This window comes from Microbispora sp. H10830 (assembly GCF_014161375.1).
GTDB classification, from domain to species: domain Bacteria; phylum Actinomycetota; class Actinomycetes; order Streptosporangiales; family Streptosporangiaceae; genus Microbispora; species Microbispora catharanthi.
Genome location: NZ_JABBWX010000034.1, coordinates 1 through 40,623, shown reverse-complemented (window position 1 = coordinate 40,623; position 40,623 = coordinate 1). Strand labels below are relative to the sequence as shown.

The window sequence follows — 40,623 nt, the reverse complement described above, 5'->3', positions numbered from 1 at the left end:
ACCGGCCTTCACCATGGGCAACGCCTGGCAGTTCTTCATGGGCTACCGCTTCGCCATCTTCAACTACGCCACCCAGTCCCTGGGCGGCGCGGTCACCGTCAACCGCTTCGACCTCACCACCCCCTGACGCCGCCGACCTGACACCACCGACCTGACACCACCGACGCCGACGGCCCTCGGGGACGGATACGCCGATCCCGAGGGCCGTCGGTTGCGGGCCTTGGCCTGTTCCCGATCCACCACTCGTCGCCGCGGTCGCAGTCGAGGTCGCCGCGGAAGCGGGCGTGGCCGGCCTCGGCGTCCAGGCACTTGGTGCCGTACACCTGCGGTTGCTTGCGGCCCGGGGTAGCTGCGGCTACGGGAAGTCGACAAGGAGGCGGCTGCCGCCGCCTCCTTGCCGACTTCATGGGGGTCCCGGCCTCGGGGCTCGGCGCCGGGTGGGCGGCATCGCGCCCACCCGGGTCCCGAGAGTCGCTCGCCGGCAGGGGTGACCGACTCTTGGATCAGATTCCGATGCTGCGGCTGCCGAGGTGCTTGGCCGTGGTGGCGGGGCTGCCGCCGACGGGCCAGTAGGGGAGGGACGTGGTGGGGTTGGAGGCCCGCTGGATGAGGTAGGAGGTGCCGGCCTGTGCGGGGATGGCGATGGTGGCGCCGGTCTGGTTCGCCAGCACGGTGGTGCCGCCGCCGTTCACGACGGTGACGTTCTGACCGGGCCAGGGGTTGCGGACGGTGACGGTGCCGTCGGCGCCGGCCTCGACGGCGACGGTGACCAGGGCGCCGTTGCGGATCTGGACGTGGGCCTTGCCCTTGTGCTGGATGTAGACGGTGCCGTCGGCGTTCCAGGTGCTCGGCCAGCCGGGGGCGATGCGCAGGGTGCCGTCGTAGTCCTGCACCAGGCCCTCGGTGAGGGCGGCGGCGGTGACGCCCAACTGCTCCAGGTAGGGGTTGGTCAGCTTACTGGGATCCCAGCTGGCGAACCCGTTGGGGAAGACCTGGTACTTGTTGACGTTGGCGATCAGCGCGGTGCGCATGTCGTTGCCCAGGCCGAGCCGGGCGGCGTGCAGCGCGTCGAAGCTCCAGTCGGTCTCGGTGATGTAGCTGCGGTGGCTGAAGGTGCGCTTGGCCAGGTCGGACTGGTTGCCGCTGTCGCCGATGAGGTTGTACGGCCACACCGGCTCCAGGCCGAGGTTCTCGACGTTGTGCTTGGCGGCGGTGGGCTGCGCCGACAGGGCGAGCATGTCGTTCCCGGCGGAGTCGGAGGACGGGCTCAGCACCTGGGTCTGACCGAAGTCGGTGCGGGGCAGCGGCCGGATCTTCGGGATCGCCGTCTGCAGGCGGCCGACCAGGTCGGAGTCGACGCCGAGGGTCTGGGCCGCCTGCACCGTCACCGGGAACAGCGCCTGCATCGCGGCCACGTCGGTGATCGGGTCGTTGATCGACCACTGCGTCTCGTGGGCGTTGGAGTGCGTGTGCAGCAGGCCGTCGGATCCCGCCTTGGCGTGCGACAGCAGGAACTTGGCCGAGTCCCGCATGACCGGGTAGTTCGCCGACAGGAACGCACGGTCGTCGGTGGCCAGGTAGGTCTGCCAGATCCACAGGCCGATCTCCGCGCCGGAGGTGACGGTCTGGGAGTTGTAGGAGGGGGCGATGGTCGAGTCACAGGACTCGTTGCCCGAATACCAACTGCCGTTGCCGTTGAAGCGCATGGTCTCCGGCACACAGATGCCCTCGTGGCCCGGGTAGCGCGCGGCCGTCCAGGCGGCGATGTTGGACAGGTTGGTGCGGTAGAGGGTGAACATCGGCGTGTTCAGCGAGAACGCCCCGGCCGACAGGTTGGCCTGGATCATCATCCGCAGGTTCCAGAACCAGTATCCGGCCGGGTACCAGGGCTGGGTGTCCTGGCCGACGTTGAACAGATTGGCCTCACCGGCCTGGGTGCCCGGCAGGGTGTCGCGGTTGCTCGCGGCGATCGCGTACAGGTACAGCGTCCGCATGTTCTCGAAGTACTCGCCCGACCCGTCACCAGAAGTGATCTTGATGAGGCCGACCGAGTTCCAGTAGTCGTGCCACCACGACAGGGTGCTCGCGGCCAGGTCCGCCGAGCCGCGGGTGAGATCGGTGCCCAGCAGGCCGGTCGCCGTGGTCAGCGCGTTGCCGCCCTTCCAGCCGGGGGACACCACGATCACCCGGAACGACCCGTCGCTGTTGGGCTGGAAACTCACCTGCGCGGTCCGCGAGTCGGGATTGGACGCCCGCACGTTGCGCCCGCCCGCGCTGACGCCCGCCATGGTGCCGAACGTCTGGCCGGAGGCCCACGTCCCGCCGTCGGTCCAGGACTCCGACAGCGTCGCCACCGATCCCGACGCCTCGGCCCTGGGGTTGCGTGGGCTCCACAGCTTCACCTGCGCGGTCTGCGAGCTGTTGGGGTCGGCGCCGGTGACGTCCACCACCAGCTGAGAGGTGTCGGCCCGTACGTAGGCCTTCAGCGTCATGCCGCCGCCGGACTCGTACAGCGTCCCGTCGTACAGGTCGAAGTAGCCCTTGAAGTCCGACGCCCCGGTGAGCCTGCTCAGCCCGGGGATCACGACCTGGCCCGGCGACTTGCGGTCGGGGAAGGTGTCGTTGCGGTTGAGCTGCGCGGTGAACCCGCCTCCGCCCCAAGCGGGGGCGCCGAGGGTGCCGTTGCCCAGCGGGACGAACTGGGTGGAGCTGGTGTTGGCCTTGCTGAGCACGATGTTCGACCGGCGCACCACGTTCGGGACGTCCACCACGAACTTCCCGTTCTGCCACGCCGTCGAGTTTCCGCTCGGCGACACCGACGGGCTGGGCGAGGGGCTGACCGACGGGCTGGGCGAGGGGCTGACCGACGGGCTGGGCGAGGGGCTGGGCGAGGGGCTGGCGGAGGCGCTGGGGGAGGGGCTGGTGGTGACGGTGCCCGTGCAGGGGGTGCCGTTGAGAACGAAGTCCGTCGGCACCGGGTTGGCCGAGCCGCTCAACGTGCCGTTGAAGCCGAAGCTCGTGCTGCCGCCGGTCGGTATGGACGCGTTGTAGCCCGCGTCGCTCACCGTGACCTGCGCGCCCGACTGGGTGTAGCTGCCGTTCCACAACTGGCTGATCGTCTGCCCGCCGCCGAACGACCAGGTCAGCTTCCAGCCGTTGACGGGGTCGCCCAGGTTGTTAACGCTCACATTGGTGCCGAAACCACCTGGCCACTGGTTGGTCACGGTGTAGGTGACCTGACAACCGGCGGCGGCATGGGCGGACGGGACACCGATGAGGGCGGCGCCGACGCCGACGCCGGCCACGGCCGCGAGTGCCATGCGTAACCGATGGAGTTTGAGTCGCATGCTGTTGGTCCTCCAGGGGGCGGATTCACGGGAGGGGCCGTCGCCGACCCGGCGGCGACGTCGAGCGCCTTTCCAAATCCGGAGAATCGTCCGTCCTAGACATAGGACGTCTTCGTAGGCGGACAGTACGAAGAGCCCTGTTCGCCGTCAAGTCGCCAACCGGCTCACAGCCAAGCGGTGGCACGGGACGCGCGGTCGGCGTGCCCAGTGGCGAGAGGTGGCCGCGGACCTTGGCGGGCGGCATCATTCCTGGTAGATCCAGTTCTTCGAGCGTGCCGCGCGCTCGGGAGGCCACTCTGGGACGCCTGGTCGCGGTCGCCGGTAGACCCGGGGCCGCGGATGCGGGACTCGTGAAACGTACATGTCCGGCCGTACCCCTCGGACATGCCGCGCATCCTCACATGCGCTGCGCCCTTGTTTCATAGGATGACTAACACAAGGAAGTGCCGACACATGCCGACGCATACGGTCGCCTGCCGACCGCGCTCACCCGGCCGCCGTGGCCCGGAGGTCGTGTCGCCTTGGTGCCGGTCTCCGGCTCCCCGGGGGGCTCACCCCTCCAGGCGGTAGACCCGTGTCGCCGTGTCGCGGAAGACGGCCTCGCGCTCGGCGGCCGTCAGCCCGGCATCCGTGAGCAGCGCCGAGACCGTCTCGGTCCAGAGGGGCAGGGAGCCGGCGAGGAGACAGACCGGCCAGTCGGAGCCGAACATGAGACGAGACGGACCGAACGCGTCGAGCGCCACGTCGACGTACGGGCGCAGCGCGGCGGCGTTCCAGTCGTCCCACGCCGCCTCGGTGATCAGGCCGGAGAGTTTGGCCGTCACGTTGGGCTCCGCCGCGAGCTCACGGATGAGACCCGCCCAGGGGTCGAGCTCTCCGGACGCGATCGGCGGTTTCGCGAGGTGGTCGAGGACGAAGGTCAGCTCGGGCACGGCGCGTACGGTCTCGATCGCGGCGGGCAGCTGGTGCGGCAGGACGAGCAGGTCGTAGGCGAGTCCGGCCGCCGCGACCTGCCGCAGCCCGCGGCGCACGTCGTCGCGGGCCAGCCAGCGCGGGTCGGATTCGCCCTGCACCAGGTGGCGGATCCCGTGCAACAGGGCGCCACCGGGCGAGGCGGCCAGGGCGGTGAGCTCGTCGGCGAGATCGGGCCGGGTCAGGTCGGCCCATCCGACCACCGCGGCGACGGTCCGTGACCGCGCCGCCAGCGCCAGGAACTCGCGCGTCTCCTCCGCGTCGCCCAGCACCTGCACGAGCACGGAGCGGCCGATGTCCGTTCCGGCCGCGGCGGAGGCGTAGTCGGCAAGGGTGAAGTCGCGGCGGATGGGAGCCATCTCCGGGGGATCCAGCCACGTCTGCGGGCGCCGGGAGAGGTCCCACAGGTGGTGGTGGGCGTCGATGCGGGTCACGCTCGGAGCCGCGGGGGAAGTCGCAGCGGAGGTCACAGTGGAGGTCACAGTGGAAGTCACAGCGCGTCGAAAGCCTCTCGTGCCAGTTCCTGTAAGGGTCTGCCGGTGGCCTCGGCCAGGGCGGCCAGGTCGTCGTACTCGGGTTTGACCCCCCACGGCCCGTGCTTGATCCGGACGTCCCGGCCGTGCAGGCGCACGGTCTCGAAGTGCCGGGGCAGGGCGACCTTCTCCACCGCGCCGCGTCGCAGCCCCAGGCTCCCCGTCTCGGCGAAGACCAGGTTCTGCAGGTCGTCGGCAAGCTCAAGGGGCGTGAGGACGTGCAGGACGTGCGCGGGGCGTCCCTTCTTCATGACGGCGGGCGTGATCCAGGCGTCCGCCGCGCCCGCCGCGAGGGCTCGCTCGATGACGTGCCCGAGGACCTCCCCGGTCACGTCGTCGAGGTTCGTCGACAGGACGATCTGGGTGCCGGTCTCGGCCACCGGCTCTCCGAGCATGGCCACGGTCACGTTGGGCCGGTCGGGCAGCACGCGGCCGCCCGCGCCGTACCCCGTGGCGCGCAGGGCCATCTCCGGTGCCGGGCCGTACGCCGTGCCCGCGGCGCGCAGCAGGGCCGCCCCCGTCGGCGTGACCGCCTCTCCCGCCTCCCCGCCCCGCACCCGTGCGCCCTTCAGCAGAGCGAGCGTGGCGGGAGCCGGGACGGGCAGCACGCCGTGGCGGGTGTGCACCGTGCCGCCGCCCAGGGGCAGCGGCGCGGAGTGCACACGTGTCACCCGGAGATCGCGCAGCGCCGCCGCGCATCCGACGATGTCGATGAGGGTGTCGTGCCCGCCGAGTTCGTGCAGGTGGACGTCGGCGGCCGGCACGCCGTGCAGCGCGCCCTCCACCTCGGCGATCGCGGTCAGCGCCGCCTCCGCCATGGTCAGGCCGGTCCGGGCCGCCATCGCGATCAGTTGCGCGGCCGGGCGCTCGGTGGCGTCGTCGTCGACCTCGATCCGCACGCGGGTGGCGGTCAGCGCTCCGGTGCGCACCCTCTCGGCGTCGAGCCGCCAGCCGGTGAGCCCGGTCGCGGCGACCGCCTGCCGTACGGCGTCGAGCGAGGCCCCGGCGTCGAGCAGCGCGCCGAGCAGCATGTCGCCCGCGAGTCCGGTGAAGGGGTTGAGGTAGAGGATCACCGGGACGTCCTCCTCGTGAGGCGGTAGGCCGCGAGGGCGGCGCCGAAGCCGGAGTCGATGTTCACCACGGTCAGCCCGGCGGCGCAGGAGGTCAGCATGGCCAGCAGGGCCGTCACGCCCTCCAGCGCGGCGCCGTATCCGGTGGAGGTGGGCACCGCGATCACGGGCGTCTCGACGAGACCGCCGACGACGCTGGCCAGTGCGCCCTCCATGCCGGCGACGACGATCACGCTGTCGGCCGCGCGCAGGTCGTCGGCGGCGGCGAGCACGCGGTGCAGCCCGGCCACCCCGACGTCCCTGACCACGACGGTCCGCAGGCCGAGCGCGGAGGCGACGGCCGCCGCCTCGGCCGCGACGGGGCCGTCCGCCGTCCCCGCCGTGACCACGGCCACCGTGTGCTCGACCGGCCGCGCCGGCCGCCAGACCAGCAGCCGGGCGTCCGGGTCGTACGCACCGCCGGAGACGAGCTCGCGCACCGCGGCGGCCGTGCCGGGTTCGACCCGCGTCACGAGAACCGGCCCGGTGTTCCGGCCGAGCAGAGCGGTGACGATCCCGGCGATCTCGTTCACCCGCTTGCCCGGGCCGTACACCACTTCGGGCAGCCCCTGGCGCGTCTCCCGGTCCAGGTCGACGCGCGCATACCCCAGATCCAGCGACTTGCTCATGTCGGGACGATATATCCGACGGTCAGCAGGAGATTCGCGTAAAGCCGGTCGTCGCCGGTCGCGACGGCGAACGCGACGTCCGGCTGTTTCGCGGCCTCATAGAAGTCGAGCCGGTCCATGGCCTCGACGGGCAGGCCCGGGCCGAGCAACTGCCGGTAGCGGGCCAGCACCTCGGGCTCGCCGCCCTCGTCTGGACGCATCGAATGGACCGACTCCAGCGGTACGGCGTCCACGAGAACCTCCAGGACGTCGTCCACCCGGACAAGCCCGGGCCGCAGGTTGAGATGGATCACCGGGGCGCCGATCCGCACATTGGTGGCGTGGGCGTAGTTGGCGTCGGCGAGCAGAACGCGCGATCCGTGACCGGTGGCCGCGAGCGCGGACAGCAGCGGCGGGTGGATCAGGGGGTAGCGGAGCACGGTCACTCTTCCGCGAGGTAGGGGATCGTCATAGGGCCTTCCGGCAGGACGCAGACCCGTCCGGGCAGGGCGCGGACCGTGGCGGCGATGTCACCGGTCTGCTCCAGGTGGGCGGCGGCAAGGTCGGCGTCGCCCAGATACGACGTGTGCATGATCACGTTGGCGTGCCGCTGGATGCGGGCCTGGATCTGGACCTGCCACTGGTCGGGCACGGTCTCGGTGCGGCGGGAGATCTCCTCGAACAGCGCCTCCGGAGAGGCGGCGGAGGTGAGCACGTCCCGGTAGGAGCCGTGGTCGGGAAAGCCGTCCCGGCACTCGGCGGCGCAGATGATGGTCCCGCCGGGTTTGACGACCTGGGCGGCGGCGCTCATCCCCTTCACCGACTGGTACAGGTTCTGGTCGAGCGGGAAGCCCGCGTTCGTCGTCACCACCACGTCGAAGGGTTCGCGAACCGGGCGCATCGCGGCGGCGCGGGCGGCGGCCGTGGCGGCGGCGTGCATCGGCAGCAGATCGCCGCCGAACGCGTGCACGATCTTCTGCTCGCGGTTGAGCACGACGTCGAGGGCGAAGGTGACGCCGGTCGCGGCGGCGATGGCGCGGACGTCGTCGTGGACGGGATTGCCCTGGATGACACCCCAGGTGGCCCGGGGGTCGCCGATGCGGGCCGCGTCGTGCAGGGTGAGCACGGTCTCCAGTGCGGCGAGGCCGGGCGCGACCAGCTTGGGGCCGCCGGAGAACCCGGCGAAGAAGTGCGGCTCGACGAAGCCGGTCGTGATGCGTACGTCGGCGTCGGTCCACTCCCGGTTGAGCCAGACCGGTACGTCCTTGCCGTGGCGGCCCATCCACCTCAGCGACGACGCGTCGCGCGCGTCGTGGTTGACGATCCGTACGGCGTCCACGACCTGGTCGCCGAACATCGCGCGCAGTTCGGTGTCGGTGTTGCCGCGGTGGGTGCCGGTGGCCACCAGGATCACGACGTCGCCCAGGTCGACGATCCCGTCCAGTTCGGCCAGGATCGCCGGGATCATCAGGTGCCGCGGCTGGGGTCTCGTACCGTCGCAGGCGGAGATCGCCACCGTCTGGCCGGGGCGCACCCGCTCGCGCAGCGGCGGGCCCGCGACGGGTTCGCGCAGGGCCCGCCGTAGTTCGGCGGCCTCGTCCGGCACGGCGGGCCGGGCGACCGGCGCGATGACCGTGGTCCGGTCGTCCGGCAGCTCTACGACCAGGCCGCCGGTGCCGTAGGCGAGGTCAACCCGCATGGTTCAGTTCCTCCCAGAGCCCGTCCGGGATGTCGGCCGCCGCAAGCGCCAGATCCTCGACGATCTCCTCCGCGCTGCGTGCGCCGATCAGGACCGTGGTGACGGCCGGGTGCCGGTGGGGGAAGCGCAGGGCCGCGGCGGGCAGCGGCACGCCGTGGGAGGCGCAGATCCGGTCCAGTTCGCGTGCCCGTTCCAGCACGGCGGGCGGGGCGGCGTCGTAGTCGTAGGTGGTGCCGCCGGCGAGGATCCCGCTGTTGAACACTCCGCCTGCGACGACGGCGACACCGCGCCGTTCGCATTCGGGCAGCAGCTGTTCGGCGGCGGAGCGGTCGAGCAGCGTGTAGCGTCCCGCGACCAGGACGGCGTCCAGGTCGGTCTCGCGGACGAACCGGGTCAGCATCTCGGCCTGGTTCATCCCGGCGCCGATCGCGCCGATCACCCCCTGGTCGCGCAGCTCGGCCAGCGCCGGATACGCCTGGCCGGCGGCCTGCTCCCAGTGGTCGTCCGGGTCGTGGATGAACACCAGGTCGAAGTGGTCGAGCCCGGTCCGGTGCAGGCTGTCGTCCAGCGAGCGCAGCACGCCGTCGCGGCTGTAGTCCCGCACCCGCACGAAACCGGTGCGGCCGGGGAACCCCTCCTCCTCGCCCTCGCCAGGGACGAGAACGCGGCCCACCTTCGTGGAGACGACCGCCTCGGCGGCGGCTTCCGGCAGGCCGCGCAGGAACCGCCCGAGACGCTCCTCGGCCAGCCCGCTGCCGTAGTGCGGCGCGGTGTCGAAGTAGCGGATCCCCGCCTGCCACGCGGCGGCCAGCACCTGCTCGGCCTCTTCCTCGCTCACCGGCGCGAACAGGCCGCCCAGCGGCGCCGTGCCGAGCCCGTACGGCCCCAGTGCGAATCTCACGACGACACCGGCCTCAGGCGCAGGCCGGCCATCCCGCCGTCCACGGCCAGCTCGATGCCGACCGTCGAGCCCGACGCCGGGCTCGCCAGATAGGCCACCGCGTGGGCGACCTCCTCCGGCGTCACCAGGCGGCCGTGCGGCTGGCGGGCGGACAGCGCCGCCCGCTCGGCCTGCGGATCGGGGGCGGCGTCCAGCAGCCGGCCGACCCAGGGGGTGTCCACGGTGCCGGGCGTGACGCAGTTGACCCGAATGCCCTCGCGGACGTGGTCGGCCGCCATCGCGCGGGTCAGCGCGAGCACCGCCCCCTTGGACGCCGAATACAGCGCCCGCTGCTGCAGGCCCGCCGTCGCGGCGATCGAGCAGGTGTTGACGATCGCACCGTGCGGAGACCGGCGCAGGTGGGGCAGCGCGGCCCGGGTCACCCGGGCGACCCCCACCACGTTCACGTCGAACACCCGCAGCCACTCGGCGTCGTCGTTGTCGGCCACCGTGCCCTGCGCACCGATGCCCGCGTTGTTCACCAGCACGTCGATGCGGCCGTACGCCTCCGCCACCGCCGTGACAGCCGCACGTACAGAGACGTCGTCGGTCACGTCGCAGACGAACTCGGTGTCCTTCAGGTCCAGGACGGCGACGCGGGCGCCGCGGGCGGTCAGCTCCTCGGCGACCGCCCGGCCGATGCCCGAGGCCCCGCCGGTGACGATCGCCACCAGGCCGTCAAACTCTGCGCTCATGCCTGTCCCATGCGCTGGCGCTGGCGGCCCAGGCCGTCGATCTCCAACTCCACCACATGGCCCTCCCGCAGGTAGGCCTGCGGGCCACGGCCCAGCGCCACCCCCGCAGGAGTGCCGGTGTTCACCAGGTCACCGGCCTCCAGCACCATGAACTGGCTGAGATACCAGATCACGTGATGCACCCCGAAGATCTGGTTCTTGGTGTTCCCGTTCTGCCGCAGCTCCCCGTTCACCCACAGCCGCAACCCCAGCGCCTGCGGATCGCCGACCTCATCGGCCGTCACCAGCCACGGACCCAGCGGATTGAACGTCTCACACGACTTGCCCTTGTCCCACTGGCCGCCGCGCTCGTTCTGGAACTCCCGCTCCGACACATCGTTGGCGATCGCATACCCCGCGATCACCTCCGCCGCCGCCTCCGGGGATTCCAGGTATCGCGCCGTACGGCCCAGGATCACGGCCAGTTCGACCTCGTAGTCGGTTTTCACGCTCCGGCGCGGCACCAGCACCTCGTCATCGGGGCCGACCAGCGTGTTCGACGCCTTCATGAACACCACCGGCTCGGCCGGGATCGCCGCGCCCGTCTCCTCCGCGTGATCGGAATAGTTCAGCCCGATACAAATGATCTTCCCGGGCCGGGCGACCGGCGCACCCACCCGCTCATACGGCCCCGCCTCCGGCAGCCCGCCCTCCGCCAGAGCCGACCGCACCCGCTCGACGCCTCCTCCGGAAAGGAACGCGCCGTCGATGTCGGCCGTCAACGACGACAAGTCGAACACCCGCCCGTCGGGCGCGAGCACGCAGGGTCGCTCCTCGCCCACGGGACCCACTCGCAACAGCTTCACGATCTTGGCCTCTCCGCTGGTTCACAGGGCCATGTGCCGTGCCGAGCCTGCCAGATTCATCGGGTTGAAGTAAAGCCTTTGATGGGATATCTGCCGACTTGCCTTGACCTTCTTCCAGTGTGACCCTACTGTTCCAATCACATTCATCGGATCAATTGGAGTTCGCCCATGCCGACGATCACCTCTGTGAACGTGATCGACATCAGGTTCCCGACCTCCGCGACGCTCGACGGCTCGGACGCCATGAACCCGGACGGCGACTACTCCGCGGCGTACGTGGTGCTGGAGACCGACGATGGCGACCTGGCGGGGCACGGTCTGACGTTCACGATCGGGCGGGGCAACGACCTGTGCGTGGCCGCCGCCCGGCAGATCGGGGCGCGGCTGGCCGGACGCGACGTGGACGAGCTGGCCGGCGACCTCGGCGGTCTCTACCGCGAGATCATGGCCGACAGCCAGATGCGCTGGCTCGGGCCGGAGAAGGGCGTGGTGCACCTGTCCGCCGCGGGCGTTCTCAACGCGGCGTGGGACCTGGCGGCCCGCCGGGCCGGCAAACCCCTCTGGCGCTTCGTCGCCGACATGACGCCTGAGGAGCTGGTCGCGGCCTGCGACTTCCGTTACCTGTCCGACGTGCTCACCCCTGCCGAGGCCGTCGAGATGCTGGCCCGGCTCGCCCCCACACGCGGGGAACGGATCGCCGAGCTGACCGAACACGGCTATCCCGCCTACAACACTTCTCCGGGCTGGCTCGGCTACGACGACGGCAAACTGCGCCACCTTCTCCGTGAGGCCGTCGCCGACGGCTGGACGCACGTCAAGCTCAAGGTCGGCGCGAACGTCGAGGACGACATCCGGCGCCTGTCGATCGCGCGGGAGGAGCTCGGCGACCGCGTCCTGATGATCGACGCCAACCAGGTGTGGGATGTGCCCCAGGCCATCGAGTGGGTCAACCGGCTCGCGCCGTACGAGCCGCTGTGGATCGAGGAGCCGACCAGCCCCGACGACGTGCTCGGCCACGCCGCCATCCGCAAGGCGATCGCCCCCGTCGGCGTCGCCACCGGCGAACACTGCCACAACCGCGTCATGTTCAAGCAGCTTCTGCAGGCGGGCGCGATCGACTTCTGTCAGATCGACTCCTGCCGGCTCGCGTCGGTCAACGAGATCGTCCCGGTCCTGCTCATGGCCGCCAAGTTCGGCGTGCCCGTCTGCCCCCACGCCGGCGGCGTCGGCCTGTGCGAGCTGGTCCAGCACATGGCCGTCGTCGACTACGTGTGCGTGAGCGGCAGCCTGGAGGGCCGCGTCCTGGAATACGTCGACCACCTGCACGAGCACTTCACCGATCCCGTCCGCATCGAGCGCGGCCGCTACCTGCTGCCTGAGAAGCCCGGTTACAGCGCTCGTATGCACTCCGAGTCGATCGACGCGTACCGCTACCCTGATGGCCACCAATGGGGAGGCTGACGTGGGCGCCATCGAGACGGCGATCGACACCATCAAACAGATGATCATCGATGGGGAGCTGCGCCCGGGGCAGAAGCTCCCCGTCGAGAAGAATCTGGCCGAACAGCTCGGTGTCGCCCGGAACACGCTGCGCGAGGCGGTGCGCGCGCTGGTCGCCATGCGGATCCTGCAGACGCGGCAGGGTGACGGCACCTACGTCACCAGCCTCTCTCCCGACCTGCTGCTCGACGGGATGAGTTTCGTCGCCGACATACACCTGGACGCCGGGGCGGGGGAGTTCCTGCACGTACGCAGGATTCTGGAGGCGGAGGCGACGGCGCTGGCGGCCACGCGCATTCCTGACGCCGATCTCGGCCGCCTGGGCGATCTGCTCGACGAGGCCGAGACGGTCGCCGCCTGCGATCCTGTCGACCACGAGAAACTGGTCGCTCTCGACCAGGACTTCCACGCCCTCATCGCCTCCCATTGCGGCAACGCCGTCCTCGCCGCCGTCATCCAGAACATGTCCGGCCGCACCGTACGAGCGCGCGTCTGGCGGGGCATGAGCGATCCCGAGGCCGTTCACCGCACCCTCCGGGAGCACCGGGCCGTCCAACGGGCTCTGCTGGCGCGGGACTCCGATCGGGCCAGGCTCCACGCCGCCCTGCACGTCCTCGGTGTCGAGGAGAGCCTCACCGGCTCGCGCGTCTTCGTGGGCGAGGCCGCCCGTGGCTGATCGTCCCGCTTCCGAGGGAGAGAAGACGGCGGACGCCGGCCGGGCGAGTGCGGCGGGCGCGGCGGGCGCGGTGAGCGACGCCGTGGACCGGCTGATGGCCCGGCTGCGCCGTGAGGACGCGGTCGTCGTCGCCTACTCCGGCGGCGCCGACTCCGCGTTGCTCGCCTTCGCCGCCGCGAGGGTGCTCGGCAGGCGCGCACTGGCCGTCACCGCCGTCTCGCCCAGTCTGGCCGCCTCCGAGCGGGCCACGGCACGTGACTTCGCACGAGCCCACGGCCTGGCCCATCTGGAGGTGTGCACGGACGAGGCCGACAGGCCCGAGTACGCCGCCAACGGCGCCGACCGCTGCTACCACTGCAAGTCGGCGCTGTTCGACGCGCTCACGCCGCTGGCGGCCGCCATGGGCGCCCGGATCGCGCTCGGCACCAACCTCGACGACCTCGGCGACCACCGCCCCGGGCAGCGGGCCGCGGCCGAGCGCGGGGCCATCGCACCGCTGGTGGAGGCCGGGCTCACCAAGGCCGACGTCCGCGCGGTCAGCCGGCAGCTCGGCCTGGTCACCGCGGACAAGCCCGCCGCGCCCTGCCTGGCCTCGCGGGTGAGCTACGGCGACCCGGTCACGCCGGAGGTTCTGCGCAGGATCGAGACCGCCGAGGGCGCGCTGCGCGAGCTCGGCTTCCCGGTGTGCCGCGTGCGCGCCCACGCCGGCGGCACACTCGCCCGGGTCGAGGTCCCGCACACTGAAATCCCGCGGGCGTGCGAGCTGCGTGAGCGCGTCGACGCCGCGGTCCGCGGCGCGGGCTTCACCTTCTGTTCGCTGGACCTGTCCGGTTTCGCGTCCGGGCGCCTCAACGCGCTGCTGCCGTTGCTCCCCTCATGACGCGCTCCCCGGCCTGAACCGGAAGGCCGGGTGATCCCCGCCTTCAGGCGAAGCGGGAATCACCCGGCCGTTTCGCGTCTGCGTATGTGCACGTCACCGGACGTGGCGTTGTGACTTCATAGGAGCCTGGCCAGAGGCCCCATCACCGTCTTGTCCGCGTTGCCCGGCTGGTGCGTGCCACGCCACACCGCGGCCGTCATCGACATGGTCGGACGGGCACAGGGCAGCGAGCAGTTCCCCGGCGGCCCTGGCCGGACAACGGACCGGTACACCCAAACAGCGTGACGGCCGGATCGAGGCGCTGCGCAATCTGCGGGATCCTGCCGGCGGTGCCGGTGTACTGGCGCTGCACCCCGACGGTGTGCGTGCCCTTCTTCACGTCCCCGGTCTCGTCGACGACCAGGACCGCATCTGGGTCGTGCAGATGCTCCACCACGTACTCCCGTACGTCATCGCGTACCGCATCGGCATCCCACTTGGCCCGGCCCAGCAGGTGCTGCATGCCATCAGGACTCGCCTCCCCGGCCCACTCGGCGATTGTCCAGCAGTTCTTCCGCGGCAGGTCCGCCAGCAGCCCGCGCACGAAGTCCCGCGCCCGAAGGCGTGGTTCGACCCGCGCGAACCTCGCCGCTATCCGGCCCATCAGACCCTCGAACGCCTCCTGCCACCGGGCCGGGTCTACGCTGTGAACTGCGGCCACCGCATGATCTTCGTGTGTCCACACAGCTCACGATGATCATGATCGGGCAGGCGGGCGTCCGGCCGTCCGCGAAGCTCAGCGAGATCGAGGATGCCCTTCGTCTCGGTGGACTCAAGTAGGCAGAGAGGGATGGACGCCGCCGATGGCGCGGCCGGTCTCGTCGAGATGGTCAATGGTGGCCGCGCCAAATCAGCGGCGCCCCCACTCACAAGATCACGATCTACGGCTGGAGTACTGGGAGCATCGCCCCCGGACCCGTACGCGGTGATGAGCGGGGGAGACCGGCGCGGGAATCGGCCTCCCCTTCTCGTCATTCCTGCGACTTGCCGCCGGTGAGGCGGGAGATCGCGAGCGCGGTGAGGATGATCGCCCCGTTGAGCGCCTGGATCCACTGCGCGGGGACGCCCGCGAGGGTGAGGACGTTCTGGATCATGTAGAGCAGCAGGATGCCGGTGAACGCGCCGAACACGGTGCCCTTGCCGCCGTTGAGGCTGACTCCGCCGATGACGGCGGCGGCGAACACCGTGAAGATCGCGCCGTCGCCCTGAGCGGCGGCGACGGAGGCGAGCCGGCCCGTCAGCAGGAGACCGCCGATCGCGGCCAGCAGGCTGGCGGAGATCAGCGTGATCCACAGCACCCGGTCGGTGCGGATTCCGGCCGCCCTGGCGGCGTCGACGTTGCCGCCGATCGCATACAGCGCCCGGCCGAACCGGGTGAAGCCCATGACCACGATGCCGGCCGCGAACAGCAGCAGGCAGATCCAGATCGAGGCGGGCACGCCGAGCCACATCGTGGAGCCGAAGTAGGTCATCGACGGCGGGAGGTTGAAGAAGGTCTGCCCGCCGGAGATGCCGGTGAGGAGGCCGCGCAGCACGATGAGCATGCCCAGCGTGACGATGAAGCCGTTGAGCCCGAACCGGACGATGAACAGCGAGTTCACCACCCCGACCAGCACCCCCACCGCGAGGGTGATGGGGATTCCCCAGGCTCCCGGCAGCAGCCCGAGCCCGGCCCCCGTTCCGCTGGCGACCGTCAGCCAGGCGGCCACGCCGGGCGCCAGCCCGAAGGTCGACTCCAGCGACAGGTCCATCCGGCCGGCGATCAGCACGAGCGTCTGCGCGAGGACGAGGAGCGAGATCTCCGACATCGTCTGCAGGATGTTGATCAGGTTGTCGCTCTGCAGGAAGATCGGGTTGACGATCTGCCCGACGATCGCGATCACGATGACCGCGGGAACGAGCGCGAAGTCCCGCAGCCGCGCCAGGGGGATCTTCGGGCGGCGCCTTTCCGCGGCCTCTTCCGGCGCGGGCGGGCTCGGTGGCTGTCCCGTCGCGGCGTGTGCGGCGGTGGTCTCAGGCATCGAGGTCGACTCCTTCCATGGCGGCCACCATCTCGTGGTCGTGCCAGCCGGCGGCCAGTTCCGCGACGACGCGGCCGTGGAACATCACCAGCACCCGGTTGCACAGCCGCAGGTCGTCAAGTTCATCGGAGGCGATCACGACGCCGGTCCCGGTGTCGGCGATCTCCTCGACCTTGCCGAGCAGGAACTCCTTCGACCGGACGTCGACCCCGGCGGTCGGCGTGATCAGCACGAGCAGCCGGGGATCGTTCGCCAGGGCCCGAGCCATGACGACCTTCTGCTGGTTGCCGCCGGACAGCCCGGAAACGGGGAGGTCCGGGCCGGGTGTCTTGATCGCGAGGTTTTTGATCATTTCGCGGGCCATCACGTCCTTGCGGCGGCCGCTGACGAAGCCCGCCTGACCGAGCCGCTCGGGCACGGTCATCGTGGCGTTGTCCGCGATCGACATCAGGGGGACGAGCCCTTGATGGTGGCGGTCGCGAGGCACGAAGCCCACACCGGCGGCCAGCGACTCCGGCACGCTTCCGGGGCGGGGGCGGCTCCCGGCCACCTCCAGGGTTCCCTCCTTGGGGGCCCGCAGCCCGACGACGGTCTCGGCGAGCTCGGTCTTCCCGCTGCCGCCCAGGCCCGCCAGCCCCACGATCTCCCCGGCCCGGACCTGAAGGTCGACGTCCTGGTAGACGTCGCCGTCGGACAGTCCCCGTACGTCGAGGACCACCGGGGTCTCCGCCGGGACCGGCGGGCGGACGGCGTGCTCGCGCAGGCCGGCGGCCTCACCGGTCATCGCCGCCACCAGCTCGCCCTGCGGCAGATCCGCCACCGGCGCGGTGAGGATGTGCCGGGCGTCCCGGTAGACGGTGACCGTGTCGCAGATCTCGTAGATCTCCTGCAGGTGGTGGCTGATGAACAGGAAGGTGACTCCCTGCTCGCGCATCGCCCGCATCCGGTCGAAGAGGCGGGCGATCGCCGCGCCGTCGAGCTGGGCGGTGGGCTCGTCGAGGATGATGAACCTCGCGCCGAACGACAGCGCCCGGGCGATCTCCACGAACTGCCGCTGCTCCACCCCGAGCTCACCGGCCGGCCGGCGTACGTCGACGTCCACCGACCAGGCCTCCAGCTGCTCGGCCGCCTTACGCCACAGGCCCTTCCAGCCGACCAGCCCGAACCGGTTGCGGTCGTGCCGGTTCAGGTAGAGGTTCTCCGCCACGGTCAGCTCAGGGATGATCGTGGACTTCTGATACACGCAGGCGACCCGCTCACGCCAGGCGTCGCGGTCCGACAGCCGCGGAGCGGGGGTCCCGCCGAAGCGGACCTCGCCCTCGTCGGGCGCCTGCAGGCCCGTCAGGATGGAGACCAGGGTCGACTTGCCCGCGCCGTTGCGGCCGACCAGGGCGTGCGTCTCCCCAGGCCTGATCGTTATGTGGGCGCGGTCCAGCGCCGTCGTCTCGCCGTACCTCTTGGTGATGCGCTCCGCCTCCGCGACCGCGGGCCGGTCCGAACGGTCCGGCCCGCTGCCACGGGCGGGTGGAGGGCTCGCGGGCCCTCCCGCGAACTCTTCCATTGCCACGCCCTCTCAGCTCAGGTTGTTGCCCCACAGCGACTTGTCGTCGTGCTTGACGCTGGGGATGCCGCCGTAGGTGCCGCCGTCGGCGGTGACGAGCGGCGCGGACAGCTGGTCCTCCAGCAGGCCCGGCCGCACCTGGATGATGGTGCTGTCGTGATCGGTCTTGCCCGGCTGGAAGGTCTTGCCCTCGATCGCGGCCTGGGCGTACGACAGCGCCCACTTGGCGTACAGGTCCGCGGGCTGGGAGACGGTCGCGTCGATGTTCCCGGCGGCGATGTCCTTGAGCTCCTGCGGAATGCCGTCGTTGGAGACGACGAAGACGTGCTTGGGGTCGTCCGGCGGCACCAGGAGGTCGCGCTGCTTGAGCACCTGCAGCGTGCCGGCGAGCGCGAAGCTCGACTGCATGTAGACGCCCTTGACGTCCGGGTTCGCGGTCAGGACCGTGGACAGCTTCTGCGAGGCCACGGCGCCGTCCCAGTTGGTCGCCTCGCCGAAGACCTTGATGCCGGGGTAGTTCTGCTTCATGCAGTCGTTGAACGCCTCGGTGCGGTCGCGGCCGTTGATGGAGGCCAGGTCGCCCTCCAGCATGACCACCTTGCCCTTGCCGCCGAGCTTCTCGCCCAGGAACTTGCAGGCCTTCTCCCCGTACGCGCGGTTGTCCGCGCGCACGACCATGAAGGCGTTCCCGGTGTCGGGCCGGGTGTCGACCAGCACGGCGGGGATCTTCTTGGTCTCGAGCTGCTGCAGCGTGGGCGCCACCGCCGCGGTGTCCTGCGGCGCCATCACCACGCCCTTCACGCCCTGACCCATCAGGGTCTGCACGTTGGAGGTGAGCTTGGCGATGTCGTTCTGGGAGTTGGTGGTCTTGACCTCCGCACCCAGCTCGCCGGCGAACTTCGGCACGTAGCTGATGTAGGAGTTCCAGAAGTCCGTGTCGGAACGCGGGTAGTCGACGCCGATGACCGGCTTCGCCGCTGCGTTGTTCCCGCCGCCGGAGTTGTCGTTCCCCGTACCGCTGTTCCCGCCGCAGGCCGCGGCGAGGCACCCCGATATGGCTAAGGCCGCGGCGAGCGCGAACCGTCTGCGTTCCATCGTCTCTCCTTCTGAAGCACCACGGCTGCCATGCCGTAGCTGACCGCGCCACGCTCAGGTGACGCCCGCGCCGCTGTGCGGAGCGTGGGCGAGCCTCGCCGTGAGCGGGCTAATCACTGACAGGACATGGGATGTCTTTCTATGCTCAAAACCGCGCCAGTGTCCAGACCTTGAGGAGGGATGGTGATATTCCGTTATTCGAGCGGCTCCCCACCAGCAAGGGATCCGACGTATCGACCGGCCCCGCCGGACCGGGAGACCACGACACATCGCATGTCTGTCCCGGCTGAAGGCGCGGCATCCGGCAGAGGCGCGGCTGGTTCTGAGAGCGTTCCCGTGCGCCCGGAGGGACCGTGTGGAGGTCCGCTGTCCTGACATACCAAAATGCAGGTATGTCGTTGACCGAGCAGGCGATCGAACGCATCAGGCAGCTCATCAAGGACGGGACCCTTCCCCCGGGCGCCCGGCTGCCTCCCGAACAGGAGTTGGCCGCCGAGCTGGGCCTGTCCCGCAACCTGCTCAGAGAGGCCGTCCGCTCCCTCGTCACCACACGAGTGCTGGAGGTGCGCAGGGGCGACGGCACCTATGTCACGAGCCTTACGCCGGAGTTGCTGCTCGAAGGAGTCGGCCTCGCCGTCGAGATGATGCGGGGCGACGACCTGCTCGAGATCACCGAGGTGCGGCGCCTGTTCGAGCCGGTGGCGACGGGTCTTGCCGCCGTCCGGATCACCGCCGACCAGCTCGCGGACGTCGAACGGCATCTCAACGCCATGATCGCGGCGCAGAACGACATCGAAGCGCTCAACCATCACGACGACGCCTTCCACCGGGCCGTGTTCGAGGCGACGGGCAACAAGTCCCTGTCCGCACTGCTCGGCGGCATCGCCAGCCGGACCCTCCGGGCGCGCGTCTGGCGCGGGCTCGTCGAAGAGAACGCGGCCGGCCGCACGATCGCCGAGCACGCCGCCATCTACCGCGCACTCGCGGCCGGCGACGCCCCCCTCGCCCAGGCGGCCGCGCTCATGCACGTCAGCACCACGGAGACCTGGCTGCGGGAGAACCTCGGCCGTTCGTGGTCCGGCGCCGACCCGGATGCGGTGAGGTGATCAGCGCGGCCATCGCGCCATGTCCCGGCATATCACCCAACGTCGGCCCCCGCCCGGCCCGAGGTCAGTCGGCCACTGGGTCGGACGGCGCGTCGCCGTCGTCGGGCAACCGGTGCAGGGACTCCTCGACCCCGATGAGATGGTTGGCCATCCGGATGCCCGCCCGTTCGGGATCGCGCGCCGCGAGCGCCGCCCAGATCGCCACGTGCTCGTCGTGAGTGCGCCGGTCGGCACCCTCCTCGTGCAGGCTTCGCCACAGCCGCCCGCGGACGGTGCGCCTGGCGAACGCCTCGATCAGGCCGATCATGACCGGGTTGCCGGTATGGGCGGCGATGACGCGGTGGAAGGCGATGTCGATCTCGATGAGACGCTCGTGGTCGTGGGATGCCTGACCGACGATCCGGGCCGACTCGCCGAGCAGGTCCCTGGTCTGGCAGAGCGCCTCGTGGGTGATCCTGGTCGCGGCCAGCCGTGCCGCTTCGGCCTCGAGCAGGCGCCGGACGGTGTACACGTGCCGCGGGTCGCCCTGGCCGTGCAAGTCGACGACGAAGCCCATCGGAGCCAGCAACTGCGTCGCGTCGAGGTTCGTGATGTACGTCCCGTCACCCTGCCGGGTGCTGACGATCCCGAGGATCGACAGCGCCGAGACCCCTTCGCGCAACGCCCCGCGCGAGACGCCCAGCGACTCGGCGAGGTCCTTCTCGACGGGCAGGCGGTCGCCGGGCCGCAGGACGCCGTCGAGGATCATCCGCTTGATGCTGTCCACTACATCGTCTGTGCGTGACATGGCAGGTAGGTTTCCAAAGTCCGACCGGAGCGGGGGATTTCCCCGTCACCACGGGCAGCCAGGGAGCGGATGCGGCCTGCCCGCACGTCGTCGTCGCCCGTGCTCGTCGGGGAATTGGTGCTGCTCTACGGATACAGGACGCGGCCTCGTACCGCTACCCGGCGGCGTGTGGCCTTCCCCGCCCCCCGTCCGCGTGGGCCTGCTGCATGGTGGCGCGGGCGACGCACGCTCGTAGCCGCCCGCGACGTCCGGTTCCCCCCGTCGCCCACGGCCCGCCCACCGCGACCTGGATCAGTGCGCGCCAGGGGACAGGGACAGGCCAAAGGTTAGATGTTTCCCGGGGATGGAGAGGCCAGATGACCGCCTTTCGGGCGTTTCTATAAGAATCGTTGACCGATACATCAAATCTTTGTAGCTTTGCCATCACCCCCTACACAGCCTCGTCACGCAGCCGGTCCCGCCGAACCCCGCCAGTCTCCTCGATGTCGGGTTCGCAGCCCCATTGGCGCGGTGCCGGCCGCCGGCAAGGCCGCAGTGCGCTTGGAGAGCGAATGCCAGATCTGACGCGAAGGCAATTGATGAAGATCGGCACGGTCGGAGCCGGGGCTCTGATGCTGCCGATGCAATGGACAGCGGTCGCCCGAGCCGGATCGGTGGCACCCTCAGAGGTACGCGCCGCCAACGACATGGCGCTCTGGTACGACAAGGGCGCCGGCACGGACTGGCTCCGCGCCCTCCCCATCGGCAACGGGCGCCTCGGCGCCATGGTGTTCGGCAACGTCGACGCCGAGCGCCTGCAGCTCAACGAGGACACCGTCTGGGGCGGCGGGCCGTACGACCAGAGCAACACCAAGGGCCTGGCGGCGCTGCCGGAGATCCGGCGCCTGGTCTTCGAGGACCAGTGGAGCCAGGCCCAGACCCTGATCGACCAGAACATGCTGGGCAAGCCCGCGGGCCAGCTCGCCTACCAGACGGTCGGCAACATCAAGCTGACCTTCCCCGGCACCAGCGGGTTCACGGAGTACAACCGCCAGCTCGACCTCACCACCGCCGTCACGTCCGTCAACTACCTGCTGAACGGCGTACGGTACAAGCGCGAGGTGTTCGCCAGCGCACCGGACCAGGTCATCGTCGTTCGCCTGACCGCCGACAAGCCCGGCTCGATCACGTTCAGCGCGACGTTCGACAGCCCCCAGCGGACGACGCTCACCAGCCCGGACAGCACCACGGTGGGGCTCGACGGCGTCTCGGGCAACTTCGAGGGCATCACCGGCCAGGTCAAGTTCCTGGCGCTGGCCAAGGCCGTCGCCGAGGGCGGCACCGTCACCAGTTCGGGCGGAACGCTCCAAGTGTCCGCCGCCGACAGCGTGACGCTGCTGATCTCCATCGGCTCCAGCTACGTGAACTATAAGGACGTCGGCGGCGACTACCAGGGCATCGCGCAGCGGCACCTCGACGCCGCCCAAGGCAAGGCCTACGACACGCTGCGCAGCCGGCACGTGGCCGACTACCAGGCCCTGTTCAAGCGGACGACGCTCGAACTGGACCGCACCGACGCGGCCGACCAGCCGACCGACGTCCGGATCACACAGCACGGGGCCGTCGACGACCCGCAGTTCTCCGCGCTGCTCTTCCAGTTCGGCCGCTACCTGCTGATCAGCTGCTCGCGTCCCGGGACCCAGCCGGCCAACCTGCAGGGCATCTGGAACGATTCCCTGAGCCCGTCGTGGGACTCGAAGTACACCATCAACGCCAACCTGCCCATGAACTACTGGCCCGCCGACACCACGAACCTGTCGGAGTGCTACGAGCCGGTGTTCAGCATGATCCAGGACCTCACGGTGACCGGCGCCCGCACGGCCGAGGTCCAGTACGGCGCCGGCGGCTGGGTCACCCACCACAACACCGACGCGTGGCGGGCGACCTCGGTCGTCGACGGTGCGCTCTGGGGCATGTGGCAGACCGGCGGCGCGTGGCTGGCCACCATGATCTGGGACCACTACCTGTTCACCGGCGACGTCGAGTTCCTGAGGAAGAACTACCCGGCGATGAAGGGCTCGGCGCAGTTCTTCCTCGACACTCTCGTGGAGGAGCCGAAGCTCGGGTATCTGGTCACGAACCCGTCGAACTCTCCCGAGCTCCCCCACCACTCGAATGTCAGCGTGGCCGCCGGTCCCACCATGGACAACCAGATCCTGCGCGACCTGTTCAACGGCTGCGCGGAGGCCAGCGAGGTTCTCGGCGTGGACGCGAGCTTCCGTGCGCAGGTCCTGGCCGCCAAGGACCGGCTCCCTCCGATGAAGATCGGCTCGCGCGGCAACATCCAGGAGTGGCTGTACGACTGGGTGGAAACCGAGCGGACCCACCGGCACATCTCGCACCTGTACGGCCTCCACCCCAGCCACCAGATCACCAAGCGCGGCACCCCGGAGCTGTACGACGCGGCGCGGCGGACCCTCGAACTGCGCGGCGACGACGGCACGGGCTGGTCGCTGGCCTGGAAGATCAACTACTGGGCGCGGATGGAGGAGGGCAAGCGGGCGCACGACCTGGTCCGCCTCCTCGTGACGCCGGCCAGGCTCGCCCCGAACATGTTCGACCTGCACCCGCCGTTCCAGATCGACGGCAACTTCGGCGCCACCTCCGGCATCGCCGAGATGCTGCTGCAGAGCCACACCGGCGAACTGCACGTGCTGCCGGCGCTTCCGGAGGCATGGCGGAACGGGAAGGTGCAGGGCCTGCGGGGCCGCGGCGGCCACACCGTCGGCGCCGCGTGGAGCGACGGGCAGGCCGACGAGTACCTCATCACGCCGGACCGCGACGGTGTCGTCAAGGTGCGCGGCGGCATCTTCACCGGCCGCCACAAGGTCCTCGACGTCTCCGGCGGCACGGTCAAGGTGGAGAAGACCGAGCCCGACGCCGTCAAGATCACTGCACAGGCCGGTCACACCTACCGGGCGTTCACGCTGCAGAAGGTCTCGGTGGCCGCGCCCGCCGAGGTCACGCCGGGTCAGGGGGCGAAGGCCAAGGTCACCGTCCGGGCGGTCGAGGTGTCGCTGGCCTCGGCGACGGTGGCCCTCACGGCGCCGGAGGGGTGGACCGTCACCCCCGCTCAGGCCAACGTGGGGCCCCTGGCGCCGGACGCGACGGCCACGGTGGAGTTCACCCTCACTCCCGCCTCCGGCGCGGCGGCCGGCACCGCGGTCCTCACCGCCGTGCTGAGCGGCACCGAGGCGGGCGAGAACTGGACCGCGTCCGCGAAGGCCACGGTGCAGGTGTGGGGCGGCGGGGAGAAGCCGCTGGAGGAGCTGTTCAGCAACGTCGGCGTCACCGACGACACCAACACCGCTCCCGGGAACTTCGACGGCAACGGCGCCAGCATCTCCGCCCAGGGGCTGGCGTCGGTCGGTGTCACCCCCGGGGCCACCGTCACCAAGAACGGGCTGAACTTCACGTGGCCCAACGTCGCGGTAGGCACCCCCGACAACGCCATCGCCTCGGGGCAGTCCCTCAAGGTGACCGGGACGGGCAAGACGCTCGGCTTCCTGCTGACCGGCACCTACGGTGCGGTGTCCGGCCCGGCCACCATCGTCTACAAGGACGGCACGAGGCAGACCTTCACCCTCAGCTCGCCCGACTGGTACGGCGCGCCGAGGCCGGAGGGCGACGCCGCCGTCGTGGCCCCCTACCAGAACCGGCCGAACAACCAGCGGCAGAACACCGCCGCCACCATCTACTACGCCGGCGTGGCTCTGCAGAACAAGGAGATTTCCCGCGTCGACCTGCCCAACATCAGCGCGGGGGCGGCGAACGGGGTCGCGACGATGCACATCTTCGCGGTCGCGCTCGATTCCGTCACGCCGCCCTCGCCGGAGGTCAAGCTGACCGTCACCGCCACCACCCGCTGCATCGGCACCTCGGCCTACCTGGCGGTCACCGCCGTCAACGACTCCGACGTGCCGGCGACGATCACGCTGACCACCCCGTTCGGGTCCAAGACCGTGGCCGACGTGGCCCCGGGCAAGCAGGCCTACCAGTCCTTCAACACCCGGGCCGCCCAGATCGACGCCGGCAAGGTCACCGTGAAGGGCACCGCGACGATCGACGGCAAGCAGGTCACCTCGTCCTACGACGTCGCCTACACCGCGGCCAGCTGCTGACGACATCGGGGGAGTCCCCGGTCGACCGCTGACCGTATCGGCGGTGGCCACCGTCCATCCACCGGGGACACCGCCGTAGCACAACCGGGGCCGGCCGGCCCCTCCCCTCATCACGATGGGCCGGCCGGCCCCGCCCCCCATAAATGGAGCGAACATGAAAATCAACAGGACCACGCAGGCACTGGCCGCGTCCGTGCTCGGCCTCGCGCTCGCCGGGGCCGGCCTGGCCGGCCCCGCCGCGGCCGCCGACGACCCCGGCACCGGCAACGGCATCGACGTGTCGGTGAACATCACCCCCACCACCACCCCCGGCCAGCTGTCGATGACCGTGGCCGACAACAACGGGGTGTCCCTGCAGGAGAACGGCTCCGACGCCGCCGCCCGCCAGTTCACCGGCACCCTGCCGACGGTCACGGTGACCGACACCCGCAAGCCCGAAGACATCCCCGCCGGGGAGTTCTGGGCGGTCGTGGGCCAGGCCAGCCAGTTCGTCGCCACCGGCGACCCGGCCAAGACCATCGGCCCCGAATACCTGGGCTGGAAGCCGCGCCTGCTGAGCGACTCCTCCACCGGCGCGGTCTCGGCCGGTGAGCCGGTCTCCAGTGTCGTCTCCGACGGCACCGGCGCCCCCGAGGTGGGCCTGAAGGGCCAGGAACTGCTGGTGTCCACCGCCAACTCCGCCGACGAGATCGGCACCTCCAAGGTCAACGCCGACCTCGCCCTGCGCACCTCCACCGACGTCGCCGCCGGGGAATACCACTCCACCCTCACACTGTCGCTGTTCAACCAGTCCTGAACCGGCAGGCGCGGCGCCACCGCTGTCATTCCACGTTCGACCGGCGCGAGGGGACGACCGGGCGGAGCGCACCGTCGAGTTCACCGTCACCCCCGCCCAGGGCCAGGCCGCGGGCGACGTGGCCGCCTGTCAGAACCGGCCGGACAACCAGCGGCAGAACACCGCCGCCACCGTCTACTACGCGGGCGTGGCTCTGCGGAACAGGGATTTTCCGCGTCGACCTGCCCGACATCGGCGCGGGGGCGGCGAACGGGGCGGCGACCATGCCCATCTTCGCCGTCGCCATCGGCGGACAGCACGCACCTGAACCAGTCGGACGACGTGGCCGGGGGCGCGGCGTGGGACGACCCACGCCGCGCCCCCGGCTCACGCATGCCGGTAGCCGTCCGGCCGGCCATCCCGTTTCCATGCGATGTAACTTTCAGACATCCCATTTCTCGCCATAATCGGACCGGCGCCCTTGGAGACATGGGCTGTCTGCGACCCATGCGAGGCGAGTAACGGCAATGCCGATGCGGCATGCGCAAACGTGCGGACTCGTGTGCCTCGCCAGCGTTTCCACTTGTCGTACGGGCGAGGCCCCGCTGCGCCGCAGTGCGTCGTTCGCACGCGCGGCGGCGGGGGAGTGTGGACAGATCGCTCTGCTTGACATACAACGACATCCAATGTCTCTGCGGTGACCGTCTGCTCATCTCCGTGAAACATCCAAGGGATCGTGTCCATGCGTACCGTCGTCGGGCCCGGGCCGTCGTGGCCGAGTCGATCCTCACGGGGTTGCCGTGCCCAACCGCCGCCGACCGCCCGCCGGCGGCGATCGCGGTCCGCCCGCCGCGATACCCATGAAGGAGAAGGTGCAGGAGGCGGTCACCCGAGCAGGGCCGACGGGGTTGGCCTCGACGGCCGCGCACGCCCAGGAAAATCCCCCCGATCGCGAGAGGTACCTCGCCATGTCCGCATCCTCGTTCCAGTTCAGCCGCAGGCAACTGCTCGCCACGGCCGCGCTCGCCACGGCCGCCGGCGTGCTGAAGGCCGGCCCCGTGTGGGCGAACGCCGGTCCGCAGAGTTACACCGCGAGCTGGTCCTCGGTGGACCAGCACCCGCCGGCCGCCGAGTGGTTCCAGGACGCGAAGTTCGGCATCTACTACCACTGGGGCGTGTTCAGCGTCCCGGCGTACGCCAACGAGTGGTACCCGCGCAACATGTACAACAACGGGTCAAACGAGAACAATCACCACAAGAGCGTCTATGGTGACCCGTCGGTGTGGCCGTACCACAACTTCATCAACGGCGCCCGGGACAAGGCCGGCAACTGGGTGCAGTTCGCCCCGAAGCTGACGTCGGCCGGGGGCAACTTCGATCCGAACGAGTGGGCGCAGCTGTTCGCCGACGCCGGGGCGAAGTTCGCCGGGCCGGTGGCCGAGCACCACGACGGCTACTCGATGTGGAACAGCCGGGTGAACGAGTGGAACTCGGTCGCCACCGGCCCCAAGCTCGACCTGCTGCGGTTGCACGCCGACGCCATCCGGGCCAAGGGCCTCAAGCTGCTGGTGGCCATGCACCACGCCTACAACTTCACCGGCTTCTACCAGTGGGTGCCGTCACAGTCCAGCACCAGCCTCAAGAAGCTGTACGGCCAGCTCGACAAGACCACCGAATACCAGCTCTGGTACGACAAGCTCAAGGAGATCATCGACGGCTACCAGCCCGACGTCATCTGGGAGGACTTCAACCTCAGCCAGATCCCTGAGTCGTACCGGCTGAATTTCCTGTCGTACTACTACAACCAGGCGGTGGCCTGGAACAAGGACGTCGTCGCCACCTACAAGGACGGGTACAACACCAGGGGTGAGGTGGTCGACTACGAGCGCGGCGGCCCGGCGGGCATCCAGACCCCCTACTGGCTGACCGACGACAGCATCTCCAGCTCCAGCTGGTGCTACACCGTCGGCATCGGCTACTACTCGCTGAACGCCATGCTGCACTCGCTGATCGACCGGGTCAGCAAGAACGGCAACATGCTGCTGAACATCGCGCCGATGGCCGACGGCACCATCCCCTCCGGGCAGCGGTCGATCCTGCTGGGCATCGGCGACTACCTCAAGCGCTTCGGCGAGTCCATCTACGCCACCCGGGCCTGGGCGGTCTTCGGCGAGGGTCCCACGCAGATGGGCGGCGGCTCCTTCACCACTCCACGAGCGGGCACCGCGCAGGACATCCGGTTCACCCGCAGCAAGGACAATACGGTCCTGTACGCCACCGTGCTGGGCTGGCCGGGCGCGACGCTGAACATCGCGACGTTGGGCTCGAACCGGATCAACCTGAGCAACCTGGCCTCGGTGCAGCTCCTCGGCTCCTCGGCGGGCCAGTACACCACCCTGCCCAACCGCACCCAGGACGGCTCGGGGCTGCACATCTCGATGCCCTCGTCCAACGCCCCGTTCAGCGCCCCGGCGTACGTGGTGAAACTGACCTTCAACGGCCAGATCCCCGCCCTGGGCTCCGGCGGCACCCCCACCGGCTACGTGCGGATCGCCAACGTCGCCACCGGCCTGGTGCTGGACAGCGGCGGCAACGTGGCGTCGGGGTCGAACCTCAAGCAGTGGAACTGGGACGGCAGCAACAACCTGCAGTGGCAGTTGGTCGACCTGGGCGGCGGCTGGTACCGGATCGTCAACCGCGCCAACGGCATGGTCGCCGACAGCTGGGGCAACACCGCCAACGGCGCCAACGCCAGGCAGGCGGCCTGGAACGGCGGCAACAACCAGCAGTGGCGCCTGAACGATCTCGGCAACGGCCGCTACCAGATCGTCAACCGCGGCACCGGCACGTCCCTCGACGGTATGGGCTACACCACCGCCGGCTCCGCCGTCGGCATGTGGACGCCCAACAGCAGCACCAACAACCAGTGGACCGTCACCGCCATCTGACCACGACCCACCGCACCGCCCGGATGCGGAGGACACCTCCGCCCACGCTGACGAACAGGGCAGGATGAAGGACCCGCGTGCCGGCCGGGCGTGCCGCCGGTGTCGGGAAGCCGCCGGGAAAGGTCGTCCCGGGCGCGAGAAGTTCACGAGGCCAGGTCTCTGAGTTCAGGGACCTGGCCTCCGGTTTCTCCACCGGCAGCACCACCGCCTGGCCCCATGTTCGCGAGTCGATCGGCCTGCTCGCGGCCCGGGCGGCCGTCCTCGTCCCGCGCGCCGTCGAAGACGATCGTCGCTCACGATGAAAAGGGCTCTCCTTCCGGGTTCATGGGCACACGTCCGGGTGGCGCAAGTGTTACCGCTCCCACCAACAGCCGTCAAGGAAGACGCCGGGCGACGTGAATCATCCGCGTCCGCCCGGTATCTTTCCGGGGCCATTTAAGCTGGACTGACCTGCGGTTTAGGTCGATGGCAAGGCTTGGCGGGGCGTATGGGCCGGAGACCGGGGCTTGACACCGTCGACGGCACGCTCTAGACCCTGATGTTACCGATAACTCCGATAGCGCGTCGCCGATCCCGTGACGCCGAACGGCTGGGAGCGTCGCTTCCGCGCGCCTCCGTCGTTCCCGCCTTCACGCCCCCCAACGAGGAGAAGAACGATGCACGACTTACCCGTTCACCCGGCGGCCGGGCGGCGACGGTCGCCGGGCGCCGTCGCCCTGGGTCTGCTCACGGCGCTCGTCACCTTGGCGGCCATCGCGCTCACCTGGACGGCACCGGCCTCCGCGGCCCCCGCGCCGCTGGTGAGCGCCGTCTCCGGCCGTTGCCTCGACGTGAAGGGCAACGTCGACACGCTCGGCACCACGCTGGACATCTGGGACTGCAACGGTCAGGCCAACCAGGGCTTCGAGTTCACCTCGGCCGGCGAACTGCGCACCATGAACGGCACGCGCTGCGTGGACGCGTACAACAACCAGACCTCGCCCGGCACGCAGGTGATCATCTGGTCCTGCAACGGGCAGGCCAACCAGAAGTGGCGGCAGAACTCCGACGGGTCGATCACGGGGACGCAGTCGGGCCTGTGCCTCGATGTGGACCACGCCGGCACCGTCAACGGCACCGCCGTCATCCTGTGGACCTGCAACGGGCAGAGCAACCAGAAGTGGAGCACCACGACCGGTGGCGGCAGCGCCCTCGTGGTCGACGCGGGCAGCGTCGTGCGACCGGTCACCCGCGTCGGCTCGGGCACCCTCTACGGCCTGTCCGACGCGAACACCCCGCCGGTATCGATCATGCAGCCGCTGAAGCTGCACCAGCTCCGTCAGCCGCCGCCGCTGCACGAGCACCGGCCGAACGGCTCTCCGGTCCCGATCGGCGACACGTTGAACATCTGGCAGAACGCCGCGGCCATCGGCGCCGTGATCACGGTCGACATGGCGGACAGCTTCGACGGCTTCCCCTACAACTGGACCAACTGGAACGACTGGTACAGCCGGATCGACAAGATGATCGCGGCGGCCAAGTCCGCGGGCGTCAGCAACATCGACGCCTGGGAGCCGTGGAACGAGCCGGACTGGACCTGGCCGTCGGCGTCGGGCGTCTCCTTCAACGACGGGTGGGTGCGTACCTACCAGCGGATCCGGCAGAGCGAGCCGAACAAGGCCATCATGGGGCCGAGCTACTCGTACTGGAACGTGAACGCGATGCGGGCCTTCCTGACCAACGCCAAGGCGACGAACACGCTGCCGCAGGTCGTGTCGTGGCACGAGTTGAGCGGATGGCAGCAGGTAACCGCCAACGTCCAGGCATACCGGAACCTGGAGCGTGAGCTCGGCATCTCGCCGCGGCCCATCTCCATCAACGAGTACGCCACGACCAGCGAGATCGACGTGCCGAGCAGCGCGAACCACTACGTGGCGCAGTTCGAGCGCGCGGGCGTGCGCGACGCCGAGCGGGCGTTCTGGTACGAGGCCGGCACGCTCAACGGCCTGCTGTACAACGGACAGCCGACGGCGTCCTACTGGATGTACAAGTGGTACGCCGACCAGACCGGCAACGTCGTCAAGGTGACCCCGACCACCTACAACGACGGCGTGGCCGCCTACGACGGCAGGACGTTCAGCCTGGTCTTCGGCGGTCAGGCCGGCAACAACACGATCCGCGTCGACGGGATCGGCGGGCTGGGCTCCTCGGTCACGGCGACCCTCGAGTACGTCCCCGGCTCGGGACGCAAGACGAACGTGGCGGCGGCGACCCGGGTGTGGTCGAACGCCTACACCGTCACCAACGGCAGCGTCACGATCCCGATCGCCAACCAGGACGCCAACGGCGCCTACCGGCTGGTCCTGACGCCGAGATGACATGCACGCAGGAGGCCGCCGGACGCCCGGCGGCCTCCTCGCGCGCGCCTGTCCCCGTATGCCTATTCCCGGACCAGGTGGACCAGGGCGCTGGCGTAGTCGCCGGGCGCCAGATCGGGGAACAGGCCGTGGGTGAGCAGGACGGCCCCGTGGTGAACCTCTCCCGTGGCCGCGTCGCGGTAGCGCGCGTCCGGGTCGAGGGCGCGCAGCGGGACCCCCGGGTCGGCGTGCCCGAACCGGCGGGCGCGGCGGTAGACGAGCACGGCGGCCTCCGCGCCGTCGGCGGCGAGGTACTGCACGGCCGACAGCTCGCGGTCCGGCGGCAGCAGGCGGTACTGCCGGCCGTGCTGGACCAGCGGGCGGATCCGCTTGTAGACGGCGACCAGCTCGGCCGCCCGATCGAGATCGGCCCGGCTCCACTCGGTCAGGGCCCCGCCGATCGCGAGCACCCCGGCCATGGCCACGTGGAAACGGAAGTCGAGGGGGATCTCCCGGCCGGTGTAGGGGTTGGGGCTGTCGGTGACCCACGCGCCCATCACCCGGGCCGGGTAGAGCTGCGAGAAGCCGTGCTGGATGTCCAGCCGGTCCAGGGCGTCGGTGTTGTCGGAGGTCCACACCTGGTCGGTGCGCCGCAGGATGCCGAGGTCCACCCGGCCGCCGCCGCTGCTGCACGACTCGATCCTCACGTGCGGGTGGGCGGCGCGCAGCCGGTCGAGCACGTCGTACAGGGTGTGGACGTGGCCCAGCCACAGCCGCTCGTCCGGGCCGGCCTCGGTGAAGGGGCGGTTCATGTCCCATTTGAGGAAGTCGACGGCGTTCTTGGCCAGCAACTCGTCCAGCGTCCGGTAGAGCCAGTCCCCGACCTCCGGCCGGGACAGGTCGAGCACGAGCTGGTTGCGGTGCTCGGTGCGCCTCCGGTGCGGCCGGTGGATCACCCAGTCGGGATGGGCGCGGTAGAGGTCGCTGTCGGGGTTGACCATCTCCGGCTCCACCCACAGCCCGAACCGCATGCCCAGCTCGTGCACCCGGTCGATCAGCGGCCCGAGTCCGTCGGGAAACCGGTGCGGGTTGGGATACCAGTCGCCGAGCCCCGCGGCGTCGTGGGTGCGAGTGCCGAACCAGCCGTCGTCCACCACGAACAGCTCCACGCCCATCCGGGCGGCCGACTCCGCCAGCCGGATCTGCCCGTCCAGTGAGACGTCGAAGCCCGTGGCCTCCCAGGAGTTGTAGAGCACCGGCCGGACCTCGCCGGCATGCGGCAGCACATGCCGGAGCTGGTGGTCGTGCCAGGCGCGGCTGGCCGCGCTGAAGCCGCCTTCGGTGTAGAGGCCCGCGCACACCGGCGTGACCAGCTCCTCACCGGTGCCCAGCTTCCAGGTCACGGGGTCGTGCCCGGCCCCGGCCGACAGCGTCACCCGCTCGGTGGGAAGGCGCTGGGCGGTGAGCCGCCAGCTCCCGCTCCAGGCCAGCGCGCACGAATAGACCGCGCCGTGCTCCTCGCCCGCCGTGCCGTCGTCGACCATCGCCCAGGGGTTGGCCTGGTGGCTGGTCACCCCCCTGCGGCTGGTCAGGACGGTCTCGCCGTACGGCAGCTCGGCGCGGTGCAGGCGGGTCTCCGCGCCCCACTGACCGCGTACGGAGCTGAGCCGGTAGCCGTTCAGCCGGGGGAGGACCCAGGTGGCGGAGTCCGCCCGTACGACGGTGACGGGCTCGCCCTCGTTGCGCAGGACCAGGTGGCGCTCGATCACGTCGCCGTACAGGCGGTAGTGGCACTCCACGGCCAGCGGGTAGTGACGGTCGGCGTACGCCAGCACCAGCTCCCGATCGGTGCGGCGTTGCCCGGTGAAGACGAGCTCCAGGTCGCGGGTGCCGTCGGCGAAGCGCACCTGCAGGCCGGCGTGCCCGTAGCACAGGCCCCCGGTCGCGACCAGGTCGAAGGAGCCCTCCAGCGGGTCCTCCACCGGCCGGAAGCCGGGCCGCGGCAGCCGCAGCAGCAGCGAGGCCGCCTGCTCGGCGGTGAGCCGCGGTCCCCAGTGCAGGACGCGCGGCCGGTCGGCCTCGTCGAGGTGCAGTACGTAGGAGGAGGACGGCCCGGACAGCACCCACAGGCGGTGTTCGGAGTCGTGGTGGATCATCTCAGCCTTTCGACGGCGAAGGAGAAGGCGGCAGGCATGCCGGACCGCTCCGCCCGCGTGGCGCGGCGGAGGGCCGTGGAGACTCGGGAGATCAGGCGGGCGCGGGGCCGCTGCTCTCCCGCACGATGAGTTCGGGCTCGCTCCAGGCAGGGACGGCCGGGGCGTTCTGCGGGTCCAGCCTGCGGTGCAGCAGGCCGAAGCAGGCCCGGCCGAGGCCCTCGAAGTCGAGCCGCACCGTGGTGAGCGAGGGGTTGAGGTAGGCGGAGGGCGGGGAGTCGTCGAAGCCGACCACGCTGAGGTCGCCGGGGATGTCCCGCCCGGCCTCGCGGGCGGCCCGCATGACGCCCAGCGCCAGGTCGTCGTTGCCGCACAGGACCGCGGTGACCGAGCGGTCCGCGAGCAGGGAGCGTACGGCGAGGTAGCCGGATCGAGGGCTCCAGCCGCCGGGCAGCGGCTCGGGCACCGGGCGGCCGGCCGCATGCAGCGCGTCCTGCCAGCCCTGGGTGCGCTGCGGCAGCGCGCTGGTGGAGGAGGGGATGGCCACGTAGTGGACGGTGCGATGTCCCAGGCCCAGCAGGTAACGGGTCGCGTGCGCGGCCGCCGCGCGGTCGTCCAGCCAGACCTGCCAGGGGTCGTCGGGACCGTCGTCGGGCTGCCGCTCGACGGCCGCCGCGACCGGGACGTCCGCGGGCAGCGCCCGCAGCGCGCGCACGCCCGCGTCGTCGAAGGCGATCACCATGGCCGCCTCCCCGGGCCGGTTCAGCCGCAGGGCGATGTCCGCCTGGCCGGAGTCCCGCTCCAGCACGCTGATGCCGACGGAGAAGCCGGCCGTCCTGGCCGCCTCCTCCATGCCGCGCAGCGTGGCGGCGGCGCCGTACAGGGCGGTGTCGGAGGTGAGGACGGTGACCGAGCGGACCGGCCCCCCGGCCAGCGCCTGGGCCAGCCGGTTGGGCCGGTAGCCGAGCTCGGCGATGACCTGGAGGACCCTGGCCCGGGTCGCCTCGCTGACCCGGGCCTTGCCGTTGATGACGCGGCTGACGGTCTGCTGGGAGACACCGGCCACCCGGGCGACGTCCCAGATGCTCGCCGACCGCGTACGCGGAGCGTCCTGGGCAGGCATGTGACCGGTAACTTCCATGAGTCAGACCTTACTTGATGGCGGCGTTGGCCTCGGTGGTGATCTTCTGGGCGGCGTCCTGCGGCGACAGCTGGCCCAGCCAGACCTGGTTGAAGATGTCGAGTGCTTTGACGTTGTAGACGTCGGCCGCCTCGGTCAGCGGGTAGCCCATGGTGGTGCCCTCGGCGGCCTTCTTGAAGCCGCTGACGTCGACGCCCTTGGCCTTCCACGCGTCGGCGAAGACGTCGTTGAGCGAGGGGATGCCCGGCCAGACCGCGCCCGCCTGGGCGACGGCCTTCTGATGGCGCTCGGACGTCAGCCACTTGAGCAGCTCCCACGCTTCCTTCGGGTGCTTGGTGCCGGCGTACACGGCCTCGGTCAGGCCGTTGTAGACGCTGCCCTTGCCGACCGGGCCCGCGGGGAGGTCGGCGACGCCGAATCCGCCGTTCGGCAGCGCGGTGTCGAAGGCGCGCAGCATCCAGCTTCCGTCCATCGCGGCGGCCGCCTCGCCGCGCCCGACGACCTGGTCCAGGGACGGGCCGTTGGGCGGGTTGGTGACGGTGGCGGGCACCGCGACGTGATACTTCAGCCGCAGGTCCTGGACGAACTGGATGGCCTGCACGCAGGCCGGCTGGTCGATGGTCCACCTGCCCCATGGCTTGTCCTGGAGCGTGCAGCCGTTCTGCAGGGCGAAGTTCCACCAGTCCTGCTGACCGGTGGGCGCCTGCATGGCAAGGCCGTACTGCTTGACCTTCTTGGGGTCGAAGCCGGGCTCGCCGGCGTGCTTGCCGTTCTCGTCGACCGTGAGCTTCTGCAGCGTCTTGACGAAGGTGCCGCCGTCGGTGGGGTTCCAGGTGAGGCCGTCGAGGTCGGCGGGGGTGAGCCCGGCGTCCTTGAGGGCCTTGGTGCTGTAGAAGAGCCCGATCGTGTCCCAGTCCTTGGGCAGGCCGTAGACCTTGCCGTCCACTTTCCAGCCCTCGGCGAGCTTGGGGTCGTAGATCGAGGTGTCCACCTTGTCCTGGGCGATGAGCGGCGCCAGGTCGGTGAGCACGCCCTCCTTGCTGAACTTGGGGAAGTAGGAGACGTGGTCCCAGAACACGTCGGGGGCCGAGCGGCCGGCGAGCTGCGTCTGGAGTTTGCTCCAGTAGTCGTTCCAGGCGTTCAGCTCGATCTGCACCTTGATGGTCGGGTGGGCCTTCTCGAACTCCCGGATCGACTGCTCGATCGGCGGCTTCTGCACCTCGTCCCACATGGCGTACCTGAGCGTGACGGCGCCGCCGGTCGAGTCCGAGTCGTCTCCGCCGCCGCACGCGGCGAGGGACAGCAGGGCCGCCGTCGCGACAGCCGATAGTGCGATTTTTCTGGACATATGTTCATGCCCTTCTCTCTACGGGGGGTGGTTACTTCAGCCCGGTGAGGGCGATCGAACGGACGATGTGCCGCTGGAACAGCAGGAAGATCACGACGAGCGGCAGCAGCGCGAGGGCGGCGGCCGCCAGGATCAGGTGATACTGGGAGGAGTACTGGCCCTTCAGCGCCGAGATGCCGAGCGTGACCACCCGGGTCGCGTCGCCGTTCGTGACGATCAGCGGCCACAGCAGCGTGTTCCAGGTCGTGATGAACGTGATGGTCGCGAGGGTGGCCAGGATCGGCCGGCTCAGCGGGAGCAGCACCCGGACGAGGACGGTGAGCGTGCCCGCGCCGTCGATGCGCGCGGCCGACTCCAGGTCCCGGGGAATCGTGCGGAAGTACTGCCGCACCAGGAAGATCCCGTACGGCGTGCCGAACGCGGTGGGCAGGATCAGCCCGAGATAGGTGTCGATCAGCCCGAACTCCCGCATGATCAGGAAGAGCGGGACCAGGGTGACGATCTGCGGCACCATCATCGTCGCGAGATAGCCCCAGAACAGCACGTCGCGGCCGGGGAACGACATCCTGCCGAAGGCGTAGGCGGCCATCGTGCTGAACACGACCTGGCCGGCCGTGACGGCCCCGGCGTAGACAAGCGAGTGCAGCAGGAAGCCGGCCATGTCGTACTGCGACCAGACCTGGGCGAAGTTCTCGAGCGTGACGGGGAAGGCGGGCTCCCAGGCGGGGGTGGTGAGCACCTGCGCGGGTTCCTTGAACGCCGAGTTGAGCGTCATCAGGTACGGCGCGACCGAGACCACGGCGCCCGCGAAGAGCGCGAGATACAGAGCGATCCTCTTCATCTGCGTCCTCTTCATGTGGGTCCTCTTCATCGGGGTCCTCAGGAGAAGTCGTAGACGGTGCGCTTGCGGAAGTAGAGGAACTGCACCGCGGTGACCAGCAGGATCAGCGCGAACAGCACCATCGCCAGCGCCGAGGCGTAGCCGGACCGGAAGAGCTGGAACCCCTGCTGATAGATGTGGAAGTTCAGCACGTCGGTGGCGCCGCCCGGGCCGCCCTGGGTCATCACGAAGACCGTGTCGAAGATCTGGAACGACCCGATCGTGTTCGTCACCAGCACGAAGAACAGCGACGGCCGCAGCAGCGGCAGGGTGATCATGAAGAACCGCTGCACCGGTGTGGTGCCGTCGATCGCCGCGGCCTCGTACAGCGTGTGCGGAATCGCCTGCAGCCCGGCCAGCAGGATCAGCATCGTGTAGCCCGTGTACTGCCAGACGTTCACCGAGGCGATCACCGGCATGGCCCACGCGGGGTCGGTGAGCCAGTTCGGGCCGTCGATCCCCACCACGCCCAGCACCTGGTTGACCACGCCGTATCTCGGGTCGAACACCCAGGACCAGATGATGCCGAGTGCCACCGGCATGGCCATCCAGGGCAGCACGAAGACCACCCGGAGCACCTTGCCGCCGAGCATCCGCCGGTTCAGCGCCAGCGCCAGCAGCAGCGCCAGCACGGTCTGCGCCGGGATGTTGAGCACCACGTAGTAGATCGTGTTGAGCACGGCCCGCCACACCTCGGGATCGGCGGCCAGTTCGCGGTAGTTGTCCAGCCCGACGAACGACGGCGCGCCCATCAGGTTCCAGTCGAACAGGCTCAGCGCGGCCACGCCGAAGATGGGCGCCACCAGGAAGAGCAGGAAGCCGACGAGGCTCGGCGCGAGCAGGGCGTACGCCTCGGCGACGGCGCGAACCCGCGCCGCGAGCCGGCGCTCCACCCGGCGGTGCCCCTGCACAGACCGGTCGTAGGTAATGTTATCGATCACATTCTCTCTCCATAAGCCACCAGGGACCCGGAGGATTCCGGTGATGCAGAGAAGAGTTACCGATAACATCGGTGACGTCAAGTGCCCGTCGATGCGCGGCGACCAAGCGATCCGCGTGGAGGACCGGGCGGTGCGGGGGCGCCCACGTCGCCAAGGGCGTGCGCGACGCGGGCCGGCCGCGGTTTCGTGACCGTGCCCATCCGTTCGACCTTGCGCGACCTTTCAGCCGTTGACCGGGATCGGACATCCTCGTCCGACCTGATATGACGAATGCCCCGGCACAATGCGTGCCGGGGCATTCCAGATCTCGGACGGCCGGTCACGACCTCATCGTCGCGATCAGCCGGCGTTGATCCGCCGATGCCGAACACCAGTCATGAGCGGCTGCAGGTTGGATGCACGCCACAGGAATTTCAGAGCCCGATCGACGCCTGGGGACCTGCGTAGGTCTTCACGAGCGAGGGGACGTTCGCGGCGGGGTCGAGGCGGTAGGAGTAGAAGCTCGACGGGGTGAAGGCCGAGCCGCCGGTCTCCTTCTGCCCGCTGCAACTGACGCAGATGCTGCCGGTCTGCTTCAGCTCGGCCGTGTCGTCACGGTAGTAGGGGCTGTTGACGTGGTCGTAGTAGGTGTTCTCGATCACCATCTTGGTCTTGCCGCGTGAGTAGTTGCCGTAGCCGGTGATGTTCTGCATGTAGTTGTTGTAGAGGTGGGCGTAGGCGACGTTGTCGGTGCTGGGGTTGCGGACGTCGTTGTCGTGGATCCAGTTGTGGTGGATCGTGATGCGGGCGGTGACGTTGGGCGTCCAGCCGATACCGAACGCCTTATGGCCCTCGCCGATGACGTTCCAGGACACGGTCAGGTAGGAGGTGTCCTTACGGCTGTCGATCAGGCCGTCGTTCATCCGCACGATGTAGTTGTGGTCGAGCCAGACGTGATGTGAGGTGTCCATCTGGACGCCGTCGAAGTCGTAGAGCTTGTCGTCGGGATCGTCGTCGGCCATCCGCGTGTCGCGGATCTGCAGGTTCCGGATGATCACGTTGCTCACGTTGTTGAGGTTGAACCCGCCGTTGACGATCTGGCCGTTCTTGCCGACGCCGACGATCGTCTTGTTGGACGCGACCTTGATCTCGGTGCCATACGGCGTGACCGTGATCGGGGCGTTGACCCTGATGATGTAGGGGCTGGACGAACCGGCGTACTTGATCAGGTCGGCCAGGGTGGTGACGGTGACGGTCTGGCCGCCCGCGCCACCGGTGGTGCTGCTGAGACCCATCCCGCTGGTGCCGGCGAACCCGTCGGGGGCGCTGGAGTAGGGCACTGAAGGCCCTGACGTCGGAGTCGTGGTCGGGGTGGGGGTGCCGGCGGTGGGGTTGAAGCGCCATTGCATGCGGGCGATGTCGGAGCAGGGTTCCTGGACGATCGGGTTGCCGCCCGAGGTGGAGCCGTCCTTGTTGCTGACGCACAGCCCGTTGAAGTTGCTCTTGAGCAGGTAGCGGTCGGCGGTGCTGGAGGGTGTCAGGGTCCAGGTCTGGTTGGTGCTGGCCCCGCACGTCCACTGCCACAGCTGGACGCCGCTGTCAGAGGAGTAGTTGGGCACGTCCACGCATTTGCCGCTGTTGACGTTGACCAGGCCGTAGGCCCCGTTCTGGGAGACGACGCGGAACTGCTGCTCATCGGCGGCGCTGTCGCAGGCCAGCTGCGTCAGCACCGTCCCATTGGCCGTACCGGCGCCGTCGACCGTCACGCACTTGCCGCTGGAGCCCGACGCGAGGGTGTACACACCGTTCGCGACCGGCGTCGCGGCCTGCGACGGCCAGGCCGTCAGACCGACGAACGCCGCCGACACCACGGTGGTGACCGCGAGGGATCGTTTCATGGATCACTCCTGCTTGTTAGTAAACGGGGTTCCAGCCGTCGGAGCCGGCCAGGTATTTCTGCGGGGTGTAGTTCGCGGCCTGCGAGTCGCTCATCTGCGGCCGGTTGGAATTGACCGTGGCGCCCGAGCCGGTGTTCTTGTACTCGAAGAACCGGGCGTTCTTCCAGGAGTTGCTGGACATGTCGGTCCACGGCTGGGAGGTCTTGATGGCCACGCTGAGCGACGACTCCCGGTAGAGCACCTGCGCGTCGGCCCGCCACGGACGGCCCAGATTCGTGTTGTTCTTGCCGGCACCCGTGATGCGAGACTTGTAGAACAGGAATCCGTAGGTCTTGGTGGCGGGGGTGCTGGCCGCGGTCATCGTGCCGCCGGTGCTGCGCTTCTCGTAGATGTCGCAGTTGTCGAACACGGCCGTGCCGCTGCCGAAGATGAAGTCGGTGGTGCCCTCGACGTAGGAGTTCTTCACGTACGTGCGGGCGTTGTCGCTGCCGAGCAGGAAGGTGTCCTGGTCGCCGAGGACCCGTACGTTGATGAGCTGACTGCGGTCGCCGTCGACGCGCAGCGCCACCGCCTGGTGGCCGTCCGGCGTCGAGTTCTCATCGAAGTCGTTGGAGATCGTCAGATTGGTGACGATCGCCTCCTTGCCGGTGATCCGGGCGGTGAAGCTGCCGGACGTGCCACTGGTGTAGGCGGACCGGTTGTTGACGATCAGCGTGGACGAGGGGGAGGAGCCCGTCCCCTGAAGGGTGACGTAGGGCTTGTCCATGATGACGATCTCGCGGTAGGTCCCCGGCTTGATCGTGATGACGCGGCGGGTGGTGTTGTTGGACGGCACCGCGTCGATGGCCGCCTGCACGGTCCGATACTGCCCCGTGCCGTCCGCCGCCACGGTCACGGTGGAGCCGGTGGAGGTCGTGGTCGGGGTGGGGGTGCCGGCGGTGGGGTTGAAGCGCCATTGCATGCGGGCGATGTCGGAGCAGGGTTCCTGGACGATCGGGTTGTTGCCGGCGGTGGAGCCGTCCTTGTTGCTGACGCACAGCCCGTTGAAGTTGCTTCTGAGCAGGTAGCGGTCGGCGGTGCTGGAGGGTGTCAGGGTCCAGGTCTGGTTGGTGCTGGCCCCGCACGTCCACTGCCACAGCTGGACGCCGCTGTCGGAGGAGTAGTTGGGCACGTCCACGCATTTGCCGCTGTTGACGTTGACCAGGCCGTAGGCCCCGTTCTGGGAGACGACGCGGAACTGCTGCTCATCGGCGGCGCTGTCGCAGGCCAGCTGCGTCAGCACCGTCCCGTTGGCCGTACCGGCGCCGTCGACCGTCACGCACTTGCCGCTGGAGCCCGACGCGAGGGTGTACACACCGTTCGCGACCGGCGTCGCGGCCTGCGACGGCCAGGCCGTCAGACCGACGAACGCCGCCGACACCACGGTGGTGACCGCGAGGGATCGCCCCGGAATCCGCGTCCGTGCGGCGGAGGCTAGAGGTCTTGCGTGCGCGCTGCCTGATGACGGCGGGCTGTCGAGCATGACGTTCTCCTAATGAGTGTTAGCGAGTCGCCTTCCGGCAGACTCGGTGCCTGGTAGCCCCCGGCAGGTGAGCACTTGGTTCTCCTGGGCTTCGAGCCCTGATGAAAGATCGTGCCCCTGCCGGTCGGC

29 protein-coding genes and 1 pseudogene are annotated in these 40,623 nt (G+C 69.8%); 8 read left to right on the top strand and 22 right to left on the bottom strand.

The window, feature by feature from the left end; all coding sequences use genetic code 11:
- Positions 1-503: 503 nt before the first annotated feature.
- The 9 genes from HHX35_RS42970 to HHX35_RS41805 form a co-directional block, all read right to left on the bottom strand.
- Positions 504-3,347 (bottom strand): cellulose-binding domain-containing protein, encoded by a 2,844-nt coding sequence (locus tag HHX35_RS42970; RefSeq protein ID WP_220506525.1) that lies wholly within the window; start codon positions 3,345-3,347, stop codon positions 504-506.
- Positions 3,348-3,898: 551 nt separating this feature from the next.
- Positions 3,899-4,753, bottom strand: a complete 855-nt coding sequence (locus HHX35_RS41840) for an amidohydrolase (RefSeq protein WP_182904150.1) — start codon at positions 4,751-4,753, stop codon at positions 3,899-3,901.
- A 56-nt stretch (positions 4,754-4,809) separates the two neighbouring features.
- Positions 4,810-5,925 (bottom strand): nickel pincer cofactor biosynthesis protein LarC, encoded by a 1,116-nt coding sequence (larC, locus tag HHX35_RS41835; RefSeq protein WP_182904149.1) that lies wholly within the window; start codon positions 5,923-5,925, stop codon positions 4,810-4,812.
- Positions 5,922-6,590 (bottom strand): nickel pincer cofactor biosynthesis protein LarB, encoded by a 669-nt coding sequence (gene larB / locus HHX35_RS41830; RefSeq protein WP_182904148.1) that lies wholly within the window; start codon positions 6,588-6,590, stop codon positions 5,922-5,924. Before larB ends, larC begins: the two co-directional genes overlap by 4 nt.
- Positions 6,587-7,009 carry an RbsD/FucU family protein gene (locus tag HHX35_RS41825; protein ID WP_182904147.1) on the bottom strand — a complete coding sequence of 141 codons (423 nt, stop codon included), beginning with the start codon at positions 7,007-7,009 and terminating at the stop codon, positions 6,587-6,589. The genes larB and HHX35_RS41825 overlap by 4 nt, the downstream gene beginning before the upstream one ends.
- Positions 7,010-7,011: 2 nt before the next feature.
- Positions 7,012-8,268: a nickel-dependent lactate racemase gene (gene larA / locus HHX35_RS41820; RefSeq protein WP_182904146.1), complete on the bottom strand. Its 1,257-nt coding sequence runs from the start codon at positions 8,266-8,268 to the stop codon at positions 7,012-7,014.
- Positions 8,258-9,169, bottom strand: coding sequence for an aldo/keto reductase (locus HHX35_RS41815; RefSeq protein ID WP_182904145.1), 912 nt, complete (start codon positions 9,167-9,169; stop codon positions 8,258-8,260). The genes larA and HHX35_RS41815 overlap by 11 nt, the downstream gene beginning before the upstream one ends.
- On the bottom strand, positions 9,166-9,903 hold the full coding sequence (locus tag HHX35_RS41810; RefSeq protein ID WP_182904144.1) for an SDR family NAD(P)-dependent oxidoreductase: 738 nt from the start codon (positions 9,901-9,903) through the stop codon (positions 9,166-9,168). Before HHX35_RS41810 ends, HHX35_RS41815 begins: the two co-directional genes overlap by 4 nt.
- Positions 9,900-10,748: a fumarylacetoacetate hydrolase family protein gene (locus HHX35_RS41805; protein ID WP_182904143.1), complete on the bottom strand. Its 849-nt coding sequence runs from the start codon at positions 10,746-10,748 to the stop codon at positions 9,900-9,902. Before HHX35_RS41805 ends, HHX35_RS41810 begins: the two co-directional genes overlap by 4 nt.
- Positions 10,749-10,916: 168 nt before the next feature.
- Here HHX35_RS41805 and HHX35_RS41800 point away from each other — a divergent pair, with 168 nt between their 5' ends.
- From HHX35_RS41800 to larE, 3 genes are read left to right on the top strand one after another with little or no spacing between them, the layout of a single operon-like run.
- Positions 10,917-12,209: an L-fuconate dehydratase gene (locus tag HHX35_RS41800; RefSeq protein WP_182904142.1), complete on the top strand. Its 1,293-nt coding sequence runs from the start codon at positions 10,917-10,919 to the stop codon at positions 12,207-12,209.
- Between the two features lies 1 nt (position 12,210).
- On the top strand, positions 12,211-12,924 hold the full coding sequence (locus tag HHX35_RS41795) for an FCD domain-containing protein (RefSeq protein ID WP_182904141.1): 714 nt from the start codon (positions 12,211-12,213) through the stop codon (positions 12,922-12,924).
- On the top strand, positions 12,917-13,804 hold the full coding sequence (gene larE, locus HHX35_RS41790) for an ATP-dependent sacrificial sulfur transferase LarE (RefSeq protein ID WP_220506523.1): 888 nt from the start codon (positions 12,917-12,919) through the stop codon (positions 13,802-13,804). The genes HHX35_RS41795 and larE overlap by 8 nt, the downstream gene beginning before the upstream one ends.
- A gap of 316 nt (positions 13,805-14,120) precedes the next feature.
- Here larE and HHX35_RS41785 read toward each other — a convergent pair.
- From HHX35_RS41785 to HHX35_RS41770, 4 genes and pseudogenes are all read right to left on the bottom strand, one after another.
- Positions 14,121-14,447, bottom strand: a pseudogene (locus tag HHX35_RS41785) (transposase); the annotation flags it as partial.
- Between the two features lie 367 nt (positions 14,448-14,814).
- Complete coding sequence (locus tag HHX35_RS41780; protein ID WP_182904140.1) at positions 14,815-15,864, bottom strand: ABC transporter permease; 1,050 nt, start codon at positions 15,862-15,864, stop codon at positions 14,815-14,817.
- Positions 15,857-17,425: a sugar ABC transporter ATP-binding protein gene (locus HHX35_RS41775; protein WP_182904139.1), complete on the bottom strand. Its 1,569-nt coding sequence runs from the start codon at positions 17,423-17,425 to the stop codon at positions 15,857-15,859. The genes HHX35_RS41780 and HHX35_RS41775 overlap by 8 nt, the downstream gene beginning before the upstream one ends.
- Positions 17,426-17,437: 12 nt before the next feature.
- Complete coding sequence (locus HHX35_RS41770) at positions 17,438-18,520, bottom strand: sugar ABC transporter substrate-binding protein (RefSeq protein WP_182904138.1); 1,083 nt, start codon at positions 18,518-18,520, stop codon at positions 17,438-17,440.
- A 392-nt stretch (positions 18,521-18,912) separates the two neighbouring features.
- On the opposite strand from HHX35_RS41770, the gene HHX35_RS41765 reads away from it, so the two are divergent.
- Entirely contained in the window at positions 18,913-19,626 is a 714-nt protein-coding gene (locus HHX35_RS41765) for a FadR/GntR family transcriptional regulator (protein WP_182904137.1), read from the top strand.
- 64 nt (positions 19,627-19,690) lie between these two features.
- On the opposite strand, the gene HHX35_RS41760 is transcribed toward HHX35_RS41765, so the two are convergent.
- Positions 19,691-20,413 (bottom strand): FadR/GntR family transcriptional regulator, encoded by a 723-nt coding sequence (locus HHX35_RS41760; protein WP_182904136.1) that lies wholly within the window; start codon positions 20,411-20,413, stop codon positions 19,691-19,693.
- 653 nt (positions 20,414-21,066) lie between these two features.
- Here HHX35_RS41760 and HHX35_RS41755 point away from each other — a divergent pair.
- Positions 21,067-24,573: a glycosyl hydrolase family 95 catalytic domain-containing protein gene (locus tag HHX35_RS41755; RefSeq protein ID WP_310739675.1), complete on the top strand. Its 3,507-nt coding sequence runs from the start codon at positions 21,067-21,069 to the stop codon at positions 24,571-24,573.
- 154 nt (positions 24,574-24,727) lie between these two features.
- A complete protein-coding gene (locus tag HHX35_RS41750) occupies positions 24,728-25,369 on the top strand; it encodes a hypothetical protein (protein WP_182904134.1) in 642 nt (213 codons plus the stop codon).
- Between the two features lie 25 nt (positions 25,370-25,394).
- Here HHX35_RS41750 and HHX35_RS41745 read toward each other — a convergent pair whose 3' ends face one another.
- Entirely contained in the window at positions 25,395-25,655 is a 261-nt protein-coding gene (locus tag HHX35_RS41745) for a hypothetical protein (RefSeq protein WP_182904133.1), read from the bottom strand.
- Positions 25,656-26,316: 661 nt separating this feature from the next.
- On the opposite strand from HHX35_RS41745, the gene HHX35_RS41740 reads away from it, so the two are divergent.
- Both HHX35_RS41740 and HHX35_RS41735 read left to right on the top strand, forming a co-directional pair.
- A complete protein-coding gene (locus HHX35_RS41740; protein WP_182904132.1) occupies positions 26,317-28,296 on the top strand; it encodes an alpha-L-fucosidase in 1,980 nt (659 codons plus the stop codon).
- A gap of 656 nt (positions 28,297-28,952) precedes the next feature.
- Positions 28,953-30,653 (top strand): RICIN domain-containing protein, encoded by a 1,701-nt coding sequence (locus HHX35_RS41735; protein WP_182904131.1) that lies wholly within the window; start codon positions 28,953-28,955, stop codon positions 30,651-30,653.
- 62 nt (positions 30,654-30,715) lie between these two features.
- On the opposite strand, the gene HHX35_RS41730 is transcribed toward HHX35_RS41735, so the two are convergent.
- From HHX35_RS41730 to HHX35_RS41700, 7 genes are all read right to left on the bottom strand, one after another.
- Positions 30,716-32,788 (bottom strand): alpha-galactosidase, encoded by a 2,073-nt coding sequence (locus HHX35_RS41730; RefSeq protein WP_182904130.1) that lies wholly within the window; start codon positions 32,786-32,788, stop codon positions 30,716-30,718.
- Between the two features lie 91 nt (positions 32,789-32,879).
- Complete coding sequence (locus HHX35_RS41725; RefSeq protein ID WP_220506522.1) at positions 32,880-33,926, bottom strand: LacI family DNA-binding transcriptional regulator; 1,047 nt, start codon at positions 33,924-33,926, stop codon at positions 32,880-32,882.
- 10 nt (positions 33,927-33,936) lie between these two features.
- Positions 33,937-35,274 (bottom strand): sugar ABC transporter substrate-binding protein, encoded by a 1,338-nt coding sequence (locus HHX35_RS41720; protein ID WP_182904129.1) that lies wholly within the window; start codon positions 35,272-35,274, stop codon positions 33,937-33,939.
- Positions 35,275-35,305: 31 nt separating this feature from the next.
- Entirely contained in the window at positions 35,306-36,115 is an 810-nt protein-coding gene (locus HHX35_RS41715) for a carbohydrate ABC transporter permease (protein WP_220506521.1), read from the bottom strand.
- Positions 36,116-36,153: 38 nt separating this feature from the next.
- Positions 36,154-37,095, bottom strand: a complete 942-nt coding sequence (locus tag HHX35_RS41710) for a carbohydrate ABC transporter permease (RefSeq protein WP_220506520.1) — start codon at positions 37,093-37,095, stop codon at positions 36,154-36,156.
- 413 nt (positions 37,096-37,508) lie between these two features.
- Positions 37,509-38,972, bottom strand: a complete 1,464-nt coding sequence (locus tag HHX35_RS41705) for an RICIN domain-containing protein (RefSeq protein ID WP_182904126.1) — start codon at positions 38,970-38,972, stop codon at positions 37,509-37,511.
- A 16-nt stretch (positions 38,973-38,988) separates the two neighbouring features.
- The gene (locus tag HHX35_RS41700) at positions 38,989-40,395 is read right to left on the bottom strand and encodes a pectinesterase family protein (protein ID WP_220506519.1); all 1,407 of its coding nucleotides are present in this window, start codon (positions 40,393-40,395) and stop codon (positions 38,989-38,991) included.
- Between the last annotated feature and the right edge of the window lie 228 nt (positions 40,396-40,623).

What these genes read in the sequence shown, in the direction of transcription:
- HHX35_RS42970 (WP_220506525.1), bottom strand. Translation starts at nt 3,347, where the DNA reads ATGCGACTCAAACTCCATCGGTTACGCATGGCACTCGCGGCCGTGGCC.
- larB (WP_182904148.1), bottom strand. Translation starts at nt 6,590, where the DNA reads ATGAGCAAGTCGCTGGATCTGGGGTATGCGCGCGTCGACCTGGACCGG.
- larA (WP_182904146.1), bottom strand. Translation starts at nt 8,268, where the DNA reads ATGCGGGTTGACCTCGCCTACGGCACCGGCGGCCTGGTCGTAGAGCTG.
- HHX35_RS41810 (WP_182904144.1), bottom strand. Translation starts at nt 9,903, where the DNA reads ATGAGCGCAGAGTTTGACGGCCTGGTGGCGATCGTCACCGGCGGGGCC.
- HHX35_RS41800 (WP_182904142.1), top strand. Translation starts at nt 10,917, where the DNA reads ATGCCGACGATCACCTCTGTGAACGTGATCGACATCAGGTTCCCGACC.
- HHX35_RS41780 (WP_182904140.1), bottom strand. Translation starts at nt 15,864, where the DNA reads ATGCCTGAGACCACCGCCGCACACGCCGCGACGGGACAGCCACCGAGC.
- HHX35_RS41775 (WP_182904139.1), bottom strand. Translation starts at nt 17,425, where the DNA reads ATGGAAGAGTTCGCGGGAGGGCCCGCGAGCCCTCCACCCGCCCGTGGC.
- HHX35_RS41770 (WP_182904138.1), bottom strand. Translation starts at nt 18,520, where the DNA reads ATGGAACGCAGACGGTTCGCGCTCGCCGCGGCCTTAGCCATATCGGGG.
- HHX35_RS41765 (WP_182904137.1), top strand. Translation starts at nt 18,913, where the DNA reads ATGTCGTTGACCGAGCAGGCGATCGAACGCATCAGGCAGCTCATCAAG.
- HHX35_RS41760 (WP_182904136.1), bottom strand. Translation starts at nt 20,413, where the DNA reads ATGTCACGCACAGACGATGTAGTGGACAGCATCAAGCGGATGATCCTC.
- HHX35_RS41750 (WP_182904134.1), top strand. Translation starts at nt 24,728, where the DNA reads ATGAAAATCAACAGGACCACGCAGGCACTGGCCGCGTCCGTGCTCGGC.
- HHX35_RS41745 (WP_182904133.1), bottom strand. Translation starts at nt 25,655, where the DNA reads ATGGCGACGGCGAAGATGGGCATGGTCGCCGCCCCGTTCGCCGCCCCC.
- HHX35_RS41740 (WP_182904132.1), top strand. Translation starts at nt 26,317, where the DNA reads ATGTCCGCATCCTCGTTCCAGTTCAGCCGCAGGCAACTGCTCGCCACG.
- HHX35_RS41735 (WP_182904131.1), top strand. Translation starts at nt 28,953, where the DNA reads ATGCACGACTTACCCGTTCACCCGGCGGCCGGGCGGCGACGGTCGCCG.
- HHX35_RS41730 (WP_182904130.1), bottom strand. Translation starts at nt 32,788, where the DNA reads ATGATCCACCACGACTCCGAACACCGCCTGTGGGTGCTGTCCGGGCCG.
- HHX35_RS41725 (WP_220506522.1), bottom strand. Translation starts at nt 33,926, where the DNA reads ATGGAAGTTACCGGTCACATGCCTGCCCAGGACGCTCCGCGTACGCGG.
- HHX35_RS41720 (WP_182904129.1), bottom strand. Translation starts at nt 35,274, where the DNA reads ATGTCCAGAAAAATCGCACTATCGGCTGTCGCGACGGCGGCCCTGCTG.
- HHX35_RS41715 (WP_220506521.1), bottom strand. Translation starts at nt 36,115, where the DNA reads ATGAAGAGGATCGCTCTGTATCTCGCGCTCTTCGCGGGCGCCGTGGTC.
- HHX35_RS41705 (WP_182904126.1), bottom strand. Translation starts at nt 38,972, where the DNA reads ATGAAACGATCCCTCGCGGTCACCACCGTGGTGTCGGCGGCGTTCGTC.